52 protein-coding genes and 2 tRNA genes (1 of these 54 only partly in view) are annotated in these 56,991 nt (G+C 72.1%); 25 read left to right on the plus strand and 29 right to left on the minus strand.

The window, feature by feature from the left end:
* On the plus strand, window positions 1-1,651 hold a 1,651-nt coding region (locus NH339_RS00005), incomplete at its 5' end, for an ABC transporter permease subunit (RefSeq protein ID WP_253021338.1).
* Here NH339_RS00005 and NH339_RS00010 read toward each other — a convergent pair.
* The 3 genes from NH339_RS00010 to NH339_RS00020 are packed head-to-tail and all read right to left on the minus strand — an operon-like array spanning window position 1,638 to window position 3,703.
* Entirely contained in the window at window positions 1,638-2,525 is an 888-nt protein-coding gene (locus NH339_RS00010; protein ID WP_253021339.1) for a hypothetical protein, read from the minus strand. The genes NH339_RS00005 and NH339_RS00010 overlap by 14 nt on opposite strands.
* A gap of 54 nt (window positions 2,526-2,579) precedes the next feature.
* Entirely contained in the window at window positions 2,580-2,900 is a 321-nt protein-coding gene (locus NH339_RS00015; RefSeq protein WP_253021340.1) for a Dabb family protein, read from the minus strand.
* Window positions 2,897-3,703 carry an MBL fold metallo-hydrolase gene (locus tag NH339_RS00020; protein WP_253021341.1) on the minus strand — a complete coding sequence of 269 codons (807 nt, stop codon included), beginning with the start codon at window positions 3,701-3,703 and terminating at the stop codon, window positions 2,897-2,899. The genes NH339_RS00015 and NH339_RS00020 overlap by 4 nt, the downstream gene beginning before the upstream one ends.
* Window positions 3,704-3,774: 71 nt before the next feature.
* Between NH339_RS00020 and NH339_RS00025 the strand changes: the two genes are divergently transcribed.
* Window positions 3,775-4,197, plus strand: coding sequence for a VanZ family protein (locus NH339_RS00025; RefSeq protein WP_253021342.1), 423 nt, complete (start codon window positions 3,775-3,777; stop codon window positions 4,195-4,197).
* A 70-nt stretch (window positions 4,198-4,267) separates the two neighbouring features.
* Window positions 4,268-4,354 (plus strand) — tRNA-Ser (locus NH339_RS00030).
* A gap of 564 nt (window positions 4,355-4,918) precedes the next feature.
* On the opposite strand, the gene NH339_RS00035 is transcribed toward NH339_RS00030, so the two are convergent.
* From NH339_RS00035 to NH339_RS00070, 8 genes are all read right to left on the minus strand, one after another.
* Window positions 4,919-5,227 carry a hypothetical protein gene (locus NH339_RS00035; RefSeq protein WP_253021343.1) on the minus strand — a complete coding sequence of 103 codons (309 nt, stop codon included), beginning with the start codon at window positions 5,225-5,227 and terminating at the stop codon, window positions 4,919-4,921.
* 161 nt (window positions 5,228-5,388) lie between these two features.
* Window positions 5,389-5,772, minus strand: a complete 384-nt coding sequence (locus tag NH339_RS00040) for a hypothetical protein (RefSeq protein ID WP_253021344.1) — start codon at window positions 5,770-5,772, stop codon at window positions 5,389-5,391.
* Between the two features lie 14 nt (window positions 5,773-5,786).
* On the minus strand, window positions 5,787-7,106 hold the full coding sequence (locus tag NH339_RS18700; protein ID WP_253021345.1) for a polymorphic toxin-type HINT domain-containing protein: 1,320 nt from the start codon (window positions 7,104-7,106) through the stop codon (window positions 5,787-5,789).
* A complete protein-coding gene (locus tag NH339_RS00050) occupies window positions 7,103-7,720 on the minus strand; it encodes an RHS repeat-associated core domain-containing protein (RefSeq protein WP_253021346.1) in 618 nt (205 codons plus the stop codon). Before NH339_RS00050 ends, NH339_RS18700 begins: the two co-directional genes overlap by 4 nt.
* A 108-nt stretch (window positions 7,721-7,828) precedes the next feature.
* On the minus strand, window positions 7,829-8,629 hold the full coding sequence (locus NH339_RS00055) for a hypothetical protein (protein ID WP_253021347.1): 801 nt from the start codon (window positions 8,627-8,629) through the stop codon (window positions 7,829-7,831).
* Window positions 8,630-8,700: 71 nt separating this feature from the next.
* Window positions 8,701-9,474: a hypothetical protein gene (locus NH339_RS00060; RefSeq protein WP_253021348.1), complete on the minus strand. Its 774-nt coding sequence runs from the start codon at window positions 9,472-9,474 to the stop codon at window positions 8,701-8,703.
* Window positions 9,475-9,627: 153 nt separating this feature from the next.
* Complete coding sequence (locus tag NH339_RS00065; RefSeq protein WP_253021349.1) at window positions 9,628-10,071, minus strand: MarR family winged helix-turn-helix transcriptional regulator; 444 nt, start codon at window positions 10,069-10,071, stop codon at window positions 9,628-9,630.
* A gap of 27 nt (window positions 10,072-10,098) precedes the next feature.
* A complete protein-coding gene (locus tag NH339_RS00070) occupies window positions 10,099-11,340 on the minus strand; it encodes an FAD-dependent monooxygenase (RefSeq protein ID WP_253021350.1) in 1,242 nt (413 codons plus the stop codon).
* A gap of 142 nt (window positions 11,341-11,482) precedes the next feature.
* On the opposite strand from NH339_RS00070, the gene NH339_RS00075 reads away from it, so the two are divergent.
* The 5 genes from NH339_RS00075 to NH339_RS00095 are packed head-to-tail and all read left to right on the plus strand — an operon-like array spanning window position 11,483 to window position 16,104.
* Window positions 11,483-12,586: an alpha/beta hydrolase gene (locus NH339_RS00075; RefSeq protein WP_253021351.1), complete on the plus strand. Its 1,104-nt coding sequence runs from the start codon at window positions 11,483-11,485 to the stop codon at window positions 12,584-12,586.
* Window positions 12,583-13,983 (plus strand): FAD-dependent oxidoreductase, encoded by a 1,401-nt coding sequence (locus NH339_RS00080; protein ID WP_253021352.1) that lies wholly within the window; start codon window positions 12,583-12,585, stop codon window positions 13,981-13,983. The genes NH339_RS00075 and NH339_RS00080 overlap by 4 nt, the downstream gene beginning before the upstream one ends.
* Window positions 13,980-14,462, plus strand: coding sequence for an SRPBCC family protein (locus NH339_RS00085; RefSeq protein ID WP_253021353.1), 483 nt, complete (start codon window positions 13,980-13,982; stop codon window positions 14,460-14,462). The genes NH339_RS00080 and NH339_RS00085 overlap by 4 nt, the downstream gene beginning before the upstream one ends.
* On the plus strand, window positions 14,459-15,130 hold the full coding sequence (locus NH339_RS00090; protein WP_253021354.1) for a class II aldolase/adducin family protein: 672 nt from the start codon (window positions 14,459-14,461) through the stop codon (window positions 15,128-15,130). Before NH339_RS00085 ends, NH339_RS00090 begins: the two co-directional genes overlap by 4 nt.
* Complete coding sequence (locus NH339_RS00095) at window positions 15,127-16,104, plus strand: carbohydrate kinase family protein (RefSeq protein WP_253021355.1); 978 nt, start codon at window positions 15,127-15,129, stop codon at window positions 16,102-16,104. The genes NH339_RS00090 and NH339_RS00095 overlap by 4 nt, the downstream gene beginning before the upstream one ends.
* Here NH339_RS00095 and NH339_RS00100 read toward each other — a convergent pair.
* The gene (locus NH339_RS00100; RefSeq protein ID WP_253021356.1) at window positions 16,053-16,748 is read right to left on the minus strand and encodes a TetR/AcrR family transcriptional regulator; all 696 of its coding nucleotides are present in this window, start codon (window positions 16,746-16,748) and stop codon (window positions 16,053-16,055) included. The genes NH339_RS00095 and NH339_RS00100 overlap by 52 nt on opposite strands.
* A gap of 54 nt (window positions 16,749-16,802) precedes the next feature.
* Between NH339_RS00100 and NH339_RS00105 the strand changes: the two genes are divergently transcribed.
* Window positions 16,803-17,735, plus strand: coding sequence for an alpha/beta hydrolase (locus NH339_RS00105; RefSeq protein WP_253021357.1), 933 nt, complete (start codon window positions 16,803-16,805; stop codon window positions 17,733-17,735).
* A 37-nt stretch (window positions 17,736-17,772) separates the two neighbouring features.
* Window positions 17,773-18,426: a hemolysin III family protein gene (locus tag NH339_RS00110; RefSeq protein WP_253021358.1), complete on the plus strand. Its 654-nt coding sequence runs from the start codon at window positions 17,773-17,775 to the stop codon at window positions 18,424-18,426.
* A gap of 4 nt (window positions 18,427-18,430) precedes the next feature.
* On the opposite strand, the gene NH339_RS18705 is transcribed toward NH339_RS00110, so the two are convergent.
* The 6 genes from NH339_RS18705 to NH339_RS00140 form a co-directional block, all read right to left on the minus strand.
* Window positions 18,431-19,042: a TetR/AcrR family transcriptional regulator gene (locus tag NH339_RS18705; RefSeq protein ID WP_067860703.1), complete on the minus strand. Its 612-nt coding sequence runs from the start codon at window positions 19,040-19,042 to the stop codon at window positions 18,431-18,433.
* Window positions 19,043-19,080: 38 nt separating this feature from the next.
* Window positions 19,081-19,485, minus strand: a complete 405-nt coding sequence (locus NH339_RS00120; RefSeq protein WP_067860705.1) for a hypothetical protein — start codon at window positions 19,483-19,485, stop codon at window positions 19,081-19,083.
* A gap of 320 nt (window positions 19,486-19,805) precedes the next feature.
* Window positions 19,806-19,893, minus strand: a tRNA-Ser gene (locus tag NH339_RS00125).
* Between the two features lie 50 nt (window positions 19,894-19,943).
* Complete coding sequence (locus tag NH339_RS00130) at window positions 19,944-21,008, minus strand: hypothetical protein (RefSeq protein WP_253021359.1); 1,065 nt, start codon at window positions 21,006-21,008, stop codon at window positions 19,944-19,946.
* Window positions 21,005-21,799, minus strand: a complete 795-nt coding sequence (locus tag NH339_RS00135; protein WP_253021360.1) for a carbon-nitrogen hydrolase family protein — start codon at window positions 21,797-21,799, stop codon at window positions 21,005-21,007. Before NH339_RS00135 ends, NH339_RS00130 begins: the two co-directional genes overlap by 4 nt.
* Before the next feature lie 90 nt (window positions 21,800-21,889).
* Complete coding sequence (locus NH339_RS00140) at window positions 21,890-23,350, minus strand: cryptochrome/photolyase family protein (RefSeq protein WP_253021361.1); 1,461 nt, start codon at window positions 23,348-23,350, stop codon at window positions 21,890-21,892.
* A 711-nt stretch (window positions 23,351-24,061) separates the two neighbouring features.
* Between NH339_RS00140 and NH339_RS00145 the strand changes: the two genes are divergently transcribed.
* From NH339_RS00145 to NH339_RS00160, 4 genes are read left to right on the plus strand one after another with little or no spacing between them, the layout of a single operon-like run.
* Window positions 24,062-25,033: an NAD(P)H-quinone oxidoreductase gene (locus NH339_RS00145; RefSeq protein ID WP_067860711.1), complete on the plus strand. Its 972-nt coding sequence runs from the start codon at window positions 24,062-24,064 to the stop codon at window positions 25,031-25,033.
* Window positions 25,034-25,084: 51 nt separating this feature from the next.
* Window positions 25,085-25,636 (plus strand): bacterial proteasome activator family protein, encoded by a 552-nt coding sequence (locus NH339_RS00150; RefSeq protein WP_253021362.1) that lies wholly within the window; start codon window positions 25,085-25,087, stop codon window positions 25,634-25,636.
* 35 nt (window positions 25,637-25,671) lie between these two features.
* A complete protein-coding gene (locus NH339_RS00155) occupies window positions 25,672-26,226 on the plus strand; it encodes an HTH domain-containing protein (protein ID WP_253021363.1) in 555 nt (184 codons plus the stop codon).
* Between the two features lie 19 nt (window positions 26,227-26,245).
* Entirely contained in the window at window positions 26,246-26,638 is a 393-nt protein-coding gene (locus NH339_RS00160) for a VOC family protein (RefSeq protein ID WP_253021364.1), read from the plus strand.
* Window positions 26,639-26,642: 4 nt separating this feature from the next.
* Here NH339_RS00160 and NH339_RS00165 read toward each other — a convergent pair whose 3' ends face one another.
* Together NH339_RS00165 and serS are read right to left on the minus strand one after the other, a co-directional pair.
* On the minus strand, window positions 26,643-27,428 hold the full coding sequence (locus NH339_RS00165) for an HAD family hydrolase (protein ID WP_253021365.1): 786 nt from the start codon (window positions 27,426-27,428) through the stop codon (window positions 26,643-26,645).
* Window positions 27,425-28,693, minus strand: coding sequence for a serine--tRNA ligase (serS, locus tag NH339_RS00170; RefSeq protein WP_253021366.1), 1,269 nt, complete (start codon window positions 28,691-28,693; stop codon window positions 27,425-27,427). The genes NH339_RS00165 and serS overlap by 4 nt, the downstream gene beginning before the upstream one ends.
* Before the next feature lie 222 nt (window positions 28,694-28,915).
* Between serS and NH339_RS00175 the strand changes: the two genes are divergently transcribed.
* Window positions 28,916-29,923 carry a hypothetical protein gene (locus tag NH339_RS00175; RefSeq protein WP_253021367.1) on the plus strand — a complete coding sequence of 336 codons (1,008 nt, stop codon included), beginning with the start codon at window positions 28,916-28,918 and terminating at the stop codon, window positions 29,921-29,923.
* An 80-nt stretch (window positions 29,924-30,003) separates the two neighbouring features.
* Here NH339_RS00175 and NH339_RS00180 read toward each other — a convergent pair whose 3' ends face one another.
* The 3 genes from NH339_RS00180 to NH339_RS00190 all read right to left on the minus strand — a co-directional run bounded on the left by NH339_RS00180 (window position 30,004) and on the right by NH339_RS00190 (window position 33,288).
* Window positions 30,004-30,696 (minus strand): hypothetical protein, encoded by a 693-nt coding sequence (locus NH339_RS00180; RefSeq protein WP_253021368.1) that lies wholly within the window; start codon window positions 30,694-30,696, stop codon window positions 30,004-30,006.
* Between the two features lie 126 nt (window positions 30,697-30,822).
* On the minus strand, window positions 30,823-31,758 hold the full coding sequence (locus NH339_RS00185; RefSeq protein ID WP_253021369.1) for a DUF808 domain-containing protein: 936 nt from the start codon (window positions 31,756-31,758) through the stop codon (window positions 30,823-30,825).
* 87 nt (window positions 31,759-31,845) lie between these two features.
* A complete protein-coding gene (locus NH339_RS00190) occupies window positions 31,846-33,288 on the minus strand; it encodes a CCA tRNA nucleotidyltransferase (RefSeq protein ID WP_374208148.1) in 1,443 nt (480 codons plus the stop codon).
* A gap of 113 nt (window positions 33,289-33,401) precedes the next feature.
* Between NH339_RS00190 and NH339_RS00195 the strand changes: the two genes are divergently transcribed.
* On the plus strand, window positions 33,402-35,492 hold the full coding sequence (locus tag NH339_RS00195; RefSeq protein WP_253021370.1) for a DUF6049 family protein: 2,091 nt from the start codon (window positions 33,402-33,404) through the stop codon (window positions 35,490-35,492).
* A complete protein-coding gene (murJ, locus tag NH339_RS00200) occupies window positions 35,485-37,122 on the plus strand; it encodes a murein biosynthesis integral membrane protein MurJ (RefSeq protein ID WP_253021371.1) in 1,638 nt (545 codons plus the stop codon). The genes NH339_RS00195 and murJ overlap by 8 nt, the downstream gene beginning before the upstream one ends.
* A 13-nt stretch (window positions 37,123-37,135) precedes the next feature.
* Here the strand turns inward: murJ and NH339_RS00205 are convergent, their stop codons facing one another.
* The gene (locus NH339_RS00205) at window positions 37,136-38,056 is read right to left on the minus strand and encodes a siderophore-interacting protein (RefSeq protein WP_253021372.1); all 921 of its coding nucleotides are present in this window, start codon (window positions 38,054-38,056) and stop codon (window positions 37,136-37,138) included.
* A 99-nt stretch (window positions 38,057-38,155) separates the two neighbouring features.
* Here NH339_RS00205 and NH339_RS00210 point away from each other — a divergent pair, with 99 nt between their 5' ends.
* Window positions 38,156-39,304: a peptidoglycan bridge formation glycyltransferase FemA/FemB family protein gene (locus NH339_RS00210; RefSeq protein ID WP_253021373.1), complete on the plus strand. Its 1,149-nt coding sequence runs from the start codon at window positions 38,156-38,158 to the stop codon at window positions 39,302-39,304.
* A gap of 115 nt (window positions 39,305-39,419) precedes the next feature.
* Complete coding sequence (locus tag NH339_RS00215) at window positions 39,420-40,466, plus strand: alanine racemase (RefSeq protein WP_253021374.1); 1,047 nt, start codon at window positions 39,420-39,422, stop codon at window positions 40,464-40,466.
* 65 nt (window positions 40,467-40,531) lie between these two features.
* On the opposite strand, the gene NH339_RS00220 is transcribed toward NH339_RS00215, so the two are convergent.
* Window positions 40,532-42,703, minus strand: coding sequence for a transglycosylase domain-containing protein (locus NH339_RS00220; RefSeq protein ID WP_253021375.1), 2,172 nt, complete (start codon window positions 42,701-42,703; stop codon window positions 40,532-40,534).
* Window positions 42,704-43,692: 989 nt separating this feature from the next.
* Here NH339_RS00220 and NH339_RS00225 point away from each other — a divergent pair.
* The 3 genes from NH339_RS00225 (at window position 43,693) to NH339_RS00235 (ending at window position 47,172) form a co-directional block, all read left to right on the plus strand.
* Window positions 43,693-44,268: a PadR family transcriptional regulator gene (locus tag NH339_RS00225; RefSeq protein WP_253021376.1), complete on the plus strand. Its 576-nt coding sequence runs from the start codon at window positions 43,693-43,695 to the stop codon at window positions 44,266-44,268.
* Window positions 44,269-44,318: 50 nt separating this feature from the next.
* A complete protein-coding gene (locus tag NH339_RS00230) occupies window positions 44,319-45,425 on the plus strand; it encodes an inositol-3-phosphate synthase (RefSeq protein ID WP_067860740.1) in 1,107 nt (368 codons plus the stop codon).
* Window positions 45,426-45,558: 133 nt separating this feature from the next.
* Window positions 45,559-47,172, plus strand: coding sequence for a phosphatase PAP2 family protein (locus NH339_RS00235; protein WP_253021377.1), 1,614 nt, complete (start codon window positions 45,559-45,561; stop codon window positions 47,170-47,172).
* A gap of 15 nt (window positions 47,173-47,187) precedes the next feature.
* Here NH339_RS00235 and NH339_RS00240 read toward each other — a convergent pair whose 3' ends face one another.
* The 4 genes from NH339_RS00240 to NH339_RS00255 all read right to left on the minus strand — a co-directional run bounded on the left by NH339_RS00240 (window position 47,188) and on the right by NH339_RS00255 (window position 52,063).
* Window positions 47,188-48,216, minus strand: coding sequence for an adenosine deaminase (locus NH339_RS00240; protein ID WP_253021378.1), 1,029 nt, complete (start codon window positions 48,214-48,216; stop codon window positions 47,188-47,190).
* The gene (locus NH339_RS00245) at window positions 48,213-48,647 is read right to left on the minus strand and encodes a hypothetical protein (protein WP_253021379.1); all 435 of its coding nucleotides are present in this window, start codon (window positions 48,645-48,647) and stop codon (window positions 48,213-48,215) included. Before NH339_RS00245 ends, NH339_RS00240 begins: the two co-directional genes overlap by 4 nt.
* A gap of 168 nt (window positions 48,648-48,815) precedes the next feature.
* Window positions 48,816-51,353, minus strand: coding sequence for a glycoside hydrolase family 65 protein (locus tag NH339_RS00250; protein WP_253021380.1), 2,538 nt, complete (start codon window positions 51,351-51,353; stop codon window positions 48,816-48,818).
* Window positions 51,353-52,063: an HAD family phosphatase gene (locus NH339_RS00255; RefSeq protein WP_253021381.1), complete on the minus strand. Its 711-nt coding sequence runs from the start codon at window positions 52,061-52,063 to the stop codon at window positions 51,353-51,355. Before NH339_RS00255 ends, NH339_RS00250 begins: the two co-directional genes overlap by 1 nt.
* A gap of 246 nt (window positions 52,064-52,309) precedes the next feature.
* Here NH339_RS00255 and malQ point away from each other — a divergent pair, with 246 nt between their 5' ends.
* The 3 genes in view from malQ to treY are tightly spaced (at most 32 nt apart) and all read left to right on the plus strand, a layout consistent with a single transcriptional unit that may run on beyond the window.
* The gene (malQ, locus tag NH339_RS00260) at window positions 52,310-54,274 is read left to right on the plus strand and encodes a 4-alpha-glucanotransferase (protein ID WP_253021382.1); all 1,965 of its coding nucleotides are present in this window, start codon (window positions 52,310-52,312) and stop codon (window positions 54,272-54,274) included.
* A gap of 32 nt (window positions 54,275-54,306) precedes the next feature.
* Window positions 54,307-56,418 (plus strand): glycogen debranching protein GlgX, encoded by a 2,112-nt coding sequence (gene glgX / locus NH339_RS00265; RefSeq protein WP_253021383.1) that lies wholly within the window; start codon window positions 54,307-54,309, stop codon window positions 56,416-56,418.
* Window positions 56,415-56,991: the 5' portion of a malto-oligosyltrehalose synthase gene (gene treY / locus NH339_RS00270; protein WP_253021384.1), read on the plus strand. 1,715 nt of this gene lie beyond the right edge of the window; only the first 577 of its 2,292 coding nucleotides appear in the window; its start codon is at window positions 56,415-56,417; the stop codon falls past the right edge of the window. Before glgX ends, treY begins: the two co-directional genes overlap by 4 nt.

The raw sequence follows: 56,991 nt of genomic DNA on the forward strand, positions 1-56,991 counted from the left end.
CGACCCGGCGCTCACGGTGCTGCGCGCCCGGTACGCCGACCGCGAGGCGACACCCGAGGCGCTGGCCGCGGTCCGCGCCGAGCTCGGCCTCGACGCCGGACCGTTCGCCCTGCTCGGCCAGTGGGTGTTGGGGCTGCTGCGCGGCGACCTGGGCACGTCGTGGATCAGCGGACGTCCGGTCGGGCCGGGCCTGCTCGACAACCTGAGCGTGTCGCTCACGCTCGTGGGCTTCTCGCTCGTGGTCGCGTTCGTGGTGGCGGCCGCGAGCGTCGCCGTGGCGATGCGGGCGGGTCTGCGCGGGCGTCCGTCGTTCGGGTCCGGGTCGGGGTCGGTGCTGCTGACCGCCCTGCCGGAGTTCCTGCTGGCGACGGTGCTGCTGCTCGTCGGTGCCGTGTGGCTCGGCTGGTTCCCGCCGTTCGGCTGGGACGGTCCGGGCCAGGCGGTGCTGCCGGCCCTGGCGCTCGGCCTGCCGGCGGGCGGTCTGCTCGGCCGGCTCACGGCCACGGCGGTGACGGCCGTGTTCACGGAGCCGTGGGTGACGACGTGGCGTGGCGCCAGCTTCAGCCGCCGCGAGGTGGCGCTGGCGGTGCTGCGTCGCGCGGTGCCGTCGGTGCTGCCGCAGCTCGGTCTCGTGGTCGTCGGCCTGACGGGCGGCGCGGTGGCGGTCGAGGAGATCTTCGCGATCCCCGGCATCGGTCGCGCGCTGCTCGGAGCGGCCGCCGCGCAGGACCTGCCCGCCCTGCAGGCCGGTCTGCTGCTCCTCGTGGTCGTCGCCGCCGTCGCGGGCGGGCTGGCGTCGCTGGTCGGCCGGCTGATGCTCGGTCGGGCCGTCCGGTTGTCGGCGCTGTCGCTGCCGGAGCCGGTGGTGGTCCTGCGTCGTCGCGACCTGCTCGTCCCCGGCGTGGCCGGCGCGCTCCTGCTCGTCGTCGTGGTCGCTGGCCTGCTCGGCGACCCGTCGACGTCGGCGCACCCCCGCCTCGCGCCGCCGTCGCCCGGGCTCTGGCTGGGTGCCGACGCCAGCGGTCGCGACCTGCTCGCCCGGGTCGGTCACGGCGCGCTCACCACCGTCGGCACGGGGCTCGTGGTGCTGGTCCTGTGCCTGCTGATCGGGCTGGCGATCGGGTGTCTCTCGCACGCCGCCACCGGACCGATCGAGATCGCGAACGCGGCGCCCCCGGTGCTCGCGGGCCTCGTCGTGGCCGCGGTCGCCGGACCGTCGCAGCTGGGTGCTGCGGTGGCGGTGACGGCGGTGAGCTGGGCGCCGCTCGCCGCGCACACGTCGGCGTTGCTGCGCGAGGCGAGGTCGCAGCCGCACGTGGCCGTGCTGCCGGTGCTCGGGGTCGGGCCCGTGCGCCGGCTCGTGCGGCACACGCTGCCCGCCGTCGTTCCGGCCGTCACCCGCCACGCAGCGCTGCGGCTCCCCGGCATCGTGCTCGCCCTGGCGTCGCTCGGCTTCCTGGGTCTCGGCGCGCGACCCCCTCGCCCGGAGTGGGGTCTGGTGCTCGCCGAGGGCTCCGCCTACGTCGAGCGTGCCCCGTGGACGGTGCTCGGCCCGGCGGGTGCGCTGGTGCTCGTGTCGGTGCTGTCGGTCGGCGCGACGGCCGTCCTCACCACCCGCCGGAGCGGGCGCGCCACCCCTACGGCTGCGTGAACTTCTGGCCCTGGTCGTCGCTGACGTAGCTCTGTGGGTCCTCGCCGACCACGGCCGCGACGAGGGTGTCGTTGGCGGCGATGCCCCGGGCGGGGTCGCCGACGATGCAGCCGCCCGGCGCCCACGTGCGGCCCGAGTCCTTCGTGCTGAACAGCTGGGCGGCGCAGCCCTCGAAGCGGGCGAGCGCGTACCCGGCGTTGAACGTCGTGAACACGGCGGTGCGGCTGTTGTCGAGGCGACCGAGCAGCAGCCACTTGCCGCCACCGTCGCCGCTGCCGACGACGTCGCCGTCGATGCACGTGACGCGCGCGAAGTCGTCGTCGATCTGCGACAGCGACGAGAAGGTGCAACCGGGCTTGGACTCACCCTTCGAGGGCGACACGGCGACGGTGGGGTCGGACGGCGACGTGTACCACCGGGTGATCGTCGGGTCGTCGACCCACGTGGCGCCGCCGTCGGTGGACGAACGCTGGCGGGCCTGGCAGTCCTCGCCGGCGCCGACGACGGTCACCTCGCCACCCGAGCGGGCCTGGACGGCGGTGATGACCTTGAGCTCGGGGTCGCGCTTGGTGGGTGACGCGCCGTTCTTCGTCGAGGTCCAGAGCGTGGCGTTCGTGCGGCCCTCGCAGGCGCCGCGGGTGGCGAACACCCAGGTGCCGTCGTTCGCGAGGTCCATGCTGGCGGCCTGGGCGGGCTTGAAGTCGAACGCCTGCTGGTTCGTCTTGCGCTCCGGGGTGGGCGACTCGGTGGCGGCAGCCGGGCCGAGGCCGCTGCCGGGCGGCGCGCGGTGGACGTGCTGGAAGACCAGGACCACGAGCACGACGTCGACGAGGACGAACGCGACGAGCGCGATCAGGGACAGGGGCTTCGGCACGTGGCCGAGTCTAGGGGCCGGACGGCCCACCGGGGCCTACTCGCGCAGACCGGGTCACGTGATGTCGTCGGCGTCCCGACCCTGGGGTTCGGGGTAGTCGCCCACCCACCAGTCGGCGGTCTCGCGCAGCAGCGCTCCGGCCTCGGCGTGCCGCGGGTGTGCCTGGAACGCCCGGAACGCCGCCTCGCTCTCGAAGAGCGCGTTCTCGACGACCACGACGCCCTTGCGGGTGTCGTCGGAGACGCGCACGGTCCACTCGAGGACGCCCGGCAGGTCGTGCAGGCTCGCGAGCGCCGCGACGGCCGCGTCGCGGGTGGCGTCGTCGGTGCCGTCGTGCAGCCGGAAGAGCACGACGTGCCGGTACGGCTCGCTCACTGGGCGGGGCCGTCGACGAGCTCGTCGGTGATGCGTCGGTCGTGCGCGGGGACGACGAGCACGTCGGGCAGGGAGGCGAGGCGTCGCAGCTCGCGGTGGTTGGCGCGGATGCGGGCGCGGTCGCGGCCGACGGTCTGCTCGAAGGCGCGGAGGGTGCGCACGGGCGCGAGCCGCTGGCCGTGGGGGCTGTGGTCGCTGACGTGGCTGGCGTCGAAGACGGCGTCGCCCGCGTGCACGACGACCCCGTCGGGGGTCTCGACGGCGACGGCCGCGTGCCCGCGGGAGTGGCCGGGCATGGGCACGAGCACGACGCCGGGCAGCACCTCGTGGCCGGTGAGGCCGTAGCGCCACTCGTCGCCGCGGCCCTCGTGCAGCACGAAGCGGGGGCCGTGCTCGAGCTGCTGCGGCCGGTAGCGGGTGCGGTCGAGCAGGTCGGGGTCGGTGACGGCGGCGGCGTGCTCGTCGGCGGTGGTGTGCACGGCGGCGTCGGGGAAGTCGGACAGTCCGCCCGCGTGGTCGAGGTCGAGGTGGGTGAGCACGACGTGGGCGACGTCGGACGCGTCGAAGCCGCGGGCGCGCAGCTGGTGCAGGACGGTGCGGTCGGGGTCGCCGTCGGGTCGCAGCAGGTGGCGGATGGGCCCGAACCGGCGCGCGGGGTCGGTGACGTCGGCGGTGCCGAAGCCGGTGTCGACGAGGACGAGCCCGTCGTCGGTGTGCAGCAGGAACACGTGTGCGGGGAGCCCGGGGAGGGTGAGGGGGTTCATGACGGCTGCCCTGAGGTGCTCGACGCGCATGTCGCTCATGGTGGCAGAGGTGCGGTGTGTTGGGTCACGAACGGCGGTGGCCGGGTGGGGGCGCGCCCTAGGCTCGGGGGATGCGCCGCTCCCCCACCCACGTCGTGCTGGCGCTCGCGTACCTGGCGGTGCTGGCAGCGATCGCGTTCTGGCCGACCCCGGTCGACCAGGGGGTGGACGTGCTGAACTCCTGGCCGGTGCGGTGGCTGGAGTCGTCGTTCGGGATGCCGCGCCCGACGGGTTACGACGTGGTGCAGACGGCAGCGAACGTCGTGCTGTTCGTGCCGCTCGGCTGGCTGGCGGTCGCGTTGACGCGGCTGTCGTGGTGGCAGGTGACGGCGGCGGGCTTCGTGCTGTCGTCGGGCATCGAGGTGGGTCAGGCGCTGCTGCGTCCGGAGCGGTTCGCGACGGTGTCGGACGTCGTCGCGAACACGTCGGGGGCGCTGCTGGGCGCGGTCGCGGCGACCGTCGCCCTGCGTCGTCGCGTGCCGGCGAGAGCCTGAGGGTCGGCCCGATTCGTCCTGCGCGGCGGGGCCTCGCTATCCTGTACCGGTTGCCGCCCGGCGGCGACGTGGAGATGTCGCATAGTGGCCTAGTGCGCCCGCCTGCTAAGCGGGTTGAGGGTTAAACCTCTCGCGGGTTCAAATCCCGCCATCTCCGCCGAATGCCGAAGGCCCCCAGCGCTCTTTGCTGGGGGCCTTCGGCATTCGATGAAGGACGTCGGGATTTGGGAGGAGCGAGGAACGAGCGACGGTTCCCGCCATCTCCGCCAAACGATCGAGGACTCCCAGCGCTCTTTGCTGGGGGTCCTCGATCGTTTAACGAAGGCGTCGGGATTTGGGAGGAGCGGCGAGGGACGAGCGACGGTTCCCGCCACCTCCCCCAGCCCCGCCGACCTCAGCCTGGTCTACCCCTCCGAATCCACTGGTAGTCGCGGACCGATGAGAACAGCATCAGCGCACAGAGAGCTAGGGGAACACACGCGAGACCCACGAGGAATCGGCGGTTGCTCTCCGGCTCCCCTGCTCGCATGAACAGGATGAGCCACGCGAGGGCGAGGAAGAAGGCCGTCCGCAGGACGGCTTGCACCACGACGCACCTGCCCGTCTCGCACCGGCGGACCGATCGAGTCATTTCTGATCCATCCTCACCGATCGCGCCCCGATGCCACGGAACCCTGGACAAGGTCTGACGACGCCCTCTGCGACATCAGAAGCCCCGACCTCAGTCACCGAGAAACCGCAGCTCGACCTGACCCGACAGTTCGACCCCGATCCTGCACAACTCTCGGATTCGCATCAGGGCGTCCCTTCGGTTGTCTGCGATCTCGGTCGAGAGGCGCTGCAGCTCCATCTCGAGTGCCGGGAGTTCTCCCCGCGCAAACGTCGCGCAACCATACGGGTCGATCCTACGAACGAGCGGGGAACCAGCTTGATGGTCGTCCGCAAGGACATACATCTCGAACAGCTCCCACCACACCTGAAGACCGTCGACGATCGCATCATCTCGCCACAGCTCAACGTTGATCGCCACCGCAACATCATCCAGAACAGCGTGCGCCCAAAAGGCTAGAACTCACAGAGTTCTCCCTCACATCCGGTGGGAGACGAGGCGCGGCCAACGCCCTGTGCTCGAGCCTCACACGTGCGAGCCTCAGAGGCAGGGCGTATCGGACCGTGACGGACCACGCTCGCTCAGACGCCCCCTACGTCGATGTCGATCGCGTAGATGCGGCGAATGTCCTCTGCGAACTCCCCGCCTCCGTGGGGCGGGAGGTGAGACCACCACCATGGGCGGCCAGGCCGCACCTCGACTCCGTTCTGCAACAGTCGTCGTAACCTCGTATCGGTCCTCTCGATTGAGGCTTCGTAGGCGAGCCAGTCCGGGAAGGTGCTTAGTTCCGGATCTCCCATGACTTTCTCAAGAACGTCGCGCACTGATAGCTCGTTCTCGTACTCATAGAGACTCCCCGAGTAGCCGCTCAGGACATCAGCAGTAAATCCCTCCCAGTCCTCGCAGTACTCGCTCGGTCCGCGATCTGATCGCACTCCGCTCGGCAGGACCTTCGCGATGAACATGTCACGAAGCGTCATCACTGCCTCCAAAAGTACTCGACGGGATCGCCGTCAGGTCGGAAGAACGTTCGAATCCTTCCATCCGATGTCCGCACCCCGAAGTGTCCAGTGCTTGGGTCGACCCTGAGCAGGTCCGTTCCTCTCATCTTCTCCAAAACACCGTCCCCGGCTGCTCCGCCCATGAAGTCCCTCGCTGCAACTCGGTATTCGGCCAACGAGGCAAACTCTGGCATGTCGGCGCCACCTCGTTTCACAGCCGCGTCGCCTTTGTCGAGTACTACTCCCTTTGAATGCTTCGCGTAGTGCTTGAAGGCTTCGGCCTTCGATCCAAAGTCCGCAACCGATTCCACGGTTCCGCAGTTGTGAACAAGAGAGCCTGAGGCACCGACGTGATAGGTGTGAAGGCCTGACACTGTCAGGTTGTAGGCCGTTCCGCCTCGCCAACTGGACTGGTCGAGCCGACTAGAGCGACTCGTACCTCTGTCCCAGCGCAGGAGCAGCTCACCGCGTCGGAGCTCTTCGGCGTCCTTGAACCGGCCCTCGCTCTCGGACCAGAACGGGTGGTCCTCGGTCGTGGTGATCGTCTCGCCGTCGACCTTCAGATCCACCAGCGCATCACGGTGCTTCCACACGTGCGTTACGGTCCGCGGACCCTTCTCGCCCGTCTTGGGATCAGTGGCCCAGACCTTCTCGCCGACCCTGACCTTCTCGATGGGCTTCTTGGACTTGTCCCCCATCAACACCAACGTGCGACCAGCGAACGAGTTCAACGAACACGCATGCTCACGTGGGCCCGAGCTCTTGCTGCTGCCCCCTCCGCCGCGCCTCGGAGCCTCCGTCTTCGCACTCGCCTTGCGCGCACCACCAGCACTACTGCTCGGTGAACGCTTGACCTTCGCCGCCAGCGACTTCAGCTCCGCAGCCTGCTTCGAGATCTGCCCATCGAGCTTGCTCAACGCCGCCGACGCAGCCCGCTCCGTCAGCACGTCGTTGAACGAACGGACGTTGTCGATCAGGTTCTTGACCTTCTTGATCGTCTTGCCGGCCTTGAAGATCGCCGCCCCAGCCGTCCCCGCGACCGCCCACGCGCACGCGCCGACATCGCGGTCCATCACGCACCGCTTGATGTCACCCAGACCCGAGGCCTCCACCCCCAGATCGACCAACGCGCCCTTCCAGTCGAACTCCGCAGCAGCCTTCTTCGCCAACGCCTCGCGACGCGACATCGACGCCGCCAGCTCCGCCTCACCCCGACGCTGCAGCTCAGCCGCCGTGTAGATCGACCCGTCCGGACGAACCGTCTTGCCCGTCTCACGAGTCTTCCCGTTCTCCGTCACGCGGCACGGACTCGGCCCTCCGTGCACGTCACCCGGTGACCATCGGGATCCATCATGTTCACCGGATTGCCGTTCACGTACGTGTACGTGTTCGCCGTCAACGGATCCGTCGTCACCGACAGGTCCGTCGGAGGCGCAGCCACCCGATACGTGTCCGGCGTCGTGAACGCCGCATCCGACGGGTCGTACGTGCGCGTGCCCAGCTGGTAGGAGCCCGTCGACCCGTCACGCGCCTGCCCGCGGTACCAGAGGCTGTTCGCCGTGGCGCTCATCGCCGTCCCCGAGCGGCAGACGTCGTTGCCGCCCGTGGTCGCCGGGTTCACCGGGTTGCCGAACGGATCCAACGGCGCAGCACATTGCACCGCATCATCGGTCCCGACGACGGTCGTCACGTTGCCCCGACCATCGGTGTCCAGGAACGCCTTCCCCGCACCCGCACCGGACTGCTCGTAGGCCATCGCCTGACCATCGGCACCCAGCTGGTAGACGATGTCCGGCGCCGAGTTCGCGCCGTTGACCGCATCGGTCTGACCCACCATGGTCGTCGTCATGCCGTCATAGACGTTGCGGGGCGTCACGTTCGCCGCCGCGACACTGTCGCCCGTCACCGCCATCGAGCGCTGACGATCCAGCCCGTCATAGGTGTACGTCGTCGAGCGCCCGCCATCGGACCCGCAGCGTTGCGCCCCGGACTGGTCCTGGGTCTTGATTGGCGGTAACGGCTAGAAGACGAAGAGGTCCGCCGTCGGCGACCAGACCACTGACACGAACCGGCCGTCGGCGCGGACGGCGGCCCGCCAGCCCGTCCACGACGTTTCAGCCTCGACGGCGCACGACTCTCCCTCGAGCACTGGGCTCTCGACAGCCGGCCGACCCGACCAGCGCTCGAACCGGTCGGCGAGCTCGGGGCAGGTGACCTCGGAGTCGTCCCACACCCGCAGCGCCTCGGGCGGCTCGTCGGGTGACGAGTCCGCGGCAGGCTCGTCGGGCTGCGCCGGTCGGCTCTCGCCCCCGGACGGGAAGTCGGCAGCTGCCGACGCGAGGCGCGCGTCCACCCGGGCGGCGTAGAACGCCATCGCTCCGCCGACGACGACCGGCACGAGCACGGCGGCGGCGCAGAGCGCGGTGGCGAGTCCACGCCGGCGCGGGAGGAGCAACGCCGTGACCACGGCCAGCGCCGCACACGCGAGACCGATCCAGCCAGCCCACCACATGACCGTCCCTGCGGCGTCCGACGTCCCGAGCGCGATCCAGAAGCCCGCGGCCCCGCACACCACCGGTACCGGCGTGGCCAGGACGGCGAGGGCCGCGCGGGGCACCCTCCGCCGGCCTGCCTGCGGGGCGCGGCCGAACAGCGCCACCAGCACCTCGACGAGACTCCAGGCCAGCAGCCCGACGGCGATGCCCGACCACAGCGCCGACTCCAGCACCTCGATGCCGGAGCCCAGCGTCGCGACCACGGGGATGCCGACCGCGGGCGCCACGAAGCTCCCGACGAACCTCCACCACCCGGCCGATGCCATGAGGCACGCTAGCGCCCGGACGGTGCACTGCGCCTCGGCTCGTGAGCCCTGACGGAGCTACGGGTCGCTGACTACTGCGCGACCCACGACGCCGTCGGCGACCAGGCGGCGACGAGCAGGGTCCCGTCGGGTCGGAGCGCGGCGCGCCGGCCGAGCCATGCCGAAGTGTGCTCGAGCCTGCACGTGCGGTCGCCAGGAACGGACGCCACGGCACGTCCCGTCCAGTCCTCGAACCTCCGCGCGAGGTCGGCGCAGGTCAGATCAGCACCAGGCCACGCGCGGACCACCTCGACCATCTCGTTCTCGGAGAGATCGACCGCTTCGTCTCCGTCCGCCGGGCGGCTCGGGCCGCGCGCCGGGAAGTCGTCCACGGCCGCCTCGACCCGCTCGTCGGTACGCAGGGCGACGATCCCCATCGGGACGGCGACCAGTGCCGGCACGAGGGCGCCGACGAGGCACAGACCCACGCTCACCTCGCGAGCGCGCGCAGCGAGGACACCGAGGACCACTCCGACGACGAGGCACCCGGCTCCGACCTGGACGCCCCGCATCATCCAGCCGGCCGCAGCCTCCGAGGCCGCCCCGCCCACCCAGATGCTCGCGACGAAGCACACGACCGGGACCGCCGCCGCGCCGAGGGCGACGGCCAGCACCGGCATCGGCCGCCCGAGCGACTCGGCGTGCTGCGACGAGGCCACCGCCCACCCGACCAGGCCGGTCAGCACCCCGATCGTCGCGGCCGCCCCGACGTTCTCGACGCCGAGCGCGAGGGCGAGCAGGACGGTGGTCGCGACGGCGGGGAGCACACCCGCCTGCACGAACCTCCGCCATGCCGTCGACCCCATCCCGGCACGCTAGCCGGGGCGAGGGACCAGACGCCGTGTCGTCCGCGCGGAGTCGGTCGTCCGCACGGCGTCGTCGACGGTCGGACGGCCGCGATCCGCTGTCGGCTCGGCGCCGGTGTGGACGCCTGACTTGCGGCCACCTGCAGCGGTGAGTCAGGGATGACGCGGGAGCACGGCGGCGAAGCGGTCGAGGGTGGCGCGGACGGCGTCGAGGACGCTGTCGTCGTGCTCGGCGAGCAGCGCCTGCAGCGCCAGACCCGCCTGCGTCGTGAACTCCTCCGCCCGACGTCGTGCGGCCGGCGTCGGGCGCAGCGTGACCACCCGACGGTCGTCGCTCTCGCGGCTGCGAGCCACCATCCCGTCGCGCTCGAGCCGGTTGACCAGGGCGTTCGTGGCGCCCGACGTCAGCCCGACCCGCTCCGACAGGCGGGCCGGCGACATCGGCCGCCCCGTCGCCTCCGCCCACAGGACCTCGCCGAACGCGGCGCCGTCGGACAGCGGCAGGCCCATCCAGCGCGCAAGGTCCTGGACCGACTCCTGGTACGCGACCACGTAGCCACGCAGCGCCTCGAGCATCCTCGCCGCCGACTCGGTCATCCGGCACCTCCTGGTCGGAGCAGGACTCTACGCCGCCGGACGCCCCTCGCGCCGGGAGAACGCGTAGTCCGGGAGGATCGGCTCACCCTTGCGGTCGGGCAGGAACACGCGATCGAGCAGGGAGCTCAGCGGCTTCGTCCCCGCCAGCCGGAACATCGTGTTGATCACCCGCACCCCGAAGCGCGACGACGGGTGCATCACCCGGGCACCGCCGGGCGGCAGCGACTGGTGCCGGTCGACGTAGGCGCGCAGCGTCGACTCGTACGTCGCGAAGGCGTCGGCGTGGGTGCGCTCCTCGTGCAGCGTGCGCTCCAGCTCACCGGCGAGGACGTACGCCCCGACGAGCGCGAGCGTCGTGCCCATGCCGGTCGGACCCGACCCCCACGCGGCGTCGCCGAGGAACGCGACCCGACCCTCGCTCCACGTCGGGAGCACGATCTGCGCGAACCGCTGGGCGTACAGCTCCTCCGGGTGCTGCTCGAACCCGTCGAGGACCCGCTCGGTCTGCCAGCCGGCGTCCGCGAAGCGCTCACGCAGCACCGTGAGCTGGGCGTCGGTGTCGAGCCGCTCGAACCCGAACGGCTCGCACGCGAAGGTGAGCGTGGCGCGGATCGTGCCGACGTCGTCGGGCCGCAGGGTGACCGACCGGCCGCGCGGGGCGGTGTACCAGTCCCAGAAGTCGGTGTCGTCGGGGCGACGGTCGATCGTGCCGTACGCCATCGAGACGCCGGCGTCGCGGACCTCGGTGCGGTCGCCCATGACGAGCCGGCGGGTGCGCGACCCACGCCCCTCGGCGACGAGGAGCAGGTCGTACCGCTCGCGCGTGCCGTCGGCGAGCTCGACGTCGACGCCGTCGGCATCCTGTTCCACAGCCGTCACGTAGGTGCCCCACCGCTGCTCGACGTCGGACGGCACGGTGCCGAGCACGATCTGCGACAGGCGTCCGCGGAGGATCTCGATCTCGGCGGTGGGTCCGTCGACGTCGGCGCCCTCCTGCTTCGGCAGGACGGAGACCGGGGTCCCGTCCGGGCCGATGAATCGGGTGCCGTCCTCCCCGGTCAGGTGCGCCAGCACCTCCTCCTCCACCCCCATCCGACGCAGGACCTGTCGGCCGAGGCCGCGGACGTCGATGTTCTGGCCGGTCGTGCGCGGCTCGGGCGAGCGTTCGAGCACGGTGACGTCGAAGCCGGCGCGCGACAGGCCCCACGCCAAGGCGGGTCCGGCGATGCTCGTGCCGGTGACGAGCACGGTGGGTCGGATGGTGGACATGGTGGCTCCTTCGACAGAGATGTCACTTCACTGTGAAGTCTTCGTCGCCACTTCGCACCTCCACCGAGACGTCGACGCCAAACATCGGACAGATGTCCGATGTTGGGTGTACCCTGGCTCACACGCCAGCGAGGGAGCCCGTATGTCCGAGAACCACCCCACCCAGCGACCCCTGTCCGACCGGGTCGCGCGCCGCGTGGTGCGCACGCTCGGTCGCCTGCCGCAGCCGCTCAAGCGCGCCATCGCCGGAAAGCCGATCTCGATCGACGGGCAGACGCTCGACGTCGAGGCCCAGGTGGGGGTGCGGCTGCTGAACCTCGCGGTCGGCGAGACGTTCGAGACACTGCCCGTCGACGAGGGCCGCCGCCAGATCGACGGCGAGGCATGGGTGTTCGGCTACGAGCACCCCGTGCACGACGTACGCGATCTCATCCTCCCCGGACCCGGCGGTGACCTGCCCGCTCGGATCTACCGTCCCGCCGGGCTGCCCGCGCTGTCCGCCGGCCTCGTCTACTTCCACGGCGGCGGGTGGGTCCTCGGGAACCTGGGCTCCGCCGACTCCGTCTGCCGCTACCTCGCCGACACCGCCGGCGTCACCGTGGTCTCCGTCGACTACCGCCTCGCCCCCGAGCACCCCTTCCCGGCCGGCGTCGACGACGCAGTCGCCGCGTTCCGCCACGTCGTCGCTCACGCCACGGACCTCGGCATCGACCCGTCGGCCGTGGCCGTCGGCGGCGAGAGCGCGGGCGGCAACCTGACCGCCGTCGTCTCCCTCGTCAGCACGCTGGAGGCCCGCACGGACCCGTCCGTCCCGGTACCCGCCTTCCAGCTGATGTTCATGCCGGTGACCGACCTGACCACCAAGCACCGCTCGTACGAGCTGTTCAGCGACGGCTTCTTCCTCAGCGACGCCCAGATGGACTGGTACAAGGCGCACTACCTGACCGACCCGGCCCAGGCCCACGACCCGCGCGTCTCCCCGCTGCTCGCCGCCGACCTCGAGGGACTGCCGCCCGCGCACGTCGTGGTCGCCGGGTTCGACGTGCTGCGCGACGAGGGCGAGGCCTACGCCACCCGACTGCTCGAGGCCGGCGTGCCCACCACGTTCATCCGCCAGGAGGGCATCGTCCACGGGCTCGTGAACGCCACCGGCGTCGGCACCGTCGCCCGCCGTGTGCTCGACGAGGCCGCCGGCCAGCTGCGCGAGCGGCTCGTGCCGCTGGCCGCGGAGGAGGCGGTCCGATGACCTCGCGGGAGCGCCGCAGGGTCGACGTCGTCGTGGTCGGGGCCGGGCTCGCCGGCCTCACCGCGGCCCGACGTCTGCAGGAGCGTGGCCGCTCGGTGCTGGTGCTCGAGGCCCGTGACCGCGTGGGTGGGCGCACCCTCAACCACGACCTCGGCGACGGGCAGGTGGTCGAGTCCGGCGGGCAGTTCGTCGGGCCGACTCAGGACCGCGTGCTCGCGCTGGCAGCCGAGCTGGGCGTCGACACGTTCCGCGCCCACGACGTCGGCGACACCGTGTACGTGCACGGGAAGGCGGTGCGCCGGTTCAGCGGCGACATCCCCCCGGCCTGGACCACCCTCCCCGACCTCGGTCTCCTCATGGCCCGGCTCGACCGTGCGGTGCGGCGCATCGACGTCGACGCACCGTGGCGCTCCCCCGACGCCCGACGCCTCGACTCGATGACCACCGAGTCGTGGGCGCGTTCGTTGTCGCTGGGCGGCGGCGCCGTGGAGGTCCTCGAGATCCTCCTTGGCTCCGCGTACGGCACGACGGCCGCGGAGGCGTCGGCGCTGTTCACCCTCTGGTACGTGGCCGGCGCGGGCGACGAGACGCACCGCGGCACCCTCGACCGCATGATCGGCGTCGACGGCGGGGCACAGGAGTCGCGGTTCGTCGGCGGCTCCCACCGCCTCTCCGCCCTGCTGGCCGCCGACCTCGGCGACGCGGTGGTGCTCGACGCCCCGGTGCGCCGGATCGCGCAGGACGCGTCGGGCGGGCGGGTGTCGACCGACCACCTCGACGTCGACGCGCAGCACGTCGTGGTCGCGGTGCCGCCGCACCTCGTGGCCGGCATCGACCTCGAGCCCGCGCTCCCCGCCCCGCAGGCCGAGCTGTTCCGCCGCATGACGTTCGGGACGCTCATGAAGTGCGAGGCCGTGTACGACGAGCCGTTCTGGCGTGCGGACGGGCTGTCCGGACAGGGGCTGTTCCGTGGCGACGCGGAGCCGGTGTGCTCGATGTTCGACAACACCCCGCCGTCCGGCGCCCCGGGGGTGCTCATGGGATTCCTCGGCGCGCACGCCTGGAAGACGTGGGCCGACCGGCCGGCCGCGCAACGGCGAGGGGCGGTGCTGCGCAGCTTCGCCCGCGTCGTCGGGCCGCGCGCGCTCGAGCCGACCGACTACTGGGAGCAGGACTGGACCACGGAGCCGTGGACCCGCGGCGGGCCGACCGCCGTGCTCGCGCCCGGCGTGCTCACCGAGCTCGGACCGTGGCGCGACGTGCCCCACGGCCGCGTCCACTGGGCGGGGGCCGAGCACGCGAACCACTGGAACGGCTACATGGACGGCGCCGTCCGTACCGGCGAGGACGTCGCCGACCTCATCACCCGCACCACCCGCCACGAGGAGACCGCATGAGCCAGCACCGCGTGCGCGCCGAGCGCCGCATCGACGCCCCCGTCGAGGACGTCTGGGCCGTCGTCGACGACACGTCCCGCTACGCCGAGTGGGTCGACGGCTGCCTGGAGGTGACCCGCCACCACGGCAGCGCCACCGTCGGCGACACGTACGGCGAGCGCAACAGCACCCTCGGACCGCTCATCGCCACGACGACGTGGACCGTGCTCGAGGTCGAGCCGCCCGTGCGGCGGGTCGACGCAGGGGAGGGCCTGGCCCCCTTGCGGGACTTCCGGAACGTCTTCACCTTCACGCCGACGTCGGACGGGCGGGGCACCCTGATGACGTACGAGGTCACCTTCGGCCTCGCGCTCGGACCGCTCGGTCGCGTGCTGGCGGCCGTCCTCGGCCGGTCGTTGCCGCAGGAGTTCCAGCGGTCGATGCAGAACCTCGACACCCTGCTGCGCTCGGAGCGACCCCTGCCGCGGGAGGCCCGATGACCAACCCTGAGACCGACGACCCCCGCGAGGCGCTCGCCGCCGCCGCCCGCGAGCTGGCCGACGCCGGCCTGCTCGTCGGCACCGCCGGCAACGTGTCGACCCGCCTCGGCGACGACCGTGTGCTCGTGACCGCCACCGGCGTGGTGCTGGGGCGCTGCACCGCCGACGACGTCGTCGAGACCGACCTGGCGGGCACGGTCGTGTCGGGGCGGCTGAAGCCGACGTCGGAGCTGACGCTGCACCTCGACGTGTACCGCCGCACGTTCGCCCGGGCCTGCGTCCACACGCACTCCCCCGCCGCCACCGCCGTGGCGTGCGCCCCCGCGCGCTTCGGGTCGATGCCGGTGCTGCACTACCAGCAGATCCTGCTCGGCGGCGAGATCCGCGTCGCCCCGTACGCCACGTTCGGCACGCCCGAGCTCGCCGAGCACGTGCTCGCCGCGCTCGACGGACGCCAGGCGGCACTCATGGCGCACCACGGCGCCGTCGCCCTCGGGCAGGACCTGCGGTCGGCCGTCGACCACGCCCTGCTCGTCGAGTGGCTCGCCGAGCTGCTGCTGCGCGTGAGCCAGGTGTCCGAGCCCGTGCCCCTGACCGAGGAGCAGCAGCTCGCGGTCATCACCCAGGCGCTGGAGCGCCACTACGGAGCCGTCCAGGAGAACCCATGAGCACCTCGTCCACCCCCGCGTCCTCCAGACCCGCGCCCGCCACCCCCGGGACCGTCACCGTCGCCGCCGTAGGCGTGCACGTGCTCGACGCCCACGCCGTCGGCATCGAGTCCGTGCCGGAGGGCTCCGAGGGCCAGCTCGTGGAGTCGATCCGGCTGTCGGCCGCCGGCACCGCCGGCGGCGCCGCCCTGGTGCTGAGCCGCCTCGGCGCGCACGTGCGGTCCTACGGCGCGGTCGGCGACGACGCGGCGGGCCGCACCCTGCGCGCGCTGCTGGAGGACGAGGGCGTCGACGTCGCCGGCCTCGCGACCCACCCCACGGAGCAGACGTCGGCCTCCGTCATCCCCGTGCGACCGAACGGCGACCGACCGGCGTGGCACGTCATCGGCGCGAACGGCGGGTTCACCCTGCCCGACGTCGCCGACCTCGCGGGCGTCGACCACCTCCACCTGGGCGGACCCGAGTTCGTCGGCGGTCCCGCCGCCGGCGAGCTGCTGGCCGCCGCCCGCGCCGCGGGCATCACGACGTCGATCGACGTGCTCGCACCCGGCGACCCCGGCATGCTCGAGTGGATCCAGGACGCGCTCCCGCACTGCGACGTGCTGCTCCCGAACGACGAGCAGGTGCTCGGCTTCACCGGTACCACCGACCTGGTCGAGGGTGCACGCGCCCTTCTGCAGAAGGGTGTCGGCTGCGTCGCGGCGACAGCCGGCGAACGCGGGGCCGTGGTGGTGACGGCCGACGAGGTGGTCGAGGTGCCGGCGTTCGCGATCGACGTCGTCGACACCACGGGCTGCGGCGACGCGTTCTCCGCCGGTTTCGTCCTCGGGCGCGCCGCGGGTCGCTCCGCGGAGGAGTCGGCTCGACTGGGCTGCGCCGTCGCGGCGCAGGTGGCACAGGGTCTCGGCACCGACGCCGGCTCCTACGACCTCGCGTTCGTCGACGCGTTCGCCACCTCCACGCCCACCCGCTGAGCCCACGTCGGCCGAGGCCCGTCGGCGGCAGCCGCCGGGAGCACCAGCGCCTCCCAGACGAGCCGGTCGAGGTCGGTCGCCGACGTCGCCCCAGGGTCGAGCAGGCTCTGCCCGACGACGCCGCGGTGCAGCACGATGCCGAGCTCGACGAGCCGGTCGACCTCGACCTGCAGCACGAGGCCGAGGTCGGCCACGGACCGTCCCACGACGTCCACGACCTGCTCGTGGACCTCGCGTCGCACCCGCAGGTACTCACCCCCGACGTCGGGGTGGCGCACGGCGCGGAGCATGTACTCGGTGCTGACGAGCCACCAGCGACGGTCCGAGAGCTCCGCGCCCACCGCGTCGGCCACGGCGGCCACCGCGGAGGCGGGCTCCACCGGCGCACCAGCACCGGCCTGCCGCCGACGCCGCGACACGAGCCGTCGCAGGCTGCGGTCGATCGCCGCGACCCGGTCGAGGGCCTCGCGGCGGTAGAGGGCGACGAAGAGGTGGTCGAGCGTGGCGAACTCGGCGTAGAAGGCCGCCGGCGTGGTCCCGGCGCGAGCGCACAGCGGCTCCACGGCGGCGTCGCGCCAACCCAGCTCGGCGACGGTGGCGACGGCGGACTCCAGCAGCCGCTCGTGCAGGGAGGACTCGTCCATGAGTCGATCCTAGCGAACATCGGACAAGTGTCCGATGTTCGCTAGGATGAGTCCATGGACACCATCCTCCTGCGCTCCTCCCCGTCATGGCGGATGCGCCTCGTCTGCCAGGTCCTGGCCGCGCGCGGCACCAAGCGCGTGCTGGGGTCGGCCGAGCAGACGGAGCACGACCGTCGGCGCAACGTCGCGCGTGGCGTGCCGGCGCCACGCCGGCGCCACTCGGCTCGGTACGGGTTCCGCGAGACGACCCTCGCCGACGTGCGGTGCCTGGAGGTGGTCGACTCCCGACGTCCCGACCCCCGCCGCACCATCGTCTACGTGCACGGCGGCGCGTACGTGAACCCGCCAGTCGTGCAGCACTGGGACCTCATCGCCGCGCTGGCGACCGAGAACGACGCGCGCGTCGTCGCGCCGCTGTACCCGCTCGCGCCGGCAGGCACCGCCGCCACCGTCGTACCGCTGATGCTCGACGTCGACGCCGCGGTGCGCGCCAGGTACGGGCCACGGGTCGTGTGGGCGGGCGACTCCGCCGGCGGTGGCCTCGCGCTCGCCACCGCGCTCGCCCTGCGCGACCAGGGCAGGACCGTCCCCGACCACCTCGTGCTCGTCGCGCCCTGGCTCGACGTGACGATGTCCAACCCCGGGGTCGGCCAGGTGGAGCCGCGCGACCCGTCCCTCGCCGTGCCTGGCCTGCAGCACGCCGGGCGGCTCTGGGCCGGCGGCACCGACCCGCGCGACCCTCTCGTGAGCCCCGGGTTCGCGGACCTCGACGAGCTGCCCCCGACCACCCTCGTCGTCGGTGACCGGGACCTGTTCCTGCAGGACTGCCGCGACCTGGCCGAGCGTGCGGGTCGTGCCGGTGTCGACGTCTCGCTGGTGGAGGCCGCAGGCGGGTTCCACGTGTTCCCGGCCGTGACGTTCCTGCCCGAGTCGAAGGCCGCTCGGCGGCACGTCTCCGCACGCCTGGCCGAGAACCCTCGTGGCTGACCGGTCGTCCAGCACTCCTCGTGCCGCAGGCGGCGGGGTGTCAGTGGCCGAGGTCGTCGCGCGGGTGGCGAAGCCTCGGCTGCGCGGCTGGCTGCACGCCACGGCCACCCCGCTCGTGCTCGCAGCCGGCATCGTGCTCGTGGCCCTCGCCCCCGCGGCCGACACCGGCTGGGCGAGCGCCGTGTACGGGCTCACCGGCCTCGTGCTGTTCGCGACCAGCGCCACCTACCACCTCGGCCGGTGGTCGCCCGTCGTCGAACGTCGCCTGAAGCGGGCCGACCACGCGAACATCTACCTGATCATCGCCGGCAGCTACACCCCTATCGCGGTGACCGCCCTCGACGACTGGCAGCGCGCCACCGTGCTCACCGTCGTGTGGGTGGGCGCCGCGCTCGGCGTCGGCTTCCGGCTGCTGTGGATCGACGCGCCGCGGTGGCTGTCGACCCTGCTCTACGTGGTGCTCGGGTGGAGCATCGCGCCGTTCATCGGCAGCGTGTTCGGCGTCGACGTCGCCGCGGGCGTGCTCATCGCCACCGGCGGCGTGCTCTACACCCTCGGCGCCGTGGTCTACGCGACGAAGCGGCCCGACCCCGCGCCGGCGTGGTTCGGCTTCCACGAGGTCTTCCACGCGTTCACGATCGCCGCCTGGACGTGCCAGTACGTGGCGATCAGCCTGCTCGTGCTGGGCTGACCGCTCACTCCCAGTCGGGGCCGAGATGCACGGCCGCGAGTCGCCGCAACGCGTCGCGGCGCACCTCGGTGTCGTCGGGCCGCGGCGCCGCGACCGAGAGCAGGGCGAGTCCGTCGAGCAGTGCCACGAGCTGACGCGCGGCCAGCCGCGGCTCGTCGACCTCCAGCGCCTCGAACACGGCGACGGCGGTGTCCTCGTACACGCCGACGATGCGCTGCACCGCCGCCCGCAGCTCCGGTCGGCGCGTGGTGGCGAGGTAGGCCTCGAACTGGGCGACCAGCGGACCGGGACGCTGCACCGACATCAGCTCGATGAGCCGCTCCACGACCTCGCGTCGAGAACCGCCCTCGGCGTCCCGCAGCTGCACGATGAGCGCGTCGGCACCGGCAACGACGTCCTCGGCGATCTTGGTGACGGCCTCGCCGATCAGGTGGTCCAGGGAGTCGAAGAAGTACGACGTCGTCGACAGCGGCACCCCCGCGGCAGCAGCCACGGACCGGTGGGTGACGCCCTCGATGCCCTGCCGCTCGATCACCTCGACCGTGGCCGCGACGACCTCCGCGCGCCGCTGGTGGCCGCGTGCGTAGTGGGAGCGTGGCTTCGACGTCGAGGGCACGGGACGAACCTACCGTTCGACGGACGGGGCGACCGGTGTCACTCGAAGCGGCGGTAGCCGTGCGCGGTGTTCAGCCGGTCGTACACCTCACGCACGAGCTCCGGCGCCCGCGCGCCCACCGTCGCGAGCGAGAGCCGCAGCGCCTTCTGGTCCGCCCCCTCCTCGCCCAGCGCGAGCAGCAGCATGCCGTCGCGCACGGACACGTCGGCGACGTCGACCCAGCGCTCCCGCGCCCGGCGCGTGCGGATGCCGTGCGCGTCGAGCCTCGCCACCACGGGCGGACGCGCCACGAGCACCACCGCCGCGAGGAGCAGCAGCACCGTGACCACCCCCGCGAGCGCCGACGTCGCCACGAACGCGACGAAGCCCGTGACCGCCGCGACGACCACGACGACCCCCACCACGGCGAGAGCGGGGGCGCGGTCGAGGCGGTAGGTGGTCATGAGGTCCTTCAGTCTGCCCTACCCCGTTGAGCGTGACGTTTGGGGCCCGATTCGTGATGCTCGGGGCCCGAAACGTCACACTCAACGAGGGTGGGGCGCTGCGTCAGGTCTCGCCGGTCGAGTAGCGGCCACGCGTGAGGGACGAGCGTCGTGGCCGCGTATCGAGACCACTCGGCAACGGCTCAGCGTCGGCCCGTTGCGCGCCGGTGGCAGAGGGGGCGGGACTCCGTCGCCGCTCGTCCCTCCCCCGCAAGCGGGAGGTGCCCCCAGCGGCTCCTCCTCGAATCCGGAGCCCTCTGCGAGGGGGCGCTTCGCGCCGGTGGCAGAGGGGGCGGGATTCGAACCCGCGGTAGCTCTCGCTACGACCGCTTTCAAGGCGGTTCCGATCGGCCACTCCGGCACCCCTCCACGGCAACCGCCAGGTCAGGACCGAGGCGACGCCACCGCCGATTCTCGCACTACTTCAGCGGCGCGATCCGGCCAGGCTCCGAGCGCAGCGTCGGCATCAGCACCCGCGACGACCGCGACCCGCGCTCGCGCACCAGCAGGAACCGCGCCACCAGGCCCACCAGCACGCCCAGCACCACCGAGTACGCCGTCGACAACGCGATGTACGACGGGTAGGCCCCCGGCGACACCAGCGACGTCGTCAGCACGCCCGTGCCCAGCACCGCGAACACCAGCACCCACCAGCCGTCGCGCCGCTTCGACCGCAACGACACCCCGACGATCAGGGCCGGGAAGCCGATGAAGACCTCCACCGGCCGGGGCACGCCACCGACCGTCTCCCGCATCCACGTGACGGCGTTCGAGATGCCCTCGACCAACGACTCCGAGCCGTGCGTGCGCACCACGCTGGAGTAGGCCAGCAGCACCACCAGCACCATCGCGACGCCCGAGATGATCGCCAGGTTCTGCTTGCCGAGCCCGTGCAGACCGGCGCCGAGGTTCCAGACGAACGCGATCGCCACCGTCAGCGACGCCGCCAGCACCACGAGGTTGAACCGCTGGTAGGCCACCGGCGCGTTCCACGCCGCCACCGCCACCGTGCCGCTCAACGCCACGAGCAGCGCGATCGCGAACTCCTTCACCGCACCGACTGCGGTTCGTGCGGGCCTGGTCGCGACCACCGCCCACACGCTCGCCAGGATCGCCGACACCGCCGCCGCGGAGGCCACGAGCAGGTTCACGCCCGTCGCCAACGCTGCCACGGCGAGCACCGACGACGCGACCGTCCAGATGCGCATGTGGCCACCACCGCGGTGCGTCAGGCCGATGCTGAACACGACGAGCAGCAGCGCCGCACCCACCCGCTCGATCCACTGCGGGTGCGCGACCGCCACGAGGGACGAGCCCGCGGCCACCACACCCACGACCCACGCGACGATCGTGGCCGCGAACGCGTACCGGGTGGCGGTCGGCGACTCCAGCCGCGGCTGACGGACCGGGACGTCGTAGTCGACCGGCACCGAGGTGTCGAGCCGACGGCGTCCGCCGCTGCTCGTGGCGTGCGTGCGGCTCACCGCTGGCCCATCCGTCGGTTGGCGAGCGACGGGTTGACCTCGCGGGCTCGCGCGACGTCGGCGGGGTCGATCTCGGCGGTCACCACGGCGTCCTCTCCTGCATCCCCCTCGGCGAGGGTAGTGCCCCACGCGTCGAGGACGAGGGAGTGTCCCGTGTACCGCTCGCCACCCTGCGCGGCCGCCACCACGGGCACGACGTCCTCCACCGCGCGGGCGGTGAGCAGCGTGCGCCAGTGGTGCAGCTTGTGCTCGCCCGCCACCCAGGCGGCCGGCACCACGAACGTCTCGGCACCTGCGTCGACGAGGGCGCGGCCCAGCTCGGGGAAGCGCAGGTCGTAGCAGGTCATGAGGCCGACCGACGTCGAGGAGCCGTCCGCCACCGGCACGTCCACGACCACCGGATCGACGTCGCCGCCGCGCAGCCGCGAGGACTCCGTGTAGCCGAAGGAGTCGTAGAGGTGGATCTTGCGGTACGTGGCGCGCAGGCCGCCGTCGGCACCCAGCACCACGAGCGTGTTGTAGGGCAGGTCGTCGGTCTCCTCGAACATGCCGGCCACGACGGTCGCGCCCAGACGTCGGGCCTGCGCGGCCAGCGTCGCGACGAAGGGTCCGTCGAGCGGCTCGGCGACCGCGGCGAGGTCGTGGTCGGCGGGACCGAAGTCGTGCATGGTCGCCTCGGGCAGGACGACGAGGTCGAGGTCGGCGGGGAGCGCGCCCAGGCGGGCCTCGACGAGGCCCCGGTTCGCGGTGGAGTCGATCGTCGACGCCACCTGCACAGCCGCCACACGCATGCCGTCCAGTGTGACAGGGGCGGACTGAGAGCGGGATGAGACCGGTTCCCGACGACCTTCGGGTGCCGGTCAACCCTGCAATGCCAGGCGTCAGTCGCGCAGGAACGGCGCGGCGGCCCGGGTGTGCGCGGCCTTCGTCGCGGGCTCCATGCCCTCGTAGGAGCGGGCCATCATGCGCGAGCGCGGGTTGGTCGCGAAGACGTCAAGGTGGTCGCGGACGAACGTCCAGTAGAGGCCGTCCCACGCCTCGCACCAGTCACCCTTCGGCAGGTCGGACATGCGGCGCAGGTACGCCGACCCGGACACGTACGGCTTCGTGGTGACCAGCGGACCCGCCGCGAACTGGCTCATCGCGTACACGTTGGGCACCATCACCCAGTCGTAGGCGTCGACGAAGAGCGCCATGAACCACTCGTAGGCGTCGTCGGGGTCGATGCGCATCAGGCACATCGCGTTGCCGACGACCATGAGCCGCTCGATGTGGTGCGCGTAGCCGCTCTCCAGGACCCGCTCGAGCACGACGTCAACGGGCGCCAGGCCCGTCGTCGCGTCCCACCAGCCGCTCGCGAGCGACCGGGTGTGGCCGAGGTGGTTGGTACTGCGCATCCGCCGTCCGTGGGTGACGTAGACGCCGCGCATGTACTCGCGCCAGCCGATCACCTGGCGGACGAAGCCCTCCAGCGACGCCAGCGGCACGTCGTGGTCGTCGGCGTGCGCGAGCACGCGGTCGAGCACCTGCTGAGGCGTGAGCAGCCCGATGTTGAGGGCCGGGGTGAGGACCGAGTGGAACACGGTCGCCGACCGGGTCGTGATCGCGTCCTCGTAGGGACCGAAGGTCTCGAGCCGCTCCTCGACGAACTGCTCGAGCATCTCGGCGGCCTCGTCGTGGTCGGTCGGCCACGCGAAGGCGTCGACGTCGCCGGGCGCGTCGGGGAAGGCCTGCTTGACCCAGGCGATCGCGCCGTCGACCGCGTCGACACGCTCCGGTCGCGTCACGTCGGGCACGTCGACGCCCTTCGGCAGCTTCTTGCGGTTGTCCTCGTCGAACGACCACTTCCCGCCCACGGGCTGGTCGCCGTCGACGAGGACGTCGAGACGCTGCCGCTGCCACGCGTAGAAGTGCTGCATGCGCGGTCGCTTGCCGCCGAGCTGCTCGCGCACCTGCTCGCGGGTCGTGAGGAAGCAGGGCGTCTCCAGCCACTTCAGCTCGACGCCCACGTCGTCGGCGCACGCCTCGAGGTCGCGCTCGAGCCAGTCGTCGACGACGTCGTGCACGCTCACCTCGTCCGTCGCCCGGAGCTCGCGCGCCAGCGCAGCCCGGCTCGTCGTCCGCCCGTCGGTCCGCACCCACACGACCTCGTGGCCGGCGTCGGCGAGCCGCTGCGCGAACCGCTCCATCGACGCCCGGTGCAGCACCAGCTTCTGCGCGTGGAACGCGTACTGCCGGAAGAGCAGGTCATGCTCGACCAGGACGAACGTCGTGCCCGAGGGCGCCTCCAGGTGCTCCAGGAACAGCTGGTGGGGCAGCACCAGGCGGATGCGTCGACTCACGCGTCCACGCTAGGGCGGGGTGCGGGGGTCCGCCTGTCCAGTGGGGTGCAGCTCTCTGCTCGGGTGGGGCTGCGCTGGCGTGGCTTCTCTCTCGGGTGGGGCTGCGTCGGTGCGGCTTGTCGTGGACCTGCGCTCCGAAAGGCCTCGACCGGGCGGCTGGGCGGGCGCCGGTCCGGGGTCTCGGGCTGCGGGTCGGTGTTGAGGGTCGAGCGGTGGGTTTGCCACCGCATCGCCGTTGGCGGTGGATCTGCCACCTTCTGAGCGCTGTACAGGTGGTAGATCCACCTCCGAGGGGTCAGACGTGGCAGAGGTTCTCCCTTCTCGTGGACCGTGCCACGAGAAGGGAGAAGCACTGCCCACCCCACCCCCAAGTCCACCCACGATTCTTCCTTCGTGCGTCGAAGGTCGAACGCTTCTGCATCGATGACGGGATCCCGCAGAAAACGCAGAAGTCTTGGCCCTCCGACGCACGAACGCAGATTCTTGCGCCCCACGCGGCCCGCAGCCCGAGAACCCGAGCCGCCGAAGCACCCAGCCGCCCGGTCGAGGCCCTTGCGGAGACCACCCCCAGCGACGGCCGAGGCAGCGCACCAGCACGACAAGACCCGCGCAGGCGGCGCACCAGCACGACGAGACCCCCACACACCACCCCACCCGTCCATCCCGTGACCGCCGAGGCGTACCCAAGGTGGCGCGGCTAGCCTCGGACGCATGCGTGCTGTCGTGGTTCCGGAGCCGGGTGGGGTCGAGGCCCTGCAGGTCGTCGACGTCGAGACGCCTGAGCCGGGGCCCGGTGAGGTGCTGGTGCGGGTCACCGCGGCCGGCGTCAACCGGGCCGACCTGATGCAGCGCCAGGGGTTCTACGACCCGCCGGAGGGTGCGACGCACGTGCTGGGCCTGGAGTGCTCGGGCGACGTGGTCGCGCTGGGCGAGGGCGTCAGCGAGTACACGGTCGGCGAGCACGTCGTGGCGCTGCTGTCCGGCGGCGGCTACGCGGAGTACGTGGCGGTGCCGGTCGGGCAGGTCGCGATGGCGCCGCGCGACATCGACCTCGTCGACGCGGCCGGCCTCATGGAGGTGGCGGCCACCGTCTGGTCGAACGTGTTCATGATGGCCAAGCTGCAGCACGGCGAGACGCTGCTGGTGCACGGTGGCGCGAGCGGCATCGGCACGATGGCGATCCAGCTGGCCAAGGCGTTCGGCGCGCGGGTCGTGGTCACCGTCGGCAGCGAGGAGAAGGCGGCCTTCTGCCGCGACCTCGGCGCCGACCTGGTCGTCAACTACCGCGAGACCGACTTCGTCGACGCGCTCGACGAGGCGGGGCTCAAGGCCGACGTCATCCTCGACATCATCGGCGCGAAGTACCTCGACCAGAACGTCCGCGCGCTGAACACGGCCGGACGTCTGGTCGTCATCGGGCTGCAGGGCGGCGTCAAGGGCGAGCTGAACCTCAACCGGCTCCTCATGAAGCGTGCGGCGGTCATGGCGACGTCGCTGCGGGCACGACCGACGCAGGAGAAGGCGGCGATCGTGTCGGCGATGGTGGCGCAGGTGTGGCCCCTGGTGGCCGAGGGCACCGTGCGTCCGATCATCCATGCGCGCCTGCCGTTGGAGCAGGTGCGCGACGCCCACCAGCTGCTCGAGGACTCCTCGCACACCGGCAAGGTGCTGCTGACGCTCTGAGCGACGCGCGGCCGAGGGGTGCGTGTCGGCGTGCTCTCCTAGGGTGGGGTCATGAGTGATGCTCCCCATGAGTCCGCGATCCCGCCCCAGGTGATCGGCCCCGACGGTTCCCCCGTGCACGGCTCGGCCGCGCCCGGCGGCGACGTCGAGCCGCAGCAGCGTGGCACCGCGCTGGGCGACCTGGTGGAGCAGCCGGCGAAGGTCATGCGCATCGGCGGCATGATCCGTCAGCTGCTGGAGGAGGTGAAGGCCGCACCGCTCGACGACGCCAGCCGCGTCCGTCTGCGCGAGATCCACCGCCAGTCGGTGAAGGAGCTCGAGGACGGCCTGGCGCCGGAGCTGGTGGCCGAGCTGCAGCGGCTCAGCCTCCCGTTCGAGGACGAGGCGCCCTCCGACGCCGAGCTGCGGATCGCCCAGGCGCAGCTGGTCGGCTGGCTCGAGGGGCTGTTCCACGGCATCCAGGCCGCGCTCTACGCGCAGCAGGTGCAGGCGCAGGCTCAGTTCCAGAACATGAGGCTGGCACTTCCGCAGTCAAACGGCACCGAAGGTGACCAAAGTACCGATTCGTCGCAATCGGCTCCCACGGGAGGCATGTACCTCTAGGGTGTCGCCAAAGGATGCGAACGGGAGAGGGACCCATGACCATCGTGACCGACATCGACGCGCCTCCGTGCACCCGGGAGCCCGTCTTCCGTGACGAGCGCCTGTACCTCGGCGCCCACGAGCTCGACGCGGCCAGCCGCGCCGGGATGGGCGAGGTGCTGGCGCAGGCGCACCGCCGCTGCGCCGGCTGCCCCCTGCTCGTCGACTGCCTCTACCGCGCGGTGGTGGAGGTCGACGTGTCCGGCTTCGTCGCCTGCACCACCGAGGCCGACCGCGCCGCCATCCGCGACAGCCTCGGCATCGTCGTCGACGCAGCACCCACCGGCTCGTACGGCCCCGCCCGCAGCGGCGCCGGACCCGTGAGCCACGAGGCGGTCCTCACGGCGCGCACCACGCACCCGAAGGACACCTGCCAGCAGCTCGCCGAGCGGCTGGGCTGCTCGACGTCGACCATCAAGCGCCACCTGCGCCGGGCCCGCGCCGAGGCCGCCCAGGCCGACGTGCAGGTCGCGCCCAGCCCCCGCCGGGTGCCGACCGTCGACGACGTCCTCGACGCGTTCGACACGCTCGACGCCGCGCGCCTCGCCTGACCCCCTGGACCGGACGACGATGGCCAGCGGGCTGCACCACGTCGAGCTCTGGGTGGCCCACCTCGACAGCGCGCGACCCCGGTGGGCCTGGCTGCTCGAGCGGCTCGGGTTCGAGCTCGGCGACTCCTGGCCGGCGGGCTCCTCCTGGTCCGCCGGAGGCGCCTACCTCACCGTCACCACGCCGCCCGCCCTGTCCGGCGAGCCGCACGACCGCCGCCGGCCCGGCGTCAATCACCTGGCGTTCCGAGGCGGCTCACGATCCGACGTCGACGCCCTGATGGCCGACGCGCCGGCGCACGGCTGGCAGCCGCTGTACCACGACCGCTACCCGCGCGCGGGCGGCCCGCAGCACTACGCGGGCTGGCTCGAGGACGCCGACGGGTTCAAGGCCGAGGTCGTCGCGGACGACTGAGCCCTCAGAACCAGCGACGCAGCTCGGTGGCCAGCCCGTCCTCGAGCACCGTGCCGGTGACGTCGTCGGCCACGGCCTTCAGCTCGTCCGAGCCCTGGCCCATCGCGACGCCGCGTCCGGCCCAGCGCAGCATCTCGTAGTCGTTCATGCCGTCACCGACGGCGAGCACGTCGGCCCGGTCCACGCCGAGCCGCTCGCAGATTACCTCGAGGCCGGACGCCTTCGAGACGCCGTCGGGGGCGATGTCGAGCCAGGCCGTGTAGCCGATGTTGTAGTTCACCTCGTTCAGCCCGAGCCCGTGCACGAGCCGGCCGAACTCCTCGACGTCGTGCTCGGGGGCGCGGATGATGACGCGGGTGACCGGCTCGGCGACGAGCTCGTCGACCGTCTGGATGGTGACGGTGCCGTCGATCTCCCACTCCGGGAACGGCGCACTGATCCGGTAGCCGGTGCCGACCTCCTCCACGGCGACGAGCGCGTCGGGGATGTGCTCGAGCACGCGGCGCACGGCCTCGCTGGCGTCGAAGGTGACGGTGTGCACGACCTCGACGGGCGAGTACGTGTGCACGACCGCGCCGTTGCTGGCCACGGCGATGCCGTCGTCGAGGCGCAGGTTGCGGGCCGCGTCGAGCACACCCGGGATGGCGCGGCCGGTGGAGATGACGACGTGGACGCCGGAGTCCTTGATGGCGTGCACGGCGTCGCGCACCGTGTCGGTCATCCGGTTCTCCCAGTCGACCATGGTGCCGTCGACGTCGAGCGCGACGATCTTCGGACGCCAGCCCGTCATGCGCGCGCCCCGACCGGCTGCAGCACCTCGCCGAGGAAGGGGTGCAGTGCCGCCGGCAGACGCACCGAGCCGTCGGCCTGCTGCCCGTTCTCGAGCAGCGCGACGATGATGCGCGGCATGGCGCAGAGCGTGCCGTTGAGGGTGGCGGTCGGCTCCGTGCCGCCGTCGTCGAGCCGGTTGCGGATGTCGAGGCGACGGGCCTGGAACTGCGTGCAGTTCGACGCCGAGCTGACCTCGCGGTACTTGCCCTGCGTGGGGATCCACGCCTCGCAGTCGAACTTGCGGACCGCCGAGAGGCCGAGGTCGCCTGCGGCGACGTCGATGACCCGGTAGGGCAGCTCGAGCAGGTCGAGCCACTGCTTCTCGAAGCCGAGGATGCGCTCGTGCTGCGCGTAGGACTCCTCGAGCGAGGTGTAGACGAACATCTCGACCTTGTCGAACCAGTGCACGCGCACGATGCCGCGCGTGTCGCGGCCGTGCGAGCCGGCCTCGCGACGGAAGCAGGGGCTGAACGCGGCGTAGTGACGCGGACCGTCGAGGATCTCGTCGGAGTGGTACGCCGCGAGCGGCACCTCCGACGTTCCGACGAGGTACAGGTCGTCCTTCTCGAGGTGGTAGACGTCGTCGGCTGCCTGGCCGAGGAACCCGGTGCCCTCCATGGCCTGCGGCTTGACGAGCGCGGGCGGGATGATCGGCGTGAAGCCCCACTCGGCGGCCTTCGACATGGCCAGCTGGGTGAGCGCGAGCTCGAGCTGGGCGCCGACGCCGGTGAGGAAGTAGAACCGCGAGCCGCTCACCTTCGCGCCGCGCTCGACGTCGATCGCGCCGAGCAGCGTGCCGAGCTCGAGGTGGTCGCGCGGCTCGAAGCCCTCCGCGGCGAAGTCGCGCGGGGTGCCGACCTCCTCCAGGACCACGAAGTCGTCCTCGCCGCCGGGCGGGGCGTCGGGGGCGGGGTTGGGCAGCGCCTTGAGCAGCGTCGTGAACTCCTCGCCGGCTGCGGTCTGGTCGGCGTCGGCGGCCTTGACCTGCGCGCTGAGCTCCTTGGTGCGCGCGAGGAGCGCCTGCTTCTCCTCGCCCTGCGCCTGCGCGACCTGCTTGCCCATCGACTTCTGCTCGCTGCGCAGCGCCTCGAACGCGGCGATGGTCGAGCGACGTCGCTCGTCGGCGGCGACGAGCGCGTCGACGAGGGAGGGGTCCTCCCCGCGGCGCCGCTGCGCCTCTCGGAGGGACTCGGGGTCGTCTCGCAGGAGCCTGGCGTCGATCACCCCGTCAGCCTATCCGTGCCGGCCGCTCTCTCCCCCTCAGCGGTAGGTAGGACACCTCAACTGGGTCGGCGGTAGGTGTGCCACCCCATCCTGGCTTCGAAGGGTGGCACACCTACCGCCCCGACCCGGCCATCCACAGGTCCCGCACCGACGCGTCCCCAGTCGTCCACCGACGCCCGACGACGTCTTCACCCCGCCGGACGAATCCGCTGCACTCGAGGCATGGCCCGCAGAGCACACGTCCCCGCCGCCCTCGCCCACGGTCCCTTCCACGTCCGGGACGGTCGGGAGCACGGGCTCTCACAACGACAGCTCGACGGAGGCACCTGGCACAGGCTGCTGCCCGCCGTCTGGGTCCACCGCGACGTCGTCATGACGGAGGCTCTCCGGTGGACGGCTGCGCGCAAGTTCGCCCCACCTGACGCGCGGTTCACGGGCGCGACGCGACTCCAGCAGCTCGGTCTCGACCTCGGACCGCACCGACCGTTGCAGATGGTGGTGGCGCGAGACCTCCATCGCGCACACGGGGAGGTCTTCATCCACCGCACCGACGTCATGCCACCCCACGACGACGAGGGGGTGAGCGCCGAGGCCGTGTTCATCGAGATCTGTCGCGCGTTCTCGGTGCTCGACGCCGCCGCGGCGGGAGACTGGCTCCTGGCCCAAGGCCACCTGAACCGCAGCCGCCTCGTGGCGCTCTGCCGGCAACAGCCGTGGCGCGCCGGGGCCCCCGGAGCGCTCTGGATGCTCCCTCTGCTCGACCCGGCCGCCCGGTCCGTCCCGGAGTCACACGTCCGGGTCTACCTCCAGGTGGCCGGCCTCCCGAGACCCGAGATCAACGTCGAGGTCGACGTCGCCGGTCGACGACTGCTCCCTGACTGGTGGTGGCGACACCTTCGCGCTGCCGCAGAGTACGAGGGTGGTCATCACCAGACAGATCGCGCACAGTACGTCGCCGACATCGACCGGTACCGTCTCTACCGCCGCGCGGAGGTCGTCTACTGCCAGATCACCGCGGAGCTGAGGCGGAGTCCGCGCACGATGGTGCGGCGGGTCCACGAGATGCTCGTTGAGGCGGGGTACGACGGGCCCGCCCCCGCGATCGACGGCCTCTTCGACCTCGTCATCGAGGTACCAGCGGTCGCCATGGCGTTCCACGCGGCTCCGGTGCGGTGGCGCATCCCCGCACCGCACGTCAATCCTGCACCTCCGTCGTCGCCTCGGCGGTAGGTCCAGCACGCTTCGACGCTAGTCAAGGGTGTGGGACCTACCGCCGGGGGCGATTCGGTGGCGTACCTACCGCTGGGGGGTCAGGAGATGGTGACCGAGCCCTCGCCCTCGACGCGGTCGTCGTGGAGCAGCTCGCCCTGGGCGTCGACGGGGGTGTAGGTGACCTTGACGTCGAGCTTCGTGCCCTTCTCGTAGCGGAAGTTCTCGCCGTAGGAGAACGTCTCGCCCTTCCCGAGGGTGTAGACGGACGGGTCGGCGAAGGCGCCGGGGGCGACGCCGGACGTCTGGACGTCCTGCGCCTCGTAGAGGTCGTTGTCGGTGATGCCGTCCATGCCCTGCACGTACGGCCAGTCGACGTAGCGGGCCGAGACGTCGACGAGCGAGGAGCCGAGGTCGATCGGGTCGCCGGTGTTGGTGACGACGTAGTTGACGAACACGATCTCGTCGCCCACGGCGATGATCGGCTTGTTGTCCTTCGGGTCGACGAAGTTGCCGGTCTTCGTGGCCTTGGTGGTCCCGACCTGGTAGACGTCGACGGTCACGTCGCCGGCCTTGACGGTGCCGATCTTCGTGCCGGGGGTGGTGACGGGCTTGGCCCAGGCGGGCGCGCCCTCGGTCGACGTCGACTCCTCGGTCGCCTCGGCGCTGGGCGAGGAGCTCGCGGAGGCCGAGCTGCTCGACTCGACCTGCGGCTCGTCGTCGGACCCGCAGGCGGCGAGGCCCAGCAGGGCGAGGGTGGCGACGGCGGCGGTGCACGTGCGACGGATGGTCACGATGGTCTCCCGAATGTTGGTGGATCTTCCCAGACGGGACCCTAGCGACGTCGGGAGACGCCTCGACCACCGGAGGGGGGAGACCTGGACGTTCGTGCCGTTCAGTGCCGACCGCGGCCCGACCGCTCAGTGCCGACCTCGGCGGGGCACGAGGTGCAGCACGGTGACCACCAGCGCGCCGACCGCGAGCCCGAGGAGCGCGGAGAAGAACGTGTTCGTCAGCCACGCGAGGACGGACCCGAGGCCGCCGGCGACCGAGTCGTGCACGGCCTCCTCGGCGTGGTGGACCAGGTCGTAGAGCGCGTGCCACCCGAGGTCGTGGGTGCCGACGAGCAGGATGTGCCCGCCGACCCAGAGCATGGCCACGACACCGACGGCGGCCAGCGTGGCCAGCACCTTCGGCATCGCCTTCACGAGCCCCCGCCCGAGGGACTGCGCTGCCGACGACGACCGCTCGGTGAGCGCGAGGCCGACGTCGTCCATCTTCACGATGAGCGCGACCGCGCCGTACACCAGCGCGGTGATGCCGATGCCGACGACGGCGAGGATGACCGCCCGCGACACGAACGGCTCGTCGGTGACCTCCTTGAGCGCGATGACCATGATCTCCGCGGAGAGGATGAAGTCGGTGCGCACGGCGCTGCTCACGACGGCCTTCTCCTGGTCGGCGCCGCCGACGGAGCGGGGCTCCTCGGTCTTCGCGTGCCCGGACACCTTCTCCCAGAGCTTCTCGGCGCCCTCGAAGCACAGGTAGGCACCGCCGAGCATGAGCAGCGGCGTGAGCAGCCACGGCACGAACTGGCTGAGCAGCAGCAGCGCGGGAAGGATGATCACGAGCTTGTTGATCAACGAGCCCCGCGCGATGCGGCCGATGACCGACAGCTCTCGCTTCGGGTCGAGGCCCTGCACGTAGCGCGGCGTGACGGCGGCGTCGTCGACCACCACGCCCGCTGCCTTCGCGCTCGCCCGGCCTGCCGCGGCGCCGACGTCGTCGACCGAGGCGGCCGCCAGGCGCGCGAGCGCGGCGACGTCGTCGAGGAGGGCGACCAGTCCGCCGGCCATCAGAGGGCTCCCGCTGAAGTCATGAGGTCAAGGGTAGGCCCGCGGGGGCGGCGCGTCCTGACCGATCGAGGCCCGCCAGCGGTGACGTCAGGACCGGGCCGACCACCAGGCGCGCAGGGCCTCGGCGGCCAGGTCCTCGCCCAACGGTCCGCGGTCGAGGCGCAGGTCGAGCAGGAACCGGTAGGCCTCGCCGACCTCGCGGCCCGGGCCGATGCCCAGGAGCTGCTGGATCTGGTTGCCGTCGAGGTCGGGCCGGATGGCGTCGAGCTCCTCCTGCGCGGCGAGCTGCTCGATGCGGCGCTCGAGGTCGTCGTACGTGCGCTGCAGCCGCTGGGCCTTGCGCCGGTTGCGGGTGGTGCAGTCGGCACGGGTGAGGATGTGCAGCCGCTCCAGCTGGTCGCCCGCGTCGCGGACGTAGCGACGCACGGCGGCGTCGGTCCACTCCCCCGAGCCGTAGCCGTGGAAGCGCAGGTGCAGCTCCACGAGCAGGCTCACCTGCGCGATCTGCTCGTTGCTGAAGCGCAACGCCTTCATGCGCTTGCGCGTCATCTTGGCGCCCACCACGTCGTGGTGGTGGAACGTCACCGTGCCGTCGTCGAGGAAGCGTCGCGTGCGCGGCTTGCCGATGTCGTGCACGAGCGCGGCGAACCGGACGACGAAGTCGGGACGCTGCTCGAGCCGGTGCTCCAGCTCCACGGCCTGCTCCAGCACGGTCAGCGAGTGCTCGTAGACGTCCTTGTGGCGGTGGTGCTCGTCGGCGGTCAGCCGCAGCGCCGGCAGCTCGGGCAGCACGTGGTCGGCCAGACCGGTGTCGACGAGCAGGCGCAGCCCGGCCACGGGCTCGCGCCCGCACACGAGCTTGACCAGCTCGTCACGCACCCGCTCGGCCGACACGATCTCGATCCGGTCGGCCATCGCGGTCATGGCCGCGGTCGTGGCCTCGTCGGCCTCGAAGCCGAGCTGCGCGACGAACCGCGCGGCGCGCATCATGCGCAGCGGGTCGTCGCTGAAGGACTGCTCGGGCGTGACCGGCGTGCGCAGCACCCCGGCGGCGAGGTCGCCGAGACCCCCGAACTCGTCGACGAACTCGGCCGAGGGCAGCCGCAGCGCGAGGGCGTTGACGGTGAAGTCGCGGCGCGACAGGTCGCCCTGGAGCGTGTCGCCGAAGGCCACCTGCGGCTTGCGCGACGCCGGGTCGTACGCATCGGTGCGGTAGGTCGTGATCTCGATCTGGTCGTCGCCCTTGCGCAGGCCGAGCGTGCCGAACTCGCGGCCCACGTCCCACACCGCGTCCGCCCAGCCGGTGACGAGACGCTCGACGTCGTCGGGCCGAGCCGACGTCGTCAGGTCGAGGTCGCTGACCCGACGGCCGAGGAGCGCGTCGCGCACCGGCCCGCCCACCAGCGCCAGCTCGTGACCCGCTGTCGCGAACAGACCACCCAGCTCGGCGAGCACGGGGTGGTCGCGCAGCACCGCGTCGGCGGCGGCGCGCACGGCGAGGGCGTTATAGGGCGAGGAGGGGGCGGACACGGGCCCCGAGTGTAGTGCGCGCTGCCCGGTCGGCCCGGGGCCGTGCCAGCGCGACCGCAGCGCGCGCCGTCGAGGTGGCCGGAGCGATGGGGACCGACCACTACGATGGGCGGGTGACGAACCCGGCCCGACGTGTGCGTCCGGGCCCGGGACGTCTGGTCCGCCTGGTCGCGTGCGCCCTCGCGATGCTGCTCGGCGGCTCGTTGACGGTCGCCGTCGCGGCACCCTCTCAGGCCGCCGTCGACCCTGACGTGGCCGTGCGGATCACCGGCGTGAGCCCCACCGAGCTGCGCGACGGCGCCACCGTCACGCTCACCGGCACGATCACCAACCGCGGCAAGGAACGCTGGACGAAGGCGCAGGCCTACCTCGTGATCGCGCCGTCGCCGTTCACCACGCGCCAGCAGGTGAGCGACGCGGTCGAGAGCCAGGCCAGCTACACCGGCGAGCGCGTCGTCGAGCTCGACTCGATCGACGAGGTCGGCACCCTCGCCCCCGGCAGCACCCGACCGTTCCGCGTGCGGGTGCCCTACGCGCAGCTGCGCGTCTCCGACGCCGAGGGCGTCTACCCGGTGGGCGTCCAGGTGCTCGCGACCGCCGAGGACGGCACCCGCGACAACGCCGCGATCGCCCGCGCCACCACCTTCCTGCCGCGCCTCGACCGCGACTCGACGCGCGTGCCGGGCGGCCTCGTGTGGCCGTTCGTGCTGCCCGACCGCCTCGGCCCGTCCGGCACGTGGATGGACGCGCCCGACCTGGCCGAACGCGTCGCGCCGGGCGGCCAGCTCCGCAACCTGCTCGACCAGGCCCTCTCCGCACCCTCCGACGGCACGTCGCTCGTGCTCGACCCCGCCCTGCTGGTGGCCGTCGACGACCTGGCCGAGGGTCGACGCCTGCCGCGCGACGTACGTCTCGACGACGCTCAGCGCGAGGCCGCGCGCACGTTCGTCGAGGACCTCACGGGCCTGTCGCGACGGGTCGCGACGTGGACGCTCGGCTACGCCCGACCCGACTGGCTCGCGCTCAGCCGCTCCGACGCCCACGACCGGCTGATGGGCACGATCGAGCGGGCGACGTCGTCGGCCCTCGCGCAGTTCCAGGTGTCGGGTCGCCGGGTCACGTGGCCCACGCGAGGCGGCACGACGGCGGCGCTGATCGACCAGGTGCGCGGGAGCGGCGACCGACCCGTCATCGTCACCCGCGACGCCGTGCCCGACTGGGAGCCGCGGCTCGGCTCCGTCGTCACCCTCCGGTCGGACAGCGGACCGGTACCCCTCTTCGTCGACGCCGGGCTCGACGTCGGGGTGCCCGGCGGCGCGACGGTCGCGACGCTGCGTCAGCGGCTGCTCAGCGAGGCCGCGCTGGCGTCGCTCGAGCGCAGCGCCGACGCGGAGTCCAAGGCGGACGCGTTCGTGCTCGTCGACCCGCGCTGGAACCCCGGTGACACCGACGACGACGCCTTCGCCGGTGCCTTCGACCCCGACTTCGTCTCGCCCGAGGACCTCGAGGACCTCATGACGACCCGTCGCGCCGCGTACCGGGGCGACGTCGCGAGCACCGCGGAGGCGCGTCCGCTCTCGCAGGCACAGGTGACGGCCGTCGAGCAGCTGGCGCGCGAGGGTGGCGTGCTGGCAGGCCTGGCCGTCGAGGGCGACGACCTCGCCGCCCGCACCGACCGCACCTCGACGGGTCTGCTGTCGACCGCCTGGCGCTCCGACCGCGCCGAGGGCCTGCGCGCAGCCACGGGCGCGCTCGGTCGGGTGCGTGCGGAGCTGGGCCGGCTCGCCGTCGAGGGTCCGCCCGCCATCACGCTCTCGAGCGCCGAGGGCAGCTTCCCGCTCACGGTCAGCAACGACACCGACACCGCCGTGCGGGTGGGGGTGCGCATCAGCGCGAGCAACCCCGCGCTGCGGATCCCCGACGTCGCCCCGGTGCAGGTGGAGGCCGGCGAGCGACGCACGGTCACGGTGCAGGTCGACGTCGGCGACCAGACGTCGTCGACGCTGACGGCGCAGCTGATCTCGCCCGACGGGACCGCCGTGGGCCGCGCCGACTCCTTCAACGTGCGGTCGAGCCGGGTGGGCGTGGCCCTGTGGGCGCTCATGGGCGCCGCGGGGCTGTTCGTCCTGTTCGCGCTCGGCCGACGCTTCCTGCGCGGCCGCCGGGCCGCCACGACCCCCGAGGAGACCCCGACCGATGGCTGAGCGCAACGTCGCCCGCGCGAGTGCCGGCATGGCGATCGGCACGGTCGTCTCGAGGGTCACGGGCTTCGGCCGGCTGCTCATGCTCGCGGCGACCATCGGCACCGCGCTGAACGCCGACCTCTTCAACAACGCCAACACGGTGCCGAACGCGCTCTACATCCTGGTGGCCGGCGGCGTGTTCAACGTCGTGCTCGTCCCCCAGCTCGTCCGGGCGATGCGCAACGACGCCGACGGGGGCGACGCGTACGCCAACCGGGTCATCACGCTCGGCCTGCTGGTCCTGGGCGTCGCGGCCGCGGTCCTCACCCTGCTCGTCCCCGCGATCATGCACGTGGTGTTCGACGGGGAGCTGTTCTCCGACCGGAACGAGGCGCAGCGCGAGTCGGCGCAGCTGCTGATGTACCTGTGCATGCCGCAGGTGTTCTTCTACGGCGCCTTCGTGCTCGTCGGGCAGGTGCTCAACGCGCGGCAGAAGTTCGGACCCATGATGTGGGCGCCCATCGTCAACAACCTGGTGGCCATCGGCTCCCTGGCCGTGTACCTGGTGCTCTACGGCGCCTCGAGCGGCACGGGCGGATTCTCCACCGGGCAGGCGCTCCTGCTCGGCGGCGGCGCGACGCTCGGCATCGCCGTCCAGACCCTGGTGCTCGTGCCGTTCCTGCGGCAGGCCGGGTTCCGGTACGCACCACGCTTCGACTTCCGCGGGGTCGGCCTCGGCCACACGCTGCGCCTCGGCGCCTGGACGCTCGGCTTCATCGCGGCCAACCAGGTCGCGTTCATCGTCATCCAGCGGCTCGGCGTGGCGGGCACGCTCGCCGGAGAGCGGGAGGGGACCGCGGCCACCGGGTCAGCCGTCTACGAGATCGGCTTCCTGGTGAGCCAGATGCCGCACGGTGTCATCACGGTCTCGCTCGCGACCGCCATCATCCCGACCCTCTCGGCCCTCGCCTCGGAGCGCCGCTACGACCGCATGGCGCTGGAGCTGCAGCGCACCCTGCGGGTCACGCTCGCCATCATCGCGCCGCTCGCCGCCGCCGTCGGGTGTCTCGGCTGGTCGGCGGCGGCGGTGCTCGGGTTCGTGCCGACGCTGCGCCCGAACGCCGACGCCATCGGTCTCGCCGTCGCCGCGTTCGCGCCGGCCATGGTCGCCTTCACCATCCACTACCTGGTGCTGCGCGGCTTCTACGCCGACGAGGACACGCGGACGCCGTTCTTCGTCCAGCTGGTCGTCGCCGCGACCAACATCGTCGCCGCCCTCGTGCTCACCCACGACGTGGAGCCGCGCCACGTCGCGCCGATGCTCGCGCTGTCGTTCGGCATCGCCTACGCCGTCGGCGCGACCGTCTCGGCGACGCTGCTGTCGCGCCGCCTCGGTGGCCTGTTCGACCGCGAGACGCGCGTCTTCGCGGTCCGGCTGCTGATCTCGCTGGCCCTGGCCGTCGGCGCGATGCTCGGCTCCGTGGCCGCCCTCGACGCCGCGGGCCTCGACCGTGGCGAGCCCGTCGGCGCCCTCGTGACGCTCGTCGTGGCCGGCGGCCTCGGTGCCACGGCCTACCTGGTGGGCACGCGCCTGACCCGCATGCGGGAGCTCACCTACCTGGTCCGCTCGCTGCGCGGCCGCGGCGCCTGACGGGGACGACCGGCTAGAGGCCGGCCTTCTCGTAGATCTCCTCGATCGCGTCGAGGTAGGCGCCCTGGTCGGTCTCGGCCAGCTCGAGGTAGGCCTGGCGGGCCTTCGCGCCGACCTCCTCCGCGACCTCCTCGTAGCGGGCGTTCCACTTCTCGGCCTCGATCTGCCAGTAGCCGCAGGTGTAGAAGTCGGTCTGCGGCCAGCCGAGCGTGCGTCGCAGGAGCTTGCGGGCCGCGCGGCTGGCGCGCGCCTCGCCGGCCAGCCACACGTACCGACTGAGCGGCACGTCGTCGGTCGCCTCGCCGGCGGCAGGAAGGCCTCGTCCGGTCACGGCCGACTCGAGCGCACCGCAGATGTCGGTCTCGCGCTCGACGACGACCCAGCGGACGTCGACGTCGGCCGGGCTCGGCAGGCCGATGCGGTCGCCCTCGTCGGTGAGGACCACGACGGCCTCGACCCGCTGCCCGGGGCGCAGGTCGCGCAGGATGCGGGCCAGCGCGGGGAGTCCGGTGATGTCGGCCACGAGGAGCTGCCAGGCGGTGTCGACGGGCGCGGCGTAGAGGCCGTGCGGCACCATCATCCCGACCTCGTCGCCCGGCACGCAGCGCCTGACCCAGTCGGCACCCACACCGTGGTCGTGCACCGCGATGTCGATGTCGACCTCAGGCACGCCGTCGACGACCCGGTGGTCGGAGATCGTGTAGACGCGGGCGGCGGGCTCGACGGCGCCCTCGGGGACCCGCATGACCCAGTTCTCGTCGTAGGTGGGGATCGCGAGCTCGACCCCCTCCGGCGCGATCATCAGCCGCACGTACTCGTCGGGCACGCCGGTGGAGGTGAACTCCTCCGGACGCAGCGTGACCGTGACGAGGTGGGCGGACAGCCGCACCTTGCGCACGACGGTGGCCCGGCAGACCGGTGGGACCTCGCTCATGGTTCTCCTCCCCGGGCGGGACGACGACGGTGTGGCGTGATGCTTAGGCTAGCCTAACTGACCCTGCTCCCCGGACGCCGCGCTGGTAGTTTCGACCGGGTGAGCCCCTCCCCCGTGACCGTCCGCACGATCACCCGCGAGGAGCACCTCGACTTCGTCGCCGGGCGACCCTCCGTCTCCTTCCTGCAGACGCCCGCGTGGGCGCAGGTCAAGGCCGAGTGGGGGTCGGAGTCGGTCGGCTGGGTCGACGCGTCCGGCCAGGTCGTGGGTGCCGCGCTGGTCCTCTACCGCCAGGTGCCAAAGGTCAGGCGCTACCTGGCCTACCTGCCGGAGGGCCCGGTGCTGCCCTGGGTCGACGCGGGCGCCGACCTGGGCGCCTGGCTGGAGCCGCTGGCCGCGCACCTGAAGGCCAAGAAGGCGTTCGGCATCCGGATGGGGCCGCCGGTCGTGACCCGTCGCTGGCACGCGGCCACCGTCAAGGCCGCCGTGGCGGACCCTGCGCTCGGCACGCTCGGCGAGGTGCCGGCCGACGTGAACGACGCCGCAGCGCTCGCCGTCGCCGACCGGCTCCACGACCTCGGCTGGCGACGGCTCGCCACCGAGGGCGGGTTCAGCGCAGGCCAGCCGCAGTACAACTTCTGGCTGCCCCTGGCCGACGCCGACGGCACCCCCCGCACCGAGGAGCAGGTGCTGGCCGGCATGAACCAGCTGTGGCGGCGCAACATCCGCAAGGCCGCGAAGGCGGGCGTCGAGGTGACGCTCGGCGGCCGCGACGACGTGGAGGCGTTCCACCGCGTCTACGTCGAGACGGCCGAGCGCGACCACTTCACGCCGCGTCCGCTGTCGTACTTCCTGACCATGTGGGACGCGCTGACGGACGAGGACCCCGACCGGATGCGCCTGTACCTCGCGCACCACGAGGGCGACCTGGTCGCGGCGACCACGCTCGTGCGCGTGGGCACGCACGCCTGGTACTCCTACGGCGCGTCGACGTCGGCGAAGCGCGAGGTGCGCGGGTCCAACGCCGTGCAGTGGCAGATGATGCGCGACGCGCTCGCGGCCGGGGCCACGGTCTACGACCTGCGCGGCATCACCGACACGCTCGACCCGGACGACCCGCACGTGGGCCTCATCCAGTTCAAGGTCGGCACGGGCGGCGAGGCGGTCGAGTACCTCGGCGAGTGGGACCTCCCCCTCAACCGCCCCCTCTACGCCGCCTTCACCGCTTATATGAGGAGACGAGGATGAAGCGCGACGTGCGCGCCGTGCACGACCACGGCAGCGATGCACCCGCTGCGCGCACGATCGCGTTTCAGCCGAGCGACGAGTGCGGCGACGCAGGATCCGATATGAGGAGACGAGGATGACGTTCGAGCTGCACGTCGACGTCGAGCGCTGGCGCGGTCATCTCAAGACTGCGGCGGAGCGTCTGCCGGGGCTGGTCCCGGTGATCAAGGGCAACGGCTACGGCCTGGGTCGCGACCGGCTCGCCGCGGAGAGCGCGGCGCTCGGCGCCGACACCGTCGCGGTCGGCGTCTACGCGGAGGTGCCGGAGGCGCTCGAGGCGTTCAGCGGCGACGTGATGGTCCTCGGCCCATGGCGCCCGTTCCTCGACGGCGCCGCGGTCGAGCAGGCGCTCGCCGACCCTCGGGTCGTGCACACGGTGGGCCGGGTGGCCGACGTGGCGGCGCTGGCCGAACGCGCACCGGGTGCGCGGGTGGTCGTCGAGGGCGAGACCTCGATGGCGCGCCACGGCTTCGACCGGCACGAGCTCGCCGCTGCGGTGGCCGCGCTCGGCGACCTCGAGGTCGTGGGCTTCGCCGCTCACCTGCCGATGACCGGGAGCAACCTCGCGGAGGCGGAGTCGTGGGCGGCGGCCCTGGAGGCGTCGCAGCTCGACACGACGACCTTCTTCGTGTCCCACCTCAGCCCCGGCGAGATCAGCCAGCTGCGCGAGCGCCGGCCCGGGCTCACCGTGCGCCCGCGGGTCGGGACGTCGCTGTGGCTCGGCGACCTCGGTGCGCTCGACGTGCGCGCGAAGGTGCTCGACGTGCACCGGGTCTCCCGCGGCGAGCGGGTGGGCTACCGGCAGCGGCCGGTGCCCCGCGACGGCTACCTGCTCGTGATCTCCGGCGGCACCAGCCACGGCGTCGGGCTCGAGGCACCGCGCTCCAGCGCGGGCGTGGTGCAGCGGGGCAAGACCCTCGCCAAGGGCAGCCTCGAGGCCGCCGGCCTGATGCTCAGCCCGTTCACGGTCGACGGCCGGCAGCGCTGGTTCGCCGAGCCGCCGCACATGCACGCGTCGCAGGTGCTGCTGCCCGCGTCGGCCACGGCCCCGGCCGTCGGCGACGACGTGCGCTGCGCCGTGCGGTTCACGACCGCCACCTTCGACCGGGTCGTCCTGGACTGACCTCACGCCCACGACGCGGACGCGGCGGTCACCCCTCGGGGTGACCGCCGCGTCGTCGTCCTGGCTCAGCCTCCGAACGGGGGAGGTGCCGTCGTCTCTGTCGGCGGGGTCGGCTCCGTCGCCGTCGGCGTGGGCGTCGGCGTCGGCGTCGGCGTCGGCGTCGGGGTGGGACGCGGGGTCCGCGACGGCGTGGGCGTCGGCGTCGGCGACGGGGTCGCCGTGGGCGCCGGCGGCACGTACGTGCGGCCCTTGTCGGCCTGGATGTTGCCGGGCGGCGGGAAGCTGCCGCAGTCGGTGCCCTGCAGGGCCGGGTCCATGAACGCCTTGAACGTGCGGGCCGGGTACTGGCCGCCGAAGAACGGCACCAGGTAGCCCTCGATGTCCTCGTTGCCCACGCCGCGGCTCAACGTCACGGCCGTCGCCAGCTTGGGCGTCGCGCCGACGAACCACGACGACGAGACGTGCTGGTCCGCGTCGTCCTTGCCCGCCGTGGCGGTACCCGTCTTGCCGATGGTCGGACAGATGGTGCGGCCGTTGGTTCCCGTGCCCGCCGAGGTCACCTTCTGCAGCGCCGCGACCGTGTCGCCCGCGACGTCCTCGGGGATCGAGCGGCGCGTCTCACGCTTCGGCAGCTCGAGGTCGTTGCCCCCGGGGCCGGTGACCTTCTTCAGGACGTGCCACTGGGCGCGCTCGCCACCGGCGGCGATGGTCGCGTAGGCGTTGGCCATGTCGACGGCCGGCACGCCGGCGAAGCCGAGCGACGTGACCGCGACCGGGTTGATCTTGTCGGTCACCGAGCGCGGGATGCCGGCCTGGTTGGCGGCCTTGAGGATCTTGCGCGCGCCGATGCTCGCGTCCGCGTCGGCGCCACCGCTCATCTGCTGCGTCAGGTCGACGAACGCGGTGTTGATCGACTCCTGCGTCGCCATCTCGAGCGTGACGGGACCGAACGAGCGTCCGCCGCTGTCGCCCTGGTTGCCGACGATGCTGTTGCCGATGCGCAGCGGCGAGCTGCCGTTCAGCGTGGTGCGCAGGCCGTAGCCGTCCTCCAGGCCCGCGATCACGGCGAACACCTTGAACGTCGAGCCCGGCTGGACGCTCTGCATCGCCCAGTTGAGCTGGCTCTTGAGGTAGTCGCGGCCGCCGTACATGGCCTTCACGTCGCCCGTGCCGGGCTCGACGGAGACGAGTCCGACGTTCAGCTCGTCGAGGTTCTGCGGGATGATCGTGCGCACCGCGTTCACGGCGTCGCGCTGCAGGCGACGGTCGAACGTGGTCGTGACCCGCAGGCCGCCGCCGTCGATCTCGTTGTCGGAGAAGCCCGCCTGGCGCAGCTGGGTGCGGACCAGCTCGAGCAGGTAGCCGCTCGTGCCCCGGAACCGGTTGCTGTTCTTCTTGGGGACGACGCGCGGCAGCTGGTCCTGGTACTTCGCGGCCTCGTCGGCGGTGATCGCGCCCGACTTGACCATGCCGTCGAGCACGTAGCGGTAGCGCGGGAGGATCCGCTCCTTCGCCCCCTCGGCGTACGGGTCGTAGTAGCTCGGGCTGTTGATGATGGTGGCGAGCAGCGCGGCCTGCGCGTAGTTCAGCTTCGAGGCCGGACGGTCGAAGTACGTCTGCGCGGCGACCTGGACGCCGTAGGAGCCGTTGCCGAAGTAGATGGTGTTGAGGTAGCCCTCGAGGATCTCCTGCTTGGAGAGCTGGTTGTGGATCTTGATCGAGAGGATCGCCTCGCGCACCTTGCGCTTGTAGGAGCGCTCCTGGTTCAGGTAGAGCACCTTCACGTACTGCTGCGTGATGGTCGACCCACCACTGGTGATCTGCCCGCTCGTGGCGTTGTCGCGCACGGCGCGCAGGATGCCCTTGAAGTCGATGCCCTGGTTCTCGTAGAAGGTGCGGTCCTCCGCGGCGATGACGGCCGCCTGCATGACGGAGGGCACCTCGTCGAGCGGGATGCTCTCGCGGTCCTGCATCGCGAAGGTGCCGAGCTCGCTCTTGCCGTCGGAGTAGTAGACCTTCGTCGTCTGCGTCTGGAAGTCGGCGTTCGCGTCGGGGATCGAGATGATCCGGTAGAGCACGAAGAACAGCAGCGCCGCTCCGAGGATGCCGAGCACCAGCAGGAGCGCCAGCCAGCGGAGCGCCCGCTTCCAGCGCGGTCCGTCACCGCCGATGCGGCGGAACAGACCGGGCTTGCGGGGCGTGCTCTTCGGCTTGGTTCGGTGCGTGCTGGTGGCCACGGACCACTTCCTCCGTCTCGGCCCTGCGGGCAGGGCGTGGTGCTGTGCGTGCGCCCGGGACACGGCGCGGCATCGCTCCAGTGTGCCCGATCATCCTGAGAACCCAAGGATCGCGGGTCGACGCCGGACCCGTCGGCGGTTCCGTCGGATCCCCCGCGGCACCTCTCGCTGGTCGGGTGCCTCCACCAGCGCCGGCGAGGAGAGGTGCATCGAGGTCCTTCCACGGTTTCGCTGGGAGCCGGGCAGCGCTGGGCCGTTGCCGGGTGGTCTCGATACACGGCACGGCGCTCCTTCGTCGCGCGTGCCGCTACTCGACCAGCGGGACGGTCTCGCTGGTCGAGTAGCGCGGAGCCGCGAGGAACGAGCGTGCTCCGCGCGTATCGAGACCGCTCCAAGCGGACGCTGGGGATCGACCCGCGCCGATCCGCTGCCGGGTGGTCTCGATACGCCGTCACGAGCTCGCTGGCGCTCGCCGTGTCGGCTACTCGACCAGCGGAAGCCCTCGCTGGTCGAGTAGTCGGCTCCGCCGAGGGACGAGGCGTGAGGCGACGTATCGAGACCACCCCAAGCGGACGCTGGGGGTTGGCTCGCGCTGGACCGTTCCCGAGTGGTCTCGATACGTCAGGACTTCGCAAGCTCGTCCTGACTACTCGACCAGCGGAAGGTCTCGCTGGTCGAGTAGCGCGGAGCCGCGAGGAACGAGCGTGCTCCGCGCGTATCGAGACCGCTCCAAGCGGACGCTGGGGATCGACCCGCGCTGAGCCGCTGCCGGGTGGTCTCGATACGCCGTCACGAGCTCGCTGGCGCTCGCCTTGTCGGCTACTCGACCAGCGGAAGCCCTCGCCGGGACCGGACATGACCGGACAACAGGACCTGACATGACCTGACACCAGCACCTGACATGGGCTGACATGAAATGCCGATCTGATGTATCGTCCCGATATAGCGGGTCGTCGCCGGGCGCCCCACCGAGCAGCGGGGAGGGTCCGATGGCACGTCGTGGCGCGACCCTCGAGCTGGCGGTCATGGGCCTGCTGCACGACACGCCGATGCACGGCTACGAGCTGCGCAAGGAGCTCATCAGCCTGCTGGGACTGGGGCGGGTGCTCTCGTACGGCACCCTCTACCCCTGCCTGAAGACGCTGGTCCGCGCCGGTCTCATCGAGGCCGACGAGGACCGCGACGTCGAGGTGCGCGGACGGCGCAACCGGATCGTCTACCACCTCACGGCCGCCGGCAAGGAGCACTTCGCCACGGCGATGGAGGACTCCGGACCGGCCACCTGGGACGACGAGACGTTCAGCGTGCGGTTCGCGTTCTTCGGGCGCACCGAGTCGGCCGTCCGCGTGCGCATCCTCGAGGGCCGGCGCAGCCGGCTGCAGGAGCGGCTCGAGCACGTCCGCGAGGCCAACCAGCGCGGTCGTGACCGCGCCGACGCCTACACCCGCGAGCTCCAGCGCCACGGCCTGGAGTCCGTCGAACGCGAGGTGCGCTGGCTCACCGACCTGATCGAGCGCGAGCGCAACCCCCACCCCGACCCGGCCGAGCGGCCCGGGTCCCCCTGACCCTCTTCCACCGAGCACGAGCAACCAACCACCCACCTGAAGGAGAACCCATGGGTTCGGCGAACCACCAGATCCGCGTCGCCATCGTCGGCGTCGGCAACTGCGCCACCTCCCTGATCCAGGGCGTCGAGTACTACAAGGACGCTGATCCGGCGGGCACGGTCCCCGGACTCATGCACGTCCAGTTCGGCGACTACCACGTGAGCGACATCGAGTTCGTGGCCGCGTTCGACGTCGACGCGAAGAAGGTCGGCTTCGACCTCGCCGACGCCACCACGGCCAGCGAGAACAACACGATCCGCATCACCGACGTCCCGCCGACCGGTGTCACCGTGCAGCGCGGTCACACGCTCGACGGTCTCGGCAAGTACTACCTCCAGACCATCGAGGAGTCCGACGCCCCCGCGGTCGACGTCGTGCAGGTGCTCAAGGACACGCAGGCCGACGTGCTCGTCTCCTACCTGCCGGTGGGCTCGGAGGAGGCCGACAAGTTCTACGCGCAGTGCGCGATCGACGCCAAGGTCGCCTTCGTCAACGCCCTGCCGGTATTCATCGCCTCCGACCCCGAGTGGGCGAAGAAGTTCGAGGACGCGGGCGTCCCGATCATCGGTGACGACATCAAGAGCCAGGTCGGCGCGACGATCACGCACCGTGTCATGGCGAAGCTGTTCGAGGACCGCGGCGTCGCGCTGGACCGCACCTACCAGCTGAACGTCGGCGGCAACATGGACTTCAAGAACATGCTCGAGCGTGAGCGTCTGGAGTCCAAGAAGGTCTCGAAGACGCAGGCCGTCACCTCCAACCTCACCGGCTCGCTGGCCGGCGTGGGCGCCGACGACCGCAACGTGCACATCGGCCCGTCGGACTACGTGGCGTGGCTCGACGACCGCAAGTGGGCCTACGTGCGCCTCGAGGGTCGCGCGTTCGGCGACGTGCCGCTGAACCTGGAGTACAAGCTCGAGGTCTGGGACTCCCCGAACTCGGCCGGCATCATCATCGACGCCATCCGCGCGGCGAAGATCGCCAAGGACCGCGGTGTCGGCGGCGCGCTGCTGAGCGCGTCGTCCTACCTGATGAAGAGCCCGCCGGAGCAGCGTCCCGACGACGTCGGCCGCCAGCGCCTCGAGGCCTTCATCTCCGGCACCGAGGAGCGCTGACCCGCCACCCTGCGTGACCCCGAGGCGGTGTCGCCCGGTCCTCCCCCTGGAAGTCCGGCGACACCGCCTCGGCGCGTCCGGGCCCGGTCCGCACTACGCTGAACCCGGCCAGACCCCGACCGGAAGGACGCCTGTGTCGATCGACCTGCGTCGCGCCGAGCCCGGCCGCGACGGCGTGTACGCCACCGTGCTCGTCGTCCTCGTGACGCTGCTCGCCCTGCTCGCGTTCCTCGTCGGCACCGACGCCGCCTGGCTGCAGGACGTCGACGACGGCGTGGCCCGGGAGGCGTTCGACGTGAGCGTCGCGCGACCGTGGCTGGTCGACGTGCTCGAGGTGCTGGCGGTCGTGCTGTCCAACGTCGGCGTCGGCATCGTCCTGGCCCTGCTGGCAGGCACGGCGCTGGCCCGGCGCGAGTGGCGCATCGCCACCTGGATCGCGCTCAGCGGCGTGGTCGGCATCGGCGGCAACGCCCTGGTCAAGCTCGTGTTCCAGCGTCCGCGACCGGCGTGGGAGGAGCCGATCCACGAGATCGGCGGCTACTCCTTCCCGAGCGGGCACTCCGCCGGCGCCGGCGTGCTGTTCACGGTCCTCGCGCTGCTGACCATCGTGCTGACCGGCCGCGGGTGGCGGCGTCGACTGCTGATCACGCTGTGGGTCCTGCTGGCGCTCGTGACGGCCGCCGACCGTGTGCTCCTCGGCGTGCACTACCTCTCCGACGTCACCGCCGGCCTGACCCTCGGCACGCTGGTCACGCTCGTGCTCTGGCTGGCGGTCGCGACCGACGCGACCCGGCTCCCGCCGGAGCTCGCGGTGGTCACGGGCACGGGCCGCAAGCGCGTGGCGGTCGTCCTCAACCCTTCCAAGCTGACCGACGTCGAGGAGTTCAAGGGCCTCGTGCGCCTGGTCGCCGGCCAGCACGGCTGGAACGAGCCGGCCTGGTTCGAGACGACGGTCGAGGACCCCGGCTACGGCCAGACCGAGGCGGCGCTCGAGGCCGACGCCGACCTCATCATCGCCGCCGGCGGCGACGGCACCGTGCGCGCGGTGTGCGAGGAGGCCGCCCGCACCGGTGTGGCCGTCGCGATCATCCCGCAGGGCACCGGCAACCTGCTGGCGCGCAACCTCGGCATCCCGCTCAACCCGCGCGACGCCCTCGAGGTGGCGTTCGGCGGCCAGGACAAGGCCATCGACCTCGCGCGGTTCAGCACCGACGCCGGCGTCGAGACCAGCTTCCTCGTCATGGCGGGCCTCGGCATGGACGCGATGATCATGACCGGCGTCAACGACGAGCTGAAGAAGAAGGTCGGCTGGGTCGCCTACGTCGTCTCGGGCGTCAAGGCGCTGCGCTACTCCGGCACCAAGGTCACGATCACCGTCGACGACGGCGAGCCGCGCACGTTCCGCGCACGCACGGTCGTCATCGGCAACGTCGGCTACCTGCAGGCGGGGCTGCCGCTGCTGCCGGAGGCGCAGATCGACGACGGTGAGCTCGACGTCGTGGTGATCGCGCCGCGTCGGTTCTTCGGGTGGGTGTCGATCGCGGTCCGCGTGATCACCCGCCGCAAGCGCACCAACGACCGTCTCGACCGGTTCACCGGACGCCGGGTGCACGTGAAGGCCACCGGCCCGACCCCGATGCAGCTCGACGGCGACCCCGTCGACGAGGGCACCGAGATCACCGCCGAGGTCCGACCCGGCGTGCTGCTCGTGCGGGTGCCGGTGGCCCCGACCGTGCAGAAGGGCTGACGTCGCCCGAGCAGGTCAGACGGCGTCGAGCTCGGCGCGGATCGACGTCTTCACCGCGTCGGGGGCGAACGACGCGTCGACCGCCGCCCGCGCGAGGTCGACGACGCCGGGGCGGTCGAGCGACAACAGGTCGGCCGCCACGGCGTACTCACGAGTGAGGGTCGTGCCGAACATCGGCGGGTCGTCGCTGTTGATCGTGACCGGGACGCCCGCGGCGACGAGCGCCGGCAGGGGGTGCTCGTCGAGCGAGGGCGTCGACCGGGTGCAGACGTTCGACGTCGGGCACACCTCGAGCACGATGCCGCGCTCGGCGAGCAGTTCCATGAGCGCGGGGTCCTGCACCGCTGCGATGCCGTGGCCGATGCGCTCGGCACCGAGGTGCTCGATCGCGTCGCGGATCGTCTGGGGTCCGGTCGACTCCCCCGCGTGCGGGACGCTGTGCAGCCCGGCCGCGCGCGCCGCCGCGAAGTGCTCCGCGAACTGCGGGCGGGGCACGCCGATCTCGGGCCCGCCCAGGCCGAAGCCGACGAGGGCGTCGGGTGCGTGGTTCAGGGCGACGTCGAGCGTGACGTCGGCGGCCTCGAGGCCGGACTCGCCGGGGATGTCGAAGATCCACCGGAGCACGAGGCCGGTGTCGGCCTCGACCCGACGCCGCGCGTCCTCGACGGCCTCGAGGTACGCCTCGACGGGGATGCCGCGGACGATCGACGTGTACGGGGTGAGCGTCAGCTCCGCGTAGCGCACGTTCTGCGCCGCGAGGTCGGTGCCGACCTCGTGCGTGAGGGTCCAGATGTCGTCGGGGGTGCGCAGCAGGTCGACGACCGACAGGTAGACCTCGACGAAGTGCGCGAAGTCGGTGAAGCGGAAGTAGTCGGCGAGCGCGGTGGGGTTCGTGGGCACCGGGGTGCTGCCCTCGTGCCGGGCCGCCAGCTCCGCGACGGCGTCGACGGAGGCGGAGCCGACGTGGTGCACGTGCAGCTCGGCCTTCGGCAGGCCCTGCAGGAACGCGAGGTCGACCGACTCGACGTCCTGCGGCCCGCTCACGGCTGCTCGGTGGTGTCGTCGGGGTCCGGCACCAGGGTGAGGTGCGGCTGCGCGGCCTGCTGCCGCTCGACGACGCTGCCGCGGTCGGCGAACTCGACCTCGAGCGACAGCACGTTCTCGTCCTGCAGGTCGAAGGTCACCCGCCGCGCGGTCGCGGTGAGGTTGCCGGCCTTGCCCTCGGCGAGCCACTCGGTGCTGCCGTCGTCGCTGACCAGGCCGACCCGCGCCTGCTCGCCGCGCTGACCGCGGAAGACGACGGGGCCCGGGCCGCTGTCGCGGATGACGAGCGCACCGCGGCTGACCCGCCGGTCGTCGGTCTCGACGGTGGGGGACTCGTCGCCGCCGACCCGCCCGAACGACCACTTCTGGTCGACGAGGACGACGTCCTCCCCGGACCTGCCGTCACTGACCTCGTACCTGACGATCAACACACCCTGCAGTCTAGGGCGGGTCCGACAGGGCCCGCGCGACGGACCGCCCCGCCCGCGCAGGTTTACGTGGGGCCCCACCCGAACCTGCAAGAACCCCGCATGTTTGCGGTGGGGAGAGCCACTTTTGGTGGGGCCCCACCCAAACGGGCTCTCGCGGGCGAGGGTGGGTCAGGCGCCGGGGACGATGGCGGAGATGATCGTGCCGTCGGAGCGGCGGGTGCCGATGGGGCTGGGCGGCTCGCCCTCCAGGCGCGGACCCTGACCGTCCAGCGGCACGGTGACCGGTGCGTCGGGCCCGACCACGACCTCGGCGCCCCGGACCTCGAACGCCAGGTGGCCCTGGCCGTCCTCGACCACGAGCTCGAGCTCGTCGGGACGCACGGTCACGCGCACGCGGGTGCCGCGCAGGGTGAGCCGGTAGGTGAGCGACTCCCAGTCGTCGGGCAGGCGCGGGTCCATCGTCCACTGGCCTGCGCCGAGGTCGCGGAAGCCGCCGAACCCGGCCGCGACCGCGCTCCACACCCCACCCGTCGACGCGACGTGCACGCCGTCGGACGTGTTCCCGTGCCGGTCGGCGAGGTCGACGAACAGCGCGGACAGGAAGTAGCGGTACGCGAGGTCGTGGTAGCCGACCTCGGAGGCGATGATCGACTGCACGACCGCCGACAACGTCGAGTCGCCCGTGGTGATCGGGTCGTAGTACTCGAAGTCGGCGCGCTTCTGCTCGGGCGTGAAGTCCTCACCCTGCAGGAAGAGCGCCAGCACGACGTCGGCCTGCTTCAGCACCTGGAACCGGTAGATGACGAGCGGGTGGTAGTTCAGCAGGAGGGGACGCTTGTCGAGCGGCGTGTGGTCGAGGTCCCACATCTCGCGCTCGAGGAAGTGCGAGTCCTGCGGGTGGATGCCGAGGTGCTCGTCGAACGGGATGCTCATGTTGCGCGCCGCGCGACCCCACTCCTCGACCTCCTCGTCGGTGAGCGAGAGCCGCGCCTTCGCGTCGGCGTACGCCGAGGGGTTCACGTCACGCAGCGTGCGCACCGCCTCGGCGGCCCGCCGCAGGTTGAAGCGCGCCATGACGTTCGTGTACAGGTTGTCGTTCACGACCGTCGTGTACTCGTCGGGCCCCGTGACGCCGTGGATGTGGAAGGTGCTGCCCTCCTCGCTGCGCCAGAAGCCGAGGTCGGCCCAGAGCCGGGCGGTCTCCACGAACACGTCGATGCCCTCGCGGTCGAGGAACTCGACGTCGCCCGTGGCCCCGACGTACTGGCTCAGCGCGTACGCGATGTCGGCGTCGATGTGGTACTGCGCGGTGCCCGCCGCGTAGTAGGCCGACGCCTCCTCGCCGTTGATGGTGCGCCAGGGGAACAGCGCGCCCTTCTGCGCGAGCTGGCCGGCACGGCGACGTGCCGCGTCGAGCAGCGAGTAGCGGAAGCGCAGCGCGTTCCGCGCGGCCCGCGGCGTGGTGTACGTCAGGAACGGCATGACGTAGACCTCGGTGTCCCAGAAGTAGTGGCCGCCGTAGCCGGACCCGGTGACGCCCTTGGCCGGGATGCCCTGGCCCTCCGCGCGGGCCGCGGCCTGCATGATCGAGAACAGGTTCCAGCGGATCGCCTGCTGCACCTCGGGCTGGCCGGGCACCTCCACGTCGGCGCGCGTCCAGAACGCGTCCAGCCACGCACGCTGCTCGGCCCGCAGCTCGGGCACGCCGAGGTCGCGGGCGCGGTCGAGGGTGCGACGGCAGCGGTCGAGCAGCTCGCGCGACGGCACGCCGCGCGACGTGTGGTACGCGACGGTCTTCGTGAGCCGGACGGGCACGCCGGGCTGCGCCGCGATCCGGTAGGTGGTCTTCGCGAGGTCCTCGCCCGTGACCACGCGGCTCGTGAACTCGTTCTCGGTGACGATGTCGTGGTCGGCCATGACGCCGAGCGTCATGCCGCTCTCGGCGCACCGGAAGCCGAGCGCGACCCGGCCAGTGCCCGCGTCGCCCTCGTTCGTCTGCGGCTCCAGCACCCGACGGGTGAGCTGCTCGGCCTTGCGCGGGTCGCTCCCCTCGCCCATGGCCTTGTGCCGCACGTGGTACTCGTCCTCGCCGTCCTGGCGGTTGAGGATCTGCGAGGAGATCGCGACGGGGGCCGGGTCGTCGAGCAGGGTCACCTCGAACGTCATCACCGCGAGGTGCTTCTGCTCGAGGCTGACCATGCGCGTGGACTCCACCAGCACCCGCTTGCCCGACGGGGTGCGCCACAGCAGGCGACGTCGGAGGACACCGTCGCGCAGGTCGAGGGAGCGCTCGTACTCGTGCAGGTCGGCCACCGAGAGCAGCAGCGGCTCGTCGTCGACGTAGAGCCGGATGATCTTCGCGTCGGGGGCGTTGACGATCGTCTGCCCGACGCGCGCGAACCCGAACGCCTCCTCGGCGTGCTGGATCGGCCACGTCTCGTGGAAGCCGTTCACGAAGGTGCCGTGGGTGTGGGAGTCGCGGCCCTCCTCGACGTTGCCGCGCAGCCCGAGGTAGCCGTTGCCGACGGCGAACAGCGTCTCGGTGAGGCCGAGGTCGCCGGCGTCGTAGCGGCGCTCGGTGAGCCGCCACTCGTCGGCGGGCCAGCGCGAGCGGTCGAGGAAGTCGCGCACGGGCGGCGCCTCGTGCGACGGTCCGAGGCCGCGGTCCTCGTCGATGTGCTCCGTGGGCTGGTCGAGCGGCGACATCAGACGAGCTCCTGCAGGTCGTCGACGACGACGTCGGCGCCGTGCTCGCGCAGCGCGTCGGCGCCTGCCCCACGGTCGACCCCGACGACGAGTCCGAAGCGTCCGGCCCGACCCGCCGCCACGCCCGACGTCGCGTCCTCGAGCACCACCGCGCGCGAGGGCTCGACGTCGAGCTGCTGCCCGGCGAACAGGAACGTGTCGGGGGCCGGCTTGCCCGCCAGCTGACGGTCGGCGGCGACGGCACCGTCGACGATGATCGGGAACCGCTCGATGAGGCCGGCGGCGCGCAGCACCTTCGGCGCGTTGCGCGAGCTGGACACCACCGCCACGCGCGTGCCGCGGTCGGCGAGCGCGTCGAGCAGGGCGACGGAGCCGGGGTAGGCCTCCACGCCGTCGCGCTCGAGGATCTCCTCGAAGAGGACGTTCTTGCGGTTGCCGAGCCCGCCGACCGTCTCCTCCTCGGGCGCGTCGTCGGGCGTGCCCTCGGGCAGCTCGATGCCGCGCGACTCCAGGAAGGAGCGGACGCCGTCGTAGCGCGGCTTGCCGTCGACGTAGCGGTAGTAGTCGTCGTCGGTGTACGGCTCCTCGACACCCCGCTCCGTCAGCACGTCGTTGAACATCTTGTCCCAGGCGCGCCGGTGCACCTCGGCGGTCGGCGTGATCACGCCGTCGAGGTCGAAGAGGGCCGCGTCGTAATCGCTCCAGTCCACGCGAGAAGCGTAGGCCGGTCTCGTGTCGGCCACGTGAACGGTGTCGAGTTCGGGTACGGAGGTCGACGCTTCTGCGTTCGCAACGGGATCCCGTCGTGGACGCAGGATCGTCCGAGCCCGGACACACGGATCCAGACCCTTGCGTGCCCTCGGCGCAGCTCGCGACGGCCCGTCCCGCGCGTGCGTCGGGACACACGGACCTCACCGAAGTGGTGGGCGGGGCCGGTCGCGACCATGCTGGGCGTCATGGCCTTCCCCGACGACGACCTCGCCGCCCTCGCCGCGGCCCACGGCGTGGCCGTGTCCTACGAGGGGTCCGACCGCAGTCCGGTCGACGTCGACCCCGACGTCGTCGTCGCGGTGCTGTCCGAGCTCGGTGTCGACGCGAGCACGCCGGAGTCGGTCGCGAGCGCCCTGGACGACGTCCGGTCGACGCACTCGTCCGTGCCGGGCACGGTGGCCGTCGTGCAGGGCCAGGCCCGCGAGCTCGGCGTGAGCGGTCGGATGGAGCTGGAGGACGGCACCACCCTCGACGTCGACGGCGCGCTCCCAGCGGACCTGCCCCTGGGCTGGCACCGGCTCGTCACCGACGACGGCGACGAGGTCACCGTCGTCGCGGCGCCGGCCCGGCTGCCCGAGGTGCCACGGACCTGGGGCTGGATGCTGCAGCTGTACTCCGTCCACTCGTCGGGCTCGTGGCAGATGGGCGACCTCGCCGACCTCGCCGAGCTGGCCCGGCGCGCCGCGACCGAGCAGGGCGCGGGCGTCCTGCTCGTGAACCCGGTCCAGGCGTTCGTGCCGTCGACCCCGCTCGTCCGCTCGCCCTACTCGCCGTCGAGCCGACGCTTCGCCAGCCCGCTCTACCTGCGGGTCACCGACGTGGCCGCGTTCGCCGCCGCTGACGACGCCACACGCGAGGAGGTGCTGGGGCTCGCGCCCGACCCCGAGCCGGCCGACGACCTGCTCGACCACGACGCCGTCTGGGCCGCCAAGCGCGGGGCGCTCGAGCTGCTGCGACCCTTCGCCGCGGCCGACGAGGACCCCGACCTCGACGCCGAGCCCGACCTCGCCACCTTCGCGACGTTCTCCGCCCTCGCCGAGCGGCACGGGGCCGACTGGCGCGAGTGGCCGGAGGAGCTGCGCGACCCGACGTCTGACGCCGTGGCGCGCAGCCGCGCCGACCTGGCCGACCGGGTCGCGTTCCACGCGTGGCTGCAGCACCTGTGCCGCGAGCAGCTCGACGCCGCCCGCGACGCCGCGCACGACGCCGGCATGGCCGTGGGCCTCGTGCACGACCTCCCTGTGGGCGTGCACCCCGGTGGCGCCGACGCATGGGCGCTGCAGGACGTGTTCGCCTCCGACGTCCGCGTGGGCTGCCCCGCCGACGCGTTCAACCCCCTCGGCCAGGACTGGGGCCTCCCGCCGTGGCGGCCCGACCGCCTGCTCGAGACGGGCTACGCCCCGTTCCGCGACGTGGTGCGCAGCGTGCTGCGCCAGGGCGACGGCATCCGCGTCGACCACGTCGCCGGGCTGTGGCGGCTGTGGTGGATCCCGCCGGGAGAGCCGGCCCACCGCGGCGCCTACGTGCACTACGACGCCGACGTGATGCTCGCGGTGCTGCTGCTCGAGGCCACCCGCGCCGGCGCGGTCGTGGTCGGCGAGGACCTCGGCACCGTCGAGGACGTCGTCACCGAGACCATGCACCGGCGCGGTCTGCTCAGCTCGGCCGTGCTCTGGTTCGAGCGCGACTGGGACGCCCCCGGCCAGCCGCACGTCCCCCCGCAGGAGTGGGAGCCCGAGACGATGGCCAGCATCAGCACCCACGACCTCCCGACCGTCGAGGGGTGGCTGCGCGACGAGCGCATCCGCGTGCAGGCCGACCTCGACCTCCTCGGCGAGCCCGTCGAGGACGCGCTCGCCACCGCCGCCGCCGACCGCGAGGCGTTGCTCGCGCTGCTGCGCGAGGAGGGCATCGACACCGACGACCTGCTCGTCGCCCTGCACGCCGTCATCGCCCCGGCGGCGTCGCGGCTCGTGCTCAGCTCACCCGCCGACGCCGTCGGTCAGGTGCGCCAGCCGAACCTGCCGGGCACGGTCGACGAGTACCCGAACTGGCGGGTGCGCCTGCCCGTCGACCTCGACGCGTTCTTCGACCACGACCGGGTACGGGCAGCAGTAGCGCCCCTGCGTGCCGCCCGGCCGACCCCCTGACCTGCTCCACCCCCCACGACGAGGAGACCCCCGTGCGCACCTGGCCCGGATCGCCCTACCCGCTCGGCGCCACGTACGACGGCACCGGCACCAACTTCGCCCTGTTCTCCGAGGTCGCCGACCACGTGGAGCTCTGCCTCTTCGACGAGGCGGGCACCGAGACCCGCGTCCGCCTCGAGGAGGTGGACGGCTTCGTGCACCACGGGTTCCTGCCCGGCATCGGCCCGGGCCAGCGCTACGGCTACCGGGTGCACGGCCCCTGGGACCCCGAGCAGGGCCTGCGCTGCAACCCGCAGAAGCTGCTCATCGACCCCTACGCGAAGGCCGTCCAGGGCCAGCCCGACTGGGACCCGTCCCTCTTCGCCTACGAGATGGGCTCCCCCGAGGAGCCGAACGACGACGACTCCGCGGGTCACGTGCCGTTCTCGCTCGTCGTCGACCCGTACTTCGACTGGGCCGACGACCGGCTGCCGCGCCACCCGTACCACCGGACGATCGTGTACGAGGCGCACGTACGAGGCCTGACGATGACGCACCCCGACGTGCCCGAGGAGCTGCGCGGCACGTACGCCGCGCTCGCGCACCCGGCCATCGTCGAGCACCTGACCGGCCTCGGCGTGACGGCGATCGAGCTGCTGCCGGTGCACCAGTTCGTGACCGACCACTACCTCGTCGAGAAGGACCTGACGAACTACTGGGGCTACAACACGATCGGCTTCTTCGCCCCGCACGACGCCTACGCCTCCCAGCCCGGACGTCAGGTGCAGGAGTTCAAGGGCATGGTGCGCGAGCTGCACGCGGCCGGCATCGAGGTCATCCTCGACGTGGTCTACAACCACACGGCGGAGGGCAACCACCTCGGCCCGACGCTCTCGATGCGCGGCATCGACAACCAGGCGTACTACCGCCTGGTCGAGGACGACCCGCAGCACTACATGGACTACACCGGCACGGGCAACTCGCTGAACGTGCGCCACCCCAGCCCGCTGCAGCTCATCATGGACTCGCTGCGGTACTGGGTCACCGAGATGCACGTCGACGGGTTCCGGTTCGACCTCGCCGCCACCCTCGCCCGCGAGTTCTACGACGTCGACAAGCTCGCCACGTTCTTCGAGCTCGTGCAGCAGGACCCGGTGGTCAGCCAGGTCAAGCTCATCGCCGAGCCGTGGGACGTCGGCCCCGGCGGCTACCAGGTGGGCAACTTCCCGCCGCTCTGGACCGAGTGGAACGGCCTGTACCGCGACACCGTCCGCGACTTCTGGCGCGGCGAGCCGGCGACCCTCGGCGAGTTCGCGTCGCGCATCAGCGGCTCGTCCGACCTGTACCAGGACACCGGCCGCCGGCCCTACGCGTCGATCAACTTCGTCACCGCCCACGACGGGTTCACGCTGGACGACCTCGTCTCCTACGAGCAGAAGCACAACGAGGCCAACGGCGAGGACGGCCGCGACGGCGCCGACGACAACCGCTCCTGGAACTGCGGCGTCGAGGGGCCGACCGACGACCCCGAGGTGCTCGACCTGCGCCGCCGCCAGCGTCGCAACTTCCTGGCGACGCTGCTGCTCTCGCAGGGCGTGCCGATGGTGCTGCACGGCGACGAGCTCGGCCGCTCGCAGGGCGGCAACAACAACGTCTACTGCCAGGACAACGAGACGTCCTGGGTCGACTGGGACCTCGACGAGCACGAGCACGCCCTGCTCGGCTTCACGTCGGCGCTCGCGGCGTTCCGCACGGCGCACCCCGTGTTCCGTCGGCGTCGCTTCTTCCAGGGCAAGCCGGTCCGCAGGGCCGACGAGCTGCGCGACATCGCATGGTTCACGCCGGCGGGGAAGGAGATGACCGACGAGAACTGGGACGACGACTTCGGCCGGGCGATCGCCGTGTTCCTCAACGGCCGGGCCATCGACGAGCGCGACGAGCGCGGCGAGCGGGTCGTCGACGACTCGTTCCTGCTGGCGTTCAACGCCCATCACGAGGACATCACGTTCACCGTCCCCGACGGCGAGTACGCGAGCACGTGGGCCCTCGTCGTCGACACGGCCACCGGCAGCGTGCACGAGCCCGGCGACGAGCTCGTGGCCGGCGGCGCGACGCTCGACGTCACCGCCCGCTCGCTCGTCGTGCTGCAGCGGGTCGAGTCGTGAGCGCACCCAGCTCGACGTACCGCCTGCAGCTGCGGCCGGGCTTCGGCTTCGCCGAGGCGCAGGCCCTCGTGCCCTACCTGCGCGACCTCGGCGTCGGCGCGGTGTACGTCTCGCCCGTGCTCGACGCGACGCCCGGCTCGACGCACGGCTACGACGTCACCGACCCCACGCGCGCCCGCCCCGAGCTGGGTGGCCCGGAGGGCTGGGACGCGTTCACGGCGACGGTGCGCGACGCGGGGCTCGGCCTCGTCGTCGACGTCGTGCCGAACCACATGTCGGTCGAGGTGCCGCACGCGAACCCGTGGTGGTGGTCGGTGCTGGCCGAGGGCGAGGCGTCGCCGTGGGCGGGGCACTTCGACGTCGACTGGTCGCGCGGTCGCGTGCTGGTGCCGGTGCTCGGCGACGACGCCGACGTCGCCGAGCTGGCCGTCGACGGCGACGAGCTGACGTACTACGACCACCGCTTCCCGATCGATGCCGGCACGCTGGCCGACCCGTCGTTCGCGTCGATGACGCCGCAGCAGGTGCACGATCGTCAGCACTACGAGCTGGTCGGCTGGCGGCGGGGCGGGT

This window comes from Aeromicrobium sp. CnD17-E (assembly GCF_024124745.1).
Lineage (GTDB): Bacteria > Actinomycetota > Actinomycetes > Propionibacteriales > Nocardioidaceae > Aeromicrobium.

What these genes read in the sequence shown, in the direction of transcription:
- NH339_RS00020 (WP_253021341.1), bottom strand. Translation starts at nt 3,703, where the DNA reads ATGAGCGACATGCGCGTCGAGCACCTCAGGGCAGCCGTCATGAACCCC.
- NH339_RS00025 (WP_253021342.1), top strand. Translation starts at nt 3,775, where the DNA reads ATGCGCCGCTCCCCCACCCACGTCGTGCTGGCGCTCGCGTACCTGGCG.
- NH339_RS00040 (WP_253021344.1), bottom strand. Translation starts at nt 5,772, where the DNA reads ATGTTCATCGCGAAGGTCCTGCCGAGCGGAGTGCGATCAGATCGCGGA.
- NH339_RS00050 (WP_253021346.1), bottom strand. Translation starts at nt 7,720, where the DNA reads ATGGCGGTGACGGGCGACAGTGTCGCGGCGGCGAACGTGACGCCCCGC.
- NH339_RS00055 (WP_253021347.1), bottom strand. Translation starts at nt 8,629, where the DNA reads ATGGCATCGGCCGGGTGGTGGAGGTTCGTCGGGAGCTTCGTGGCGCCC.
- NH339_RS00060 (WP_253021348.1), bottom strand. Translation starts at nt 9,474, where the DNA reads ATGGGGTCGACGGCATGGCGGAGGTTCGTGCAGGCGGGTGTGCTCCCC.
- NH339_RS00065 (WP_253021349.1), bottom strand. Translation starts at nt 10,071, where the DNA reads ATGACCGAGTCGGCGGCGAGGATGCTCGAGGCGCTGCGTGGCTACGTG.
- NH339_RS00070 (WP_253021350.1), bottom strand. Translation starts at nt 11,340, where the DNA reads ATGTCCACCATCCGACCCACCGTGCTCGTCACCGGCACGAGCATCGCC.
- NH339_RS00075 (WP_253021351.1), top strand. Translation starts at nt 11,483, where the DNA reads ATGTCCGAGAACCACCCCACCCAGCGACCCCTGTCCGACCGGGTCGCG.
- NH339_RS00080 (WP_253021352.1), top strand. Translation starts at nt 12,583, where the DNA reads ATGACCTCGCGGGAGCGCCGCAGGGTCGACGTCGTCGTGGTCGGGGCC.
- NH339_RS00085 (WP_253021353.1), top strand. Translation starts at nt 13,980, where the DNA reads ATGAGCCAGCACCGCGTGCGCGCCGAGCGCCGCATCGACGCCCCCGTC.
- NH339_RS00090 (WP_253021354.1), top strand. Translation starts at nt 14,459, where the DNA reads ATGACCAACCCTGAGACCGACGACCCCCGCGAGGCGCTCGCCGCCGCC.
- NH339_RS00095 (WP_253021355.1), top strand. Translation starts at nt 15,127, where the DNA reads ATGAGCACCTCGTCCACCCCCGCGTCCTCCAGACCCGCGCCCGCCACC.
- NH339_RS00100 (WP_253021356.1), bottom strand. Translation starts at nt 16,748, where the DNA reads ATGGACGAGTCCTCCCTGCACGAGCGGCTGCTGGAGTCCGCCGTCGCC.
- NH339_RS00105 (WP_253021357.1), top strand. Translation starts at nt 16,803, where the DNA reads ATGGACACCATCCTCCTGCGCTCCTCCCCGTCATGGCGGATGCGCCTC.
- NH339_RS00120 (WP_067860705.1), bottom strand. Translation starts at nt 19,485, where the DNA reads ATGACCACCTACCGCCTCGACCGCGCCCCCGCTCTCGCCGTGGTGGGG.
- NH339_RS00135 (WP_253021360.1), bottom strand. Translation starts at nt 21,799, where the DNA reads ATGCGTGTGGCGGCTGTGCAGGTGGCGTCGACGATCGACTCCACCGCG.
- NH339_RS00145 (WP_067860711.1), top strand. Translation starts at nt 24,062, where the DNA reads ATGCGTGCTGTCGTGGTTCCGGAGCCGGGTGGGGTCGAGGCCCTGCAG.
- NH339_RS00150 (WP_253021362.1), top strand. Translation starts at nt 25,085, where the DNA reads ATGAGTGATGCTCCCCATGAGTCCGCGATCCCGCCCCAGGTGATCGGC.
- NH339_RS00155 (WP_253021363.1), top strand. Translation starts at nt 25,672, where the DNA reads ATGACCATCGTGACCGACATCGACGCGCCTCCGTGCACCCGGGAGCCC.
- NH339_RS00160 (WP_253021364.1), top strand. Translation starts at nt 26,246, where the DNA reads ATGGCCAGCGGGCTGCACCACGTCGAGCTCTGGGTGGCCCACCTCGAC.
- NH339_RS00165 (WP_253021365.1), bottom strand. Translation starts at nt 27,428, where the DNA reads ATGACGGGCTGGCGTCCGAAGATCGTCGCGCTCGACGTCGACGGCACC.
- NH339_RS00175 (WP_253021367.1), top strand. Translation starts at nt 28,916, where the DNA reads ATGGCCCGCAGAGCACACGTCCCCGCCGCCCTCGCCCACGGTCCCTTC.
- NH339_RS00185 (WP_253021369.1), bottom strand. Translation starts at nt 31,758, where the DNA reads ATGGCCGGCGGACTGGTCGCCCTCCTCGACGACGTCGCCGCGCTCGCG.
- murJ (WP_253021371.1), top strand. Translation starts at nt 35,485, where the DNA reads ATGGCTGAGCGCAACGTCGCCCGCGCGAGTGCCGGCATGGCGATCGGC.
- NH339_RS00205 (WP_253021372.1), bottom strand. Translation starts at nt 38,056, where the DNA reads ATGAGCGAGGTCCCACCGGTCTGCCGGGCCACCGTCGTGCGCAAGGTG.
- NH339_RS00215 (WP_253021374.1), top strand. Translation starts at nt 39,420, where the DNA reads ATGACGTTCGAGCTGCACGTCGACGTCGAGCGCTGGCGCGGTCATCTC.
- NH339_RS00225 (WP_253021376.1), top strand. Translation starts at nt 43,693, where the DNA reads ATGGCACGTCGTGGCGCGACCCTCGAGCTGGCGGTCATGGGCCTGCTG.
- NH339_RS00230 (WP_067860740.1), top strand. Translation starts at nt 44,319, where the DNA reads ATGGGTTCGGCGAACCACCAGATCCGCGTCGCCATCGTCGGCGTCGGC.
- NH339_RS00250 (WP_253021380.1), bottom strand. Translation starts at nt 51,353, where the DNA reads ATGTCGCCGCTCGACCAGCCCACGGAGCACATCGACGAGGACCGCGGC.
- malQ (WP_253021382.1), top strand. Translation starts at nt 52,310, where the DNA reads ATGGCCTTCCCCGACGACGACCTCGCCGCCCTCGCCGCGGCCCACGGC.